The organism is Pantoea sp. ACRSB (genome assembly GCF_022346905.1).
GTDB lineage: Bacteria > Pseudomonadota > Gammaproteobacteria > Enterobacterales > Enterobacteriaceae > Pantoea > Pantoea piersonii.
In genome coordinates, this window is record NZ_JAKRNL010000001.1 from 732,030 (window position 1) to 788,419 (window position 56,390).

Annotated in this window: 51 protein-coding genes (2 of these 51 cut by a window edge); 23 read left to right on the forward strand and 28 right to left on the reverse strand. The window is 58.8% G+C overall.

Annotation, left to right across the window (positions count from 1 at the left end):
• The 3 genes in view from rimK to MHZ89_RS03595 are tightly spaced (at most 18 nt apart) and all read right to left on the reverse strand, a layout consistent with a single transcriptional unit that may run on beyond the window.
• Positions 1 to 684, reverse strand: partial view of a 30S ribosomal protein S6--L-glutamate ligase gene (rimK, locus tag MHZ89_RS03585; RefSeq protein WP_311782252.1) — the 5' portion only. It extends 219 nt beyond the left edge of the window; the window shows 684 of its 903 coding nt (coding positions 1-684); the start codon lies at positions 682 to 684; the stop codon falls past the left edge of the window.
• 18 nt (positions 685 to 702) lie between these two features.
• On the reverse strand, positions 703 to 1,425 hold the full coding sequence (gene nfsA, locus MHZ89_RS03590; protein WP_311781883.1) for an oxygen-insensitive NADPH nitroreductase: 723 nt from the start codon (positions 1,423 to 1,425) through the stop codon (positions 703 to 705).
• Entirely contained in the window at positions 1,425 to 1,694 is a 270-nt protein-coding gene (locus MHZ89_RS03595; RefSeq protein WP_311781884.1) for a DUF1418 family protein, read from the reverse strand. The genes nfsA and MHZ89_RS03595 overlap by 1 nt, the downstream gene beginning before the upstream one ends.
• A 195-nt stretch (positions 1,695 to 1,889) precedes the next feature.
• On the opposite strand from MHZ89_RS03595, the gene MHZ89_RS03600 reads away from it, so the two are divergent.
• Positions 1,890 to 2,147, forward strand: a complete 258-nt coding sequence (locus tag MHZ89_RS03600; RefSeq protein WP_103795317.1) for a GrxA family glutaredoxin — start codon at positions 1,890 to 1,892, stop codon at positions 2,145 to 2,147.
• A gap of 52 nt (positions 2,148 to 2,199) precedes the next feature.
• Here MHZ89_RS03600 and ybjM read toward each other — a convergent pair whose 3' ends face one another.
• Positions 2,200 to 2,556 (reverse strand): inner membrane protein YbjM, encoded by a 357-nt coding sequence (gene ybjM, locus MHZ89_RS03605; RefSeq protein WP_311781885.1) that lies wholly within the window; start codon positions 2,554 to 2,556, stop codon positions 2,200 to 2,202.
• 250 nt (positions 2,557 to 2,806) lie between these two features.
• Here ybjM and MHZ89_RS03610 point away from each other — a divergent pair, with 250 nt between their 5' ends.
• Together MHZ89_RS03610 and ybjG are read left to right on the forward strand one after the other, a co-directional pair.
• Positions 2,807 to 4,495: an aspartate:alanine antiporter gene (locus MHZ89_RS03610; RefSeq protein ID WP_120451720.1), complete on the forward strand. Its 1,689-nt coding sequence runs from the start codon at positions 2,807 to 2,809 to the stop codon at positions 4,493 to 4,495.
• Between the two features lie 329 nt (positions 4,496 to 4,824).
• Positions 4,825 to 5,430: an undecaprenyl-diphosphate phosphatase gene (ybjG, locus tag MHZ89_RS03615; RefSeq protein ID WP_311781886.1), complete on the forward strand. Its 606-nt coding sequence runs from the start codon at positions 4,825 to 4,827 to the stop codon at positions 5,428 to 5,430.
• A gap of 161 nt (positions 5,431 to 5,591) precedes the next feature.
• Here ybjG and MHZ89_RS03620 read toward each other — a convergent pair whose 3' ends face one another.
• Positions 5,592 to 6,794, reverse strand: coding sequence for a serine hydrolase (locus tag MHZ89_RS03620; protein WP_311781887.1), 1,203 nt, complete (start codon positions 6,792 to 6,794; stop codon positions 5,592 to 5,594).
• 267 nt (positions 6,795 to 7,061) lie between these two features.
• Here MHZ89_RS03620 and MHZ89_RS03625 point away from each other — a divergent pair, with 267 nt between their 5' ends.
• Complete coding sequence (locus MHZ89_RS03625) at positions 7,062 to 7,718, forward strand: HAD family hydrolase (RefSeq protein ID WP_311781888.1); 657 nt, start codon at positions 7,062 to 7,064, stop codon at positions 7,716 to 7,718.
• Here the strand turns inward: MHZ89_RS03625 and MHZ89_RS03630 are convergent, their stop codons facing one another.
• On the reverse strand, positions 7,719 to 8,852 hold the full coding sequence (locus MHZ89_RS03630) for a PQQ-dependent sugar dehydrogenase (RefSeq protein WP_311781889.1): 1,134 nt from the start codon (positions 8,850 to 8,852) through the stop codon (positions 7,719 to 7,721).
• A gap of 180 nt (positions 8,853 to 9,032) precedes the next feature.
• The gene (locus tag MHZ89_RS03635) at positions 9,033 to 9,668 is read right to left on the reverse strand and encodes a carbonic anhydrase (protein WP_311782253.1); all 636 of its coding nucleotides are present in this window, start codon (positions 9,666 to 9,668) and stop codon (positions 9,033 to 9,035) included.
• A gap of 398 nt (positions 9,669 to 10,066) precedes the next feature.
• On the opposite strand from MHZ89_RS03635, the gene rimO reads away from it, so the two are divergent.
• A complete protein-coding gene (rimO, locus tag MHZ89_RS03640) occupies positions 10,067 to 11,398 on the forward strand; it encodes a 30S ribosomal protein S12 methylthiotransferase RimO (protein WP_120451707.1) in 1,332 nt (443 codons plus the stop codon).
• Here the strand turns inward: rimO and MHZ89_RS03645 are convergent.
• Genes MHZ89_RS03645 through MHZ89_RS03670 form a run of 6 tightly spaced genes read right to left on the reverse strand, consistent with a single transcriptional unit; the run spans position 11,395 to position 18,117 of the window.
• A complete protein-coding gene (locus MHZ89_RS03645; protein ID WP_120451705.1) occupies positions 11,395 to 11,844 on the reverse strand; it encodes a DUF4385 domain-containing protein in 450 nt (149 codons plus the stop codon). The two genes, rimO and MHZ89_RS03645, sit on opposite strands and share 4 nt — an antisense overlap.
• On the reverse strand, positions 11,841 to 12,746 hold the full coding sequence (gsiD, locus tag MHZ89_RS03650) for a glutathione ABC transporter permease GsiD (RefSeq protein ID WP_311781890.1): 906 nt from the start codon (positions 12,744 to 12,746) through the stop codon (positions 11,841 to 11,843). Before gsiD ends, MHZ89_RS03645 begins: the two co-directional genes overlap by 4 nt.
• Positions 12,747 to 12,755: 9 nt before the next feature.
• Positions 12,756 to 13,676, reverse strand: a complete 921-nt coding sequence (gene gsiC / locus MHZ89_RS03655) for a glutathione ABC transporter permease GsiC (protein ID WP_311781891.1) — start codon at positions 13,674 to 13,676, stop codon at positions 12,756 to 12,758.
• Between the two features lie 49 nt (positions 13,677 to 13,725).
• Entirely contained in the window at positions 13,726 to 15,261 is a 1,536-nt protein-coding gene (gene gsiB / locus MHZ89_RS03660) for a glutathione ABC transporter substrate-binding protein GsiB (RefSeq protein ID WP_311781892.1), read from the reverse strand.
• Positions 15,262 to 15,300: 39 nt separating this feature from the next.
• Entirely contained in the window at positions 15,301 to 17,148 is a 1,848-nt protein-coding gene (gsiA, locus tag MHZ89_RS03665) for a glutathione ABC transporter ATP-binding protein GsiA (protein WP_311781893.1), read from the reverse strand.
• A 9-nt stretch (positions 17,149 to 17,157) separates the two neighbouring features.
• Positions 17,158 to 18,117: an isoaspartyl peptidase/L-asparaginase gene (locus tag MHZ89_RS03670; RefSeq protein WP_311781894.1), complete on the reverse strand. Its 960-nt coding sequence runs from the start codon at positions 18,115 to 18,117 to the stop codon at positions 17,158 to 17,160.
• Between the two features lie 225 nt (positions 18,118 to 18,342).
• Between MHZ89_RS03670 and moeA the strand changes: the two genes are divergently transcribed.
• On the forward strand, positions 18,343 to 19,578 hold the full coding sequence (gene moeA, locus MHZ89_RS03675) for a molybdopterin molybdotransferase MoeA (RefSeq protein WP_311781895.1): 1,236 nt from the start codon (positions 18,343 to 18,345) through the stop codon (positions 19,576 to 19,578).
• Complete coding sequence (gene moeB / locus MHZ89_RS03680; RefSeq protein WP_311781896.1) at positions 19,578 to 20,333, forward strand: molybdopterin-synthase adenylyltransferase MoeB; 756 nt, start codon at positions 19,578 to 19,580, stop codon at positions 20,331 to 20,333. Before moeA ends, moeB begins: the two co-directional genes overlap by 1 nt.
• Before the next feature lie 56 nt (positions 20,334 to 20,389).
• On the opposite strand, the gene MHZ89_RS03685 is transcribed toward moeB, so the two are convergent.
• The 8 genes from MHZ89_RS03685 to mntR form a co-directional block, all read right to left on the reverse strand.
• Entirely contained in the window at positions 20,390 to 21,982 is a 1,593-nt protein-coding gene (locus MHZ89_RS03685) for an ABC-F family ATPase (RefSeq protein ID WP_311781897.1), read from the reverse strand.
• Between the two features lie 175 nt (positions 21,983 to 22,157).
• Positions 22,158 to 22,559: an H-NS family nucleoid-associated regulatory protein gene (locus MHZ89_RS03690; RefSeq protein ID WP_311781898.1), complete on the reverse strand. Its 402-nt coding sequence runs from the start codon at positions 22,557 to 22,559 to the stop codon at positions 22,158 to 22,160.
• A 428-nt stretch (positions 22,560 to 22,987) separates the two neighbouring features.
• On the reverse strand, positions 22,988 to 24,472 hold the full coding sequence (locus tag MHZ89_RS03695; RefSeq protein ID WP_311781899.1) for a sugar porter family MFS transporter: 1,485 nt from the start codon (positions 24,470 to 24,472) through the stop codon (positions 22,988 to 22,990).
• Positions 24,473 to 24,752: 280 nt separating this feature from the next.
• Positions 24,753 to 26,288: an efflux transporter outer membrane subunit gene (locus tag MHZ89_RS03700; RefSeq protein WP_311781900.1), complete on the reverse strand. Its 1,536-nt coding sequence runs from the start codon at positions 26,286 to 26,288 to the stop codon at positions 24,753 to 24,755.
• Position 26,289: 1 nt separating this feature from the next.
• A complete protein-coding gene (locus MHZ89_RS03705) occupies positions 26,290 to 27,858 on the reverse strand; it encodes a DHA2 family efflux MFS transporter permease subunit (protein WP_311781901.1) in 1,569 nt (522 codons plus the stop codon).
• On the reverse strand, positions 27,855 to 28,994 hold the full coding sequence (locus tag MHZ89_RS03710) for an HlyD family secretion protein (protein WP_311781902.1): 1,140 nt from the start codon (positions 28,992 to 28,994) through the stop codon (positions 27,855 to 27,857). The genes MHZ89_RS03705 and MHZ89_RS03710 overlap by 4 nt, the downstream gene beginning before the upstream one ends.
• A 146-nt stretch (positions 28,995 to 29,140) precedes the next feature.
• Positions 29,141 to 30,250 carry an SLC13 family permease gene (locus MHZ89_RS03715; protein WP_311781903.1) on the reverse strand — a complete coding sequence of 370 codons (1,110 nt, stop codon included), beginning with the start codon at positions 30,248 to 30,250 and terminating at the stop codon, positions 29,141 to 29,143.
• Between the two features lie 17 nt (positions 30,251 to 30,267).
• A complete protein-coding gene (gene mntR, locus MHZ89_RS03720) occupies positions 30,268 to 30,729 on the reverse strand; it encodes a manganese-binding transcriptional regulator MntR (RefSeq protein WP_120451675.1) in 462 nt (153 codons plus the stop codon).
• Between the two features lie 266 nt (positions 30,730 to 30,995).
• Between mntR and MHZ89_RS03725 the strand changes: the two genes are divergently transcribed.
• Positions 30,996 to 31,190 carry a hypothetical protein gene (locus tag MHZ89_RS03725; protein ID WP_120452843.1) on the forward strand — a complete coding sequence of 65 codons (195 nt, stop codon included), beginning with the start codon at positions 30,996 to 30,998 and terminating at the stop codon, positions 31,188 to 31,190.
• 158 nt (positions 31,191 to 31,348) lie between these two features.
• Here the strand turns inward: MHZ89_RS03725 and ompX are convergent, their stop codons facing one another.
• Positions 31,349 to 31,861 (reverse strand): outer membrane protein OmpX, encoded by a 513-nt coding sequence (gene ompX, locus MHZ89_RS03730; protein ID WP_120451674.1) that lies wholly within the window; start codon positions 31,859 to 31,861, stop codon positions 31,349 to 31,351.
• 376 nt (positions 31,862 to 32,237) lie between these two features.
• Between ompX and rhtA the strand changes: the two genes are divergently transcribed.
• The 6 genes from rhtA to ybiO all read left to right on the forward strand — a co-directional run bounded on the left by rhtA (position 32,238) and on the right by ybiO (position 39,043).
• The gene (gene rhtA, locus MHZ89_RS03735; RefSeq protein WP_311781904.1) at positions 32,238 to 33,149 is read left to right on the forward strand and encodes a threonine/homoserine exporter RhtA; all 912 of its coding nucleotides are present in this window, start codon (positions 32,238 to 32,240) and stop codon (positions 33,147 to 33,149) included.
• A 326-nt stretch (positions 33,150 to 33,475) separates the two neighbouring features.
• Positions 33,476 to 33,979, forward strand: a complete 504-nt coding sequence (dps, locus tag MHZ89_RS03740; protein WP_033751449.1) for a DNA starvation/stationary phase protection protein Dps — start codon at positions 33,476 to 33,478, stop codon at positions 33,977 to 33,979.
• A 324-nt stretch (positions 33,980 to 34,303) separates the two neighbouring features.
• On the forward strand, positions 34,304 to 35,050 hold the full coding sequence (glnH, locus tag MHZ89_RS03745) for a glutamine ABC transporter substrate-binding protein GlnH (RefSeq protein ID WP_126688958.1): 747 nt from the start codon (positions 34,304 to 34,306) through the stop codon (positions 35,048 to 35,050).
• A 74-nt stretch (positions 35,051 to 35,124) separates the two neighbouring features.
• Positions 35,125 to 35,784 (forward strand): glutamine ABC transporter permease GlnP, encoded by a 660-nt coding sequence (glnP, locus tag MHZ89_RS03750; RefSeq protein ID WP_311781905.1) that lies wholly within the window; start codon positions 35,125 to 35,127, stop codon positions 35,782 to 35,784.
• Positions 35,781 to 36,503, forward strand: coding sequence for a glutamine ABC transporter ATP-binding protein GlnQ (gene glnQ, locus MHZ89_RS03755; RefSeq protein WP_120451666.1), 723 nt, complete (start codon positions 35,781 to 35,783; stop codon positions 36,501 to 36,503). The genes glnP and glnQ overlap by 4 nt, the downstream gene beginning before the upstream one ends.
• Before the next feature lie 266 nt (positions 36,504 to 36,769).
• Positions 36,770 to 39,043, forward strand: coding sequence for a mechanosensitive channel protein (gene ybiO / locus MHZ89_RS03760; protein ID WP_311781906.1), 2,274 nt, complete (start codon positions 36,770 to 36,772; stop codon positions 39,041 to 39,043).
• A 2-nt stretch (positions 39,044 to 39,045) separates the two neighbouring features.
• Here ybiO and rlmF read toward each other — a convergent pair whose 3' ends face one another.
• Positions 39,046 to 39,966 (reverse strand): 23S rRNA (adenine(1618)-N(6))-methyltransferase RlmF, encoded by a 921-nt coding sequence (rlmF, locus tag MHZ89_RS03765; protein WP_311781907.1) that lies wholly within the window; start codon positions 39,964 to 39,966, stop codon positions 39,046 to 39,048.
• A 141-nt stretch (positions 39,967 to 40,107) separates the two neighbouring features.
• Between rlmF and MHZ89_RS03770 the strand changes: the two genes are divergently transcribed.
• Positions 40,108 to 40,740 carry a flavin reductase family protein gene (locus tag MHZ89_RS03770; protein ID WP_311781908.1) on the forward strand — a complete coding sequence of 211 codons (633 nt, stop codon included), beginning with the start codon at positions 40,108 to 40,110 and terminating at the stop codon, positions 40,738 to 40,740.
• Positions 40,741 to 40,759: 19 nt separating this feature from the next.
• Here MHZ89_RS03770 and hutG read toward each other — a convergent pair whose 3' ends face one another.
• Both hutG and hutI read right to left on the reverse strand, forming a co-directional pair.
• Positions 40,760 to 41,551 (reverse strand): N-formylglutamate deformylase, encoded by a 792-nt coding sequence (hutG, locus tag MHZ89_RS03775; RefSeq protein WP_311781909.1) that lies wholly within the window; start codon positions 41,549 to 41,551, stop codon positions 40,760 to 40,762.
• Positions 41,548 to 42,765 carry an imidazolonepropionase gene (gene hutI, locus MHZ89_RS03780; RefSeq protein ID WP_311781910.1) on the reverse strand — a complete coding sequence of 406 codons (1,218 nt, stop codon included), beginning with the start codon at positions 42,763 to 42,765 and terminating at the stop codon, positions 41,548 to 41,550. Before hutI ends, hutG begins: the two co-directional genes overlap by 4 nt.
• Before the next feature lie 84 nt (positions 42,766 to 42,849).
• On the opposite strand from hutI, the gene MHZ89_RS03785 reads away from it, so the two are divergent.
• Together MHZ89_RS03785 and MHZ89_RS03790 are read left to right on the forward strand one after the other, a co-directional pair.
• Entirely contained in the window at positions 42,850 to 44,205 is a 1,356-nt protein-coding gene (locus tag MHZ89_RS03785) for a formimidoylglutamate deiminase (RefSeq protein WP_311781911.1), read from the forward strand.
• Complete coding sequence (locus tag MHZ89_RS03790; RefSeq protein ID WP_311781912.1) at positions 44,202 to 44,741, forward strand: HutD family protein; 540 nt, start codon at positions 44,202 to 44,204, stop codon at positions 44,739 to 44,741. The genes MHZ89_RS03785 and MHZ89_RS03790 overlap by 4 nt, the downstream gene beginning before the upstream one ends.
• On the opposite strand, the gene hutC is transcribed toward MHZ89_RS03790, so the two are convergent.
• Positions 44,725 to 45,480 carry a histidine utilization repressor gene (gene hutC, locus MHZ89_RS03795; protein ID WP_311781913.1) on the reverse strand — a complete coding sequence of 252 codons (756 nt, stop codon included), beginning with the start codon at positions 45,478 to 45,480 and terminating at the stop codon, positions 44,725 to 44,727. The genes MHZ89_RS03790 and hutC overlap by 17 nt on opposite strands.
• A gap of 264 nt (positions 45,481 to 45,744) precedes the next feature.
• Between hutC and hutH the strand changes: the two genes are divergently transcribed.
• From hutH to MHZ89_RS03810, 3 genes are all read left to right on the forward strand, one after another.
• Positions 45,745 to 47,304, forward strand: a complete 1,560-nt coding sequence (hutH, locus tag MHZ89_RS03800; RefSeq protein WP_311781914.1) for a histidine ammonia-lyase — start codon at positions 45,745 to 45,747, stop codon at positions 47,302 to 47,304.
• Positions 47,305 to 47,314: 10 nt separating this feature from the next.
• Positions 47,315 to 49,000: a urocanate hydratase gene (hutU, locus tag MHZ89_RS03805; RefSeq protein WP_269949248.1), complete on the forward strand. Its 1,686-nt coding sequence runs from the start codon at positions 47,315 to 47,317 to the stop codon at positions 48,998 to 49,000.
• Between the two features lie 178 nt (positions 49,001 to 49,178).
• Positions 49,179 to 50,330 carry a M20 aminoacylase family protein gene (locus MHZ89_RS03810; protein WP_311781915.1) on the forward strand — a complete coding sequence of 384 codons (1,152 nt, stop codon included), beginning with the start codon at positions 49,179 to 49,181 and terminating at the stop codon, positions 50,328 to 50,330.
• Here MHZ89_RS03810 and ybiB read toward each other — a convergent pair whose 3' ends face one another.
• Both ybiB and dinG read right to left on the reverse strand, forming a co-directional pair.
• Positions 50,331 to 51,299, reverse strand: coding sequence for a DNA-binding protein YbiB (gene ybiB, locus MHZ89_RS03815; protein ID WP_311781916.1), 969 nt, complete (start codon positions 51,297 to 51,299; stop codon positions 50,331 to 50,333). It abuts the gene before it with no gap.
• A 54-nt stretch (positions 51,300 to 51,353) separates the two neighbouring features.
• Positions 51,354 to 53,531: an ATP-dependent DNA helicase DinG gene (dinG, locus tag MHZ89_RS03820; protein WP_311781917.1), complete on the reverse strand. Its 2,178-nt coding sequence runs from the start codon at positions 53,529 to 53,531 to the stop codon at positions 51,354 to 51,356.
• A gap of 182 nt (positions 53,532 to 53,713) precedes the next feature.
• Here dinG and MHZ89_RS03825 point away from each other — a divergent pair, with 182 nt between their 5' ends.
• The 3 genes from MHZ89_RS03825 to MHZ89_RS03835 form a co-directional block, all read left to right on the forward strand.
• Positions 53,714 to 54,697, forward strand: coding sequence for a LacI family DNA-binding transcriptional regulator (locus MHZ89_RS03825; protein WP_311781918.1), 984 nt, complete (start codon positions 53,714 to 53,716; stop codon positions 54,695 to 54,697).
• A gap of 123 nt (positions 54,698 to 54,820) precedes the next feature.
• Positions 54,821 to 55,630: an inositol monophosphatase gene (locus tag MHZ89_RS03830; protein WP_311781919.1), complete on the forward strand. Its 810-nt coding sequence runs from the start codon at positions 54,821 to 54,823 to the stop codon at positions 55,628 to 55,630.
• Positions 55,631 to 55,735: 105 nt separating this feature from the next.
• Positions 55,736 to 56,390, forward strand: the beginning of a protein-coding gene (locus MHZ89_RS03835) for an MFS transporter (protein ID WP_311781920.1). It continues 704 nt past the right edge of the window; only the first 655 of its 1,359 coding nucleotides appear in the window; its start codon is at positions 55,736 to 55,738; its stop codon lies beyond the right edge, outside the window.

The following is a 56,390-nucleotide window of genomic DNA, read 5'->3' on the forward strand; positions in this document are numbered from 1 at the left end:
CTGCGGCGTGATCTCCACCGGATGCGCTTTGCCGCCGCGGTGCAGATTAGAGCGGAAGTCGCCCTCTTTCGCCTCGCGCTCAATCGCCGCCACCACTTCATCGCCTATCACCAGGCAGCGCACATCGCGACCCTGCGCTTCCTGAATAAACTCCTGCACCAGAATATGCGCGTTAAGCCCGCGAAAGGCGTCGATAACGCTCTCCGCCGCCTGTCGCGTCTCCGCCAGCACCACGCCGATGCCCTGCGTGCCCTCCACCAGCTTCACCACCAGCGGCGCGCCGCCCACCATGGCGATAAGATCCTGGGTATCGTCCGGCGACGAGGCGAAGCCGGTCACCGGCATATCGATGCCCTGACGCGCCAGCAGCTGCAGCGAGCGCAGCTTGTCGCGGGCGCGGGCGATCGCCAGCGACTCGTTGAGCGGGTAGCTGCCGCACATTTCGAACTGACGCAGCACCGCCGTACCGTAAAAGGTAATGGCGGGCCCGATGCGCGGAATAACCGCATCGAAATGACCGAGGGGTTCGCCGCGGTAGTGCACCGTCGGCGACGCCGGATTGATATTCATGTAGCAGGAGAGCGGATCGATGATTTGAACCTCGTGCCCGCGCTGTTCGGCAACCTCGCGCAGGCGTCGGCAGGAATAAAGCTGCCCGTCACGCGACAGGATGGCGATTTTCATCATCGAACCTCTTGTGGATTAGCGCGTTGCCCAACCCTGCTGATGCAGGTAGTCGAGCATAAAGGGGCGCGTCTCTTTAATGATCAGACGCTGAATCAGCTCGCTCCAGGTTTCGCTGCGCTGATTGCTGTCGCGGTGCTCATAGTAGATCGCTGTGCGGCTATCGTAGTCGGCCAGCACCTGCGGATCTACCGGCTGATAGCGATTTTCATGCACCAGCATCGCCTGCGGCAGACGCGGCTTGAGATCGGGCACCGCAGCGGGATACCCGATGCAGAAGCCAAACAGCGGCAGCACGAATTTCGGCAAGCCGAGCAGCTCGGTAACCTGCGCGATGCTGTTGCGGATGCCGCCGATAAACACGCCGCCCAGGCCGAGCGATTCGGCGGCGACCATCGCGTTCTGCGCCATCAGCGCGGTATCGACGCAGCCCAGCAGCAGCTGTTCAGCGCGTCCCAGCTGCGCATCGGGGCAGATCTGCAAATGGCGATTGAAATCGGCGCAGAACACCCAAAATTCAGCGGCGTCCGCCACCCACTGCTGGCCACCCGTCAGCGTGACCAGCTGCTGGCGCAGCGCGGGATCGGTGATACGAATAATGGAAGAGCACTGAAGAAAGCTGGAGGTGGAGGCCGATTGCGCCGCGGCGATAATCGCTTCACGCTGTTCCGCGCTAATCGCCTGCTCAGTAAAGGCACGAATGGAACGGTGGCTGCACAATAGATCGATAGTCGGTGTCATTAAGGTCTCCGGCGAGTCTCATTTTTATTAAGGGTGCGACCAAACAGCTGCGGCGCCATCGCTTTCGCGGTGCGCCACATCATCAGCCAGGCGGCGGGCAGCATCAGCAAAATGCCAATAATCAGCAGCGCGGTCGCCACCATTTTGCTGTCGGCAGGGCCGGGCAGCGGCAGCCAGTTGTTGGCCAGCAGCAGCGCGCACAGCGCCAGCAAACCGCCGAGCGCCTCCATAATCAGCAAAACTTTGGGCAAACGCGCCAGATTTGGCATGGGCTTTCTCCTGGGTCGCACCGGGTTCAGGCCGTCAATTATGGTCAAGCTTCACAATCTTGCATAGACGACGCGCATCAGACTAACAGGCATTTCCTGCTTTCTTTAAGCGGTTCGAGCGGGCATCATGTTGTCCATCTACCCCTGGCTTATGTGACATGGTTCACATTTAAAGCCTGAATTAAGGAGCGTTTCATGGTTACTGTGATTTTTGGTCGTCCTGGCTGCCCCTACTGCGTGCGTGCAAAAGAGCTGGCCGACAAGCTCAGCGCCGAGCGCGACGACTTTAGCTACCAGTATGTGGATATCCAGGCGGAAGGCATTACTAAAGCGGATCTGGAGAAAAGCGCGGGCAAACCGGTAAGCACCGTACCGCAGATTTTCGTTGATGAACAGCATATCGGCGGCTACACCGATTTCGCTGCCTGGACCAAAGAGAATCTGAGCGCGTAATTTTTTAGCTGCTTTCTTAACGGGCCGAATCGGCCCGTTTTTCATTATCTCATCAGCGCCAGACGATACGCACCAGCCGTACCAGCAGCGCGCCACTGCCCGCCCAGAAAAGCGCACTCAGGCTCCAGACCGACAGGGTCAGCCAGCTGATGTGCACCAGCAGCGCGTTATTCAGCAGCAGAACGCCAAGCAGCGTGCCTCCCAGCGCCATCAGCAGCGTGCTTTTTAACGGACTCTCCGTATGCAGCAGCGCCATGACCGCGCCCGGCAGCAAAAAAAGCAGCAGCTCAGGCTGCCCTCGCAGCGGCGCATTGCCCGCCAGCCAGTAGTAATGAGAATAAATAAACACCAGGCTGTAGAGTACAACGCCAAGCATTGCACTGGTCCAGCGTAAGGAACGCTGTGGCATATCACCCCACTTATTGAAAATCATCACAATGACAACAACTCGCCGCGATCTCTGGTGGAAATAAAATGAAACAGGCCGATAGCCGTATGAAATTTTAAGCTAATGGCTGAGGGTGATTTTTATGATTAGAATACCTGCCGTTTAAGAGTGACCTGTTTAAATGAAACAGCAGGCTCGCTGCGCGGCCTGCACAAGATAGCGAAAAACAGGCCTTTCATCAATAGCTTACAGGTAAACAAGAAGTTAAACAGTGAACATAAACGTCGCAGATTTGTTAAGCGGAAATGACGTTCTGTTATTATTTGTCGTTTTAGCACTCGGTCTGTGCCTGGGTAAATTACGCCTGGGTTCAGTACAGTTAGGAAATTCCATCGGTGTATTAGTTGTTTCTTTATTACTCGGCCAACAACATTTCGTCATGAATACCGAGGCATTAAGCCTGGGATTTATGCTGTTTATTTTCTGCGTCGGCGTAGAGGCGGGTCCCAACTTTTTCTCTATTTTCTTCCGCGACGGAAAAAACTATTTTCTGCTGGCGATCGTTATGGTGGTGAGCGCCCTGCTGCTGGCGCTGGGCTTCGGCAAACTCTTTGGCTGGGATATCGGCCTGACGGCGGGGATGCTGGCGGGTTCTATGACCTCAACGCCGGTGCTGGTCGGCGCGGGCGATACGCTGCGCCAGAGCATTAACGACAGCGGCCAGCTGGCGCTAATGCAGGATCATCTCTCCCTCGGCTATGCCCTGACGTACCTGGTGGGTCTGGTCAGCCTGATTTTCGGCGCGCGCTACCTGCCGCGTCTGCAGCATCAGGATCTGCCGACCTGCGCGCAGCAAATCGCGCGCGAACGCGGCCTTGACGCCGACAGCCAGCGCAAAGTCTTTCTGCCGGTTATCCGCGCCTATCGCGTCGGCCCGGAGCTGGTGGCGTGGAGCGGCGGCAAAAACCTGCGTGAACTGGGGATTTATCGCCAGACCGGTTGCTATATCGAGCGTATTCGCCGCAACGGCATTCTGGCCAGTCCGGACGGCGACGCGGTGCTGCAGCTCGGCGATGATATTTCGCTGGTAGGCTATCCGGACGCCCATGCGCGTCTCGACGCCAGCTTCCGCAACGGCAAAGAGGTCTTCGACCGCGATCTGCTCGATATGCGCATCGTCACTGAAGAGATCGTGGTGAAAAATCACAACGCGGTGAATAAGCGTCTCAGCAAACTTAATCTGACCGATCACGGCTGTTTCCTTAACCGCGTGATCCGCAGCCAGATTGAGATGCCGATCGACGACAGCATTATGTTGCATAAAGGCGATATATTGCAGGTCAGCGGCGAGGCGAAGCGCGTAAAAAACGTGGCCGACCGCATCGGCTTTATCGCCATTCATAGCCAGGTAACCGATCTGCTGGCGTTCTGCGCCTTCTTTATCGTCGGGCTAATGATCGGCCTGATTACCTTCCAGTTCAGCAACTTCAGCTTCGGTATCGGCAACGCCGCCGGGCTGCTGTTCGCCGGCATTATGCTCGGCTTTTTGCGCGCCAACCATCCCACCTTCGGCTATATCCCGCAGGGCGCGCTGACCATGGTGAAAGAGTTCGGGCTGATGGTGTTTATGGCAGGCGTCGGCTTAAGCGCCGGCAGCGGCATTAATCACGGTCTCGGCAGCGAAGGTGCGCTGATGCTGCTGTGCGGCCTGCTGGTGAGCCTGCTGCCGGTGGTGATCTGCTATCTCTTCGGTGCCTATGTGCTGCGCATGAACCGCGCGCTGCTGTTCGGCGCGATTATGGGCGCGCGCACCTGCGCCCCTGCCATGGAAATTATCTGCGACACGGCGCGCAGCAATATTCCGGCGCTGGGCTATGCGGGCACTTACGCCATCGCCAACGTTCTGTTGACGCTGGCCGGTACGCTGATTGTGATTATCTGGCCGCTTTTGCCTTTATAAAATTTTTTTGACTCAGTCCAGAACTTTTTTGTTAAGGGTGAGTCTGAATAAGTGCCACTGCTTTTCTTTGAAATCCCCAAATTGTGGAGCCCGCCAGTTTTTTACTGACGGGTTTTTTTATGCCTGCGATTTTTACAGTCGTGACAGGCAGAGCGGGCAAAGGATGCGCGCATCGTCATCGAACCTAAACCGTTCTGCAACCTGCGCGTCATTTAGGAGCTGGCGCAATATCTCCCGTCCGGCGGCGTCGCCAGAATAGGCCTTTTCATTGGCATTTTGTGCGCAACGGCGAACGGGTGCAGGCATACACGAGGATTTTTATAACCACTATGGAAGCGCTTAACCACTCTCTGTTTTTATCCATAAACGCGACGCCCGACTCGCCTGGCTGGCTGCTGGCGCTGGCGACCTTTATTGCTAAAGATCTTATCGCTATCGTACCGCTGCTGATTGTCGCGCTCTGGCTGTGGGGGCCACGCGATCAGTTAAAATCCCAACGCGTACTGGTGCTGAAAACCGGCATGGCGCTGATTTACGCGCTGGCCATCTCCTGGTGCGTCGGCCAGCTTTTCCCGCACCCTCGCCCCTTCGCTATCGGGCTGGGCTATCAGTTTCTGCATCATGCGCCTGACGACTCCTACCCCAGCGATCACGGCACCACGATTTTCACCTTCGCGCTGGCGTTTGTTTTCTGGCATCGCCTCTGGTCGGGCATCATTTTGATGGCTATCGGCAGCGCCATTGCCTGGTCACGGGTCTATCTCGGCGTACACTGGCCAATGGATATGCTGGGCGGGTTTCTGGTGGGGCTGCTCGGCTGTCTGGCGTCGCATCTCGCCTGGCAGGGTTATGGCGCGCGCATGCTGGCGACCTTTAACGCCGCCTACCGCGCGCTGTTCGCCCTGCCGATACGCAAGGGCTGGATTCAGGATTAAACAGCCCGGCAGTGCGCGGGCCTGAAAGCGGATTGCATGGGCAGAGGAGCAAAGCGGCCCGCGACCGGGATGTCGCGGGCCGAGCGCGCAGGGATGCCGTGAGCGACTTTGCGATTGGCCCATGCCATCCGCGTCTGCTCAGCGCTAACAGCGCGCTCGTGTTAGCTAAACCACTTGCCGAACAGCGTATGGAACTGCATCAGCACGAAATCGACGATGCGGCTGAAGAAATTGCCCTCTGGCACCTCTTCCATTACCACCAGCGGACGCTGCTCAATAGTTTTGCCGTCAAGCTGGAAATCGATGGTGCCGACCACCTGATTTTTCTTTAAAGGCGCTTCAAGCTGCGGCGTGGTCAGGTTGTAGCTCGCCTTCAGGTTCTTCATCTGCCCTTTCGGCAGCGTCAGCGCAGCATCCTTCTCAACGCCCAGGTTGACCTCTTTGCGATCGCCGAACCAGACGCGCTGCTGCGCGAAAGGCTTATCTGCCTTAATTGGCGTCACGGTTTCAAAAAAGCGGAAACCCCAGGTGAGCAGCTTCTCGCTTTCGCGGAAACGTGCGGCGTCGGTGGCGGTGCCCAGCACCACGGAGATCAGGCGCATATCGTTTTCGGTAGCGGACGCCACCAGATTATTGCCTGCGCCCGACGTGTGGCCGGTCTTGATGCCGTCAACCTGAAGGTTGGTGCTCCAGAGCAGCCGGTTGCGGTTCATCTGGCGGATGCGGTTGAAGGTAAACTCTTTTTCTTTATTCAGCGCATACTCTTCCGGCACGTCGCGAATCAGCGCCTGGCCAATCAGCGCCATATCACGCGCCGTACTGTACTGCCCTTCCGCATCCAGCCCATGCACCGTCATAAAGTGGGTGTTTTTCAGCCCGAACACCTTAACGTAGTTATTCATCAGGCCGATAAAGGCGTCCTGGCTGCCGGCGACATAATCTGCCAGCGCGATGCAGGCGTCATTACCCGACTGGATAACAATGCCTTTATTCAGCTCAGAGACCGGAATGCGATCGCCGGGCTTGAGAAACATCAGCGATGAGCCTCTCAGCTTAGGGTTGCCGGTGGCCCAGGCATCCTGACCGATAGTCACCATATCGTCGCGTTTGATTTTGCCGGACTTCAGCGCCTGCCCAACGACATAGCTGGTCATCATTTTGGTCAGGCTGGCGGGATCGAGCCGGTCATCCGCATTGCCCTCTGCCAGCACCTTGCCGCTGGCGTAATCCATTAATATCCAGGCTTTGGCCTCAACCTGAGGCGGCGCAGGCGCATCCACGGCAAAAGCGGCGGGCGCGACAAACAGCAGTAAAGAGGCGGCGGCGACATGCCGCAGGCGGCGTGAAGAGAGAATAGTTGTCATGTGCGAGGAAATTCCATGTTAAATCGCGGTTTTAAGGCAAAAACCTACAGAGTGAAACGCTACCCTCTGCAGAGCATGAAAAAAACCGCCCAACCGTAAAGTTTTATAGAGTTTAGTAGAGTAACCCTGGCAGCTGCCGGAGGCGCTGACCAGTTTCGCGCGGCCTGCCCGCACAGAAAAGCCGGTGAAATTCCGATTTTTCGCAGAAGGGTTAAGACCGTCACAAAATTCTGCCAGGCTGTTGTGAGTCAACAGAGGAGACCCACCATGGACTTAGCCGTATTCGATCTGGACGAAACCGTCATCTGCGAAGACAGTACCGGCCTGTGGCTGCGTTGGCTGGTGTCGCAGGGCTTTGCCCGTGAAGAGTTGCTGGCCGAAGAGCAGGCGCTGATGGCGCAATATTATGCCGGCACCCTGGCGATGGAAGATTACATGGCGCTGACGCTCTCGCCACTGGCCGGTCTGGCGGCGCCGACGGTCGCGGGCTGGGTGCGTCGCTGGATCCATCGCGATATCCTGCCGCGCGTCTATCCTGAAGCGCGCGACCGCATCAACTGGCACCAGCAACGCGGCGACAAAGTGGTGATTTGCTCCGCCAGCGGTGAACATCTGGTGACGCCGATTGCTGAACGGCTGGGCGCGCATGGCGCGCTGGCGATCGGCGTCGAAGTGGTAGATGACCGCTATAGCGGACAGACTTACGGCACCATGACCTATAAAGAGGGTAAAGTCACCCGGCTGACCGACTGGCGCGCGCTGCAGCAGGAGCGTGATTTCGCGCGCACCTGGGCCTACAGCGACTCCATGAACGACCTGCCGCTGCTGGCGCAGGCCGATCATGCGCTGGTCATCAATCCCGATGCGCTGCTGCATCAGGAGGCGCTAAAGCGCGGCTGGGAAGTCTGCCGCTGGGCGCGCTGATTAACCGCGGGACGCGCTGGCGTCCTGCGCTAATCCCACCTTCAGCAGCTTGCCGTTATCGTCGTCGGTAAGCACGTAAAGATAGCCATCCGGCCCCTGACGCACGTCGCGGATGCGTTCATTGCGATCCTCCAGCAGGCGCTGCGCCTCAACGACCTTATCGCCGTTAACGCTGAGCCGAATCAGGCTCTTCTCCTTGAGCGCGCCGATAAACAGGGAATTTTTCCACTGTGGAAAGCGCGCGCTGTTGTAAAAAGCCATGCCGCTAATCGCCGGCGACCGTTTCCAGTAAAACACCGGCTGCTCTGTGCCCGCCACGTGCGAGCCTTTCGACTCCGGCACGTTACTGCCGTTGTAGTCGATGCCCCATGTAGCCAGCGGCCAGCCGTAGTTTTTGCCTTTCTGCGGGATATTCACCTCATCGCCGCCGCGCGGGCCATGCTCGCTCTCCCATATCTGCTGCGTCCAGGGATTAAAGGCCAGCCCCTGTGGATTGCGCACGCCGTAGGCCCAGATTTCAGGCCGCGCGCCGCGGCGGCTGACGAAAGGATTCTCTTTCGGCACGCTGCCGTCCTGATTAAGGCGCAGGATTTTGCCGGTGAGTTTGTCGAGATCCTGCGCGCTGCTGCTGTGGAAGTTGTCGCCGAAAGCAATATAGAGATAGCCATCGCCATCGAAGGCCAGGCGCGTACCGAGGTTATTGCCCGCCGACAGCAGCGGCGTCTGGCGAATAACCGTTTTAAAGCCGATCAGACGTCGGTTATCTTCGCTAAGCTGACCATAGCCGACCGCCGCGCCCAGTTCGCCGCTGCTGTTGGCTTCGGTGTAGCTGAGCCACACGCGACGGCTCTGGGCGAAGTCCGGCGCCAGCACCACGTCAAGCAGGCCCGCCTGTCGGCGCACGACCGCTTTCGGCACGCCTTCAATCGGCTGCGACAGGCCGCTATCTGCTCGCCAGCTGCGCAGTTGTCCGCTCCGTTCAGTAATCAGCAGCGTCTGATTGTCCGGCAAAAAGGCAACCGACCAGGGATGATTAAGTTTCTCCTGCAGAACCTGAACCTGCACCTCCTCCGCCAGCGCGGGAAGAGTAAACAGCGCGCCGCCGAGTAACAGCGCGGCAGTCAGTCGGGCCATAATATGCTCCAGTCACCAGGGAATAAGTGTAAGGGTAGCCAGCGCGACTAAATAATGTTCAGGCTTTACAAAAGATTAAAGTCTGCCATCCCATACTGGAAGGGAAGCAGGGATACGCTAAAGGGAAGGCATGGGGAAGCAAAAAGAAAACGCCCGCTGCATGCGCAGCGGGCGAGAGGCTTACTCGAAGCAGGTTTCCGGGTTATCGGAGAGAGAGATAAAGCTCTTGCCGCCCGGGGTCAGGGCGATAATTTTGCCTGACTCGATATCGTATACCCAGCCGTGCAGGCGCACTTTGCCTTTACGCAGCGCCAGCGCCACGGACGGGTGAGTCTTGATATTGTTCAGCTGAGCGATGACGTTCTCTTTCACCATCTCGTTCAGTCTGGCTTCCGCCGTCTCGTATTCGCGTTCTTCCACCACGGTTTTCGCCGCATCGGCGTAGCGCAGCCAGTGTTCGACTGCGGGCATGGTGTCCATGCACTGGCAGGAAGCGATAGCGTTCATCGCGCCGCAGTTGGAGTGGCCGCAGATGATGATTTCACTCACGCCCAGCACCATCAGCGCATATTCGATAGTGGCTGACACGCCGCCTGGCTCCGGACCGAACGGCGGTACGATATTGCCCGCGTTGCGGATCACGAACAGCTGACCCGGCTCCTGCTGGGTAACCAGTTCCGGTACTAATCGGCTGTCAGAACAGGAGATAAACAGCGCTTTAGGATTTTGGTTCGACGCCAGGCTTTTGAAAAGATCCTTCCTTTCAGGAAACACATTCTGTTGAAAACTCAGAAATCCGTTAACGATCTCTTTCATCATTGCGCTCTCACATTATCCACTTAGTCGACTGCGGCGACAGGCGTCCGCAGCTGCCCTATTATCGGCTTATTATTGAATTCATAGTAAATTTGAATTCCGGATTTAAGCACCAGGCCGCATTAAACTCAACCCTGTTATGAGTATTGACAATTTTTGCCTGCCTGGCAGCGTTGATTTTTTGTCGAAATTACCAGAAGTTAGCCCGTAAATGGCTGGCCGCGACGTTTTCACTTATTTACGTAACGGGCGCGCAAAGTCTCGCTTTCCTGGCAGCCGCAAGCGCCGCTTATCTGTCTGAAATGCCCCACGAATTCCCCTATAAATAACGCTACAATTTTCAGCGAGACGCAGGTAAAATCGCGCGCCATCGCTGTGCAGAACCCGGAAACAGAGCCATGTCCAATACCAATACTACACTGCCGCCGCGCGTGGGCTTCGTCTCGCTCGGCTGTCCTAAAAACCTTGTGGATTCAGAACGTATCCTGACGGAGCTGCGTACTGAAGGCTACGACGTTGTGCCGCGTTATGACGACGCTGAAATCGTCATTGTAAACACCTGCGGTTTTATCGACAGCGCGGTGCAGGAGTCGCTGGAGGCGATTGGCGAAGCGCTCAATGAGAACGGCAAGGTGATCGTCACCGGCTGTCTCGGTGCGAAAGTGGATCAGATCCGCGAGGTTCATCCAAAAGTGCTGGAGATTACCGGCCCGCACAGCTATGAACAGGTCTTGTCCCATGTGCACACCTATGTGCCGAAACCGCAGCATAATCCGTTTTTAAGCCTGGTACCGCAGCAGGGCGTTAAGCTGACGCCGCGTCATTATGCCTACCTGAAGATTTCCGAAGGCTGCAACCATCGTTGCACCTTCTGCATTATCCCGTCGATGCGCGGCGATCTCGACAGCCGCGCCATCGGCGAGGTGCTGGATGAGGCTAAGCGTCTGGTGGAAGCGGGCGTAAAAGAGCTGCTGGTGATCTCGCAGGACACCTCCGCCTACGGCGTTGACGTCAAACACCGCACCGGTTTCTGGAACGGCCAGCCGGTGAAAACCAGCATGGTGGGTCTGTGCGAACAGCTGGCGAAGCTCGGCGTCTGGGTGCGTCTGCACTACGTCTACCCCTACCCGCACGTCGACGACGTTATCCCGCTGATGGCGGAAGGCAAAATCCTGCCCTATCTGGACATTCCGCTGCAGCACGCCAGCCCGCGCATCCTGAAGCTGATGAAGCGCCCAGGCGCGGTGGAGCGTACGCTGGAGCGCATCAAGCGCTGGCGCGAAATCTGCCCGGAGCTGACGCTGCGCTCGACCTTTATCGTCGGCTTCCCCGGCGAAACCGAAGAGGATTTCCAGCTGCTGCTCGACTTTATCCGTGAGGCGCGTCTGGATCGCGTGGGCTGCTTCCAGTACAGCCCGGTGGAAGGCGCAACCGCCAACCAGCTGCCGGATCAGGTTGACGACGCGGTGAAACAGGATCGCTTCGACCGCTTTATGCAGCTGCAGCAGCAGATTTCCGCCGAGCGCCTGCAGGAAAAAGTCGGCCGTGAAATCCTGGTGATTATCGACGAAGTGGATGAAGAAGGCGCTATCGGCCGCAGCATGGCGGACGCGCCGGAAATCGACGGTGCGGTCTACCTTAACGGCGAGCGCGGCGTAAAACCGGGCGACGTTATCCGCGTAAAAGTCGAGAACGCCGACGAGTACGACCTCTGGGGAACGCGCGTTTAACCGTATAGCTTCTGATGCGCCTGCTTGCGCGTCAGATAGTCCTGATCTTCACGCAGTCGATCCCAGTACGCTTTGAAAACGGCCGCCGCAGCGGCCTTTTCTTCGTCAACGCCGCGCGGTAGCTCATTGCCGTCGGCGTCGTATTTGCGCCCGCCCTTGTGGTTGCTGTAGCGGCGCGCGCGCGTATACCCCATCTGAATAAACTTGCGCGCCATATCCATACCGACGAAATCATCCTGCGCGCGGTAGGCTTCAAACATCTCCATGATCTTCGCCGCGGAGGCTTTAGCGATCGGCACAGTGCGAAAACGCCAGTGCGGCAATATTTCGCTTTTATAGGGTTCCACCATCAGCACGCCCTGCTCGCCGCGCCCGACCTGATAACGCTCCGGGTTCTTGCGGAAGTCGATGGTTTTAAAGTCCTGCTCGTAATCGAATTTTTTCATGTCTTGAGTTTAGGATCGAGCGCGTCGCGTAGCCCGTCGCCAAGCAAATTAAATGCTAAAACCGTGAGAAAAATCGCGAGGCTGGGGAAAATCGCCACGTGGGGTGCCAGCACCATATCGGCGCGCGCCTCGTTAAGCATCGCGCCCCACTCCGGCGTCGGCGGCTGCGCGCCCAGACCGAGGAACGACAGGCTGGCGGCGGTTATAATCGAGGTGCCGATACGCATGGTGAAATAGACCACAATCGACGACACCGTACCGGGCAGAATATGCCGCAGCAGGATGGTGGTGTCAGAGGCGCCGATGCTGCGCGCCGACTCGATATAGGTCTGATGTTTCAGCACCAGGGTATTGCCGCGCACCAGACGAGCAAACGCCGGAATGCTGAAAATCGCCACCGCAATAATCACGTTGCTCATGCCGCTGCCCATAATCGCCACCACCGCAATCGCCAGTAGAATGCCGGGGAAAGCGAACAGCACATCGCAGATACGCATGGTAATGCGATCCCAGGCCCCTTCGTAGTAGCCCGCCAGCAGGCCGAAGAACGTGCCGATCGCCGCGCCAATCGCCACTGAAAAGAAGCCGGCAATAAGCGAGATGCGGGTGCCGACCAGCACGCGGCTGAAGATGTCGCGTCCCAGCGAGTCAACGCCAAACCAGTGCATCAGCGACGGCCCCTGATTGAGCCGGTCATAGTCAAAATAGTTCTCTGCGTCGAACGGGGCGATAAGCGGCGCGATAAACGCCAGCACGATCAGCAGCAGCACAAACAGCCCTGACGCCATCGCCACCGGCTGACGGCGAAAGCGTCGCCAGAACTCGCTCCAGGGTGTACGAACCCGATTTTCCGTCGTCAGCGGCAGGCTTTTTAGCACCGCTTCGCGTCGCCAGTTTTTCATTGCGACTCCTTACCTGTAGCGAATGGCGGGATTGATTGCCGCATAGAGCAGATCGACAATCAGGTTAATCAGGATGAACTCCAGCGAAAAGAGCAGCACTTCGGCCTGAATCACCGGGTAATCGCGCATCTCCACCGAATCAACCAGCAGACGGCCCAGACCGGGCCAGTTAAAGACCACTTCCACCACGATAGAGCCGCCGAGCAGAAAGCCGAACTGCAGGCCCATCATGGTCACGACCGGGATCATGGCGTTGCGCAGGCCGTGTTTTACCACCACCAGCGATTCGCGCACGCCTTTGGCGCGCGCGGTGCGCATATAATCTTCCTGCATCACCTCGACGAACGAGGCGCGGGTAAAGCGCGCCATTACCGCCGCCACGGCGGCACCCAGCGTCACCGAAGGCAGAATGTAATGTTTCCAGCTGCCCGCGCCGACGGTTGGCAGCCAGCCTAGCTCGACCGAGAAAATCTGCATCAGCAGCATACCGAGCGCAAAGGCGGGAAAGGAGATGCCCGATACCGCCAGCGTCATGCCCAGGCGATCCGGCCAGCGGTTGCGCCATACGGCAGAGACGATGCCAATCGCCATGCCGAATATTACCGCCCAGATCATACTGGCCAGCGTCAGCCACAGCGTAGGCATAAAGCGCGTAGCGATCTCTTCGGACACCGGACGCTTCGACACCAGCGACTGGCCGAAGTCGCCCTGCAGCGCATTCAGGATAAAGTGCCAGAACTGCTGCGGCAGCGGCTGATCCAGCCCTAGCTCCTGGCGCACCAGCGCCACCACCGTGGCGTCGGCGTCCTGACCGGCGATCAGACGCGCCGGATCGCCCGGCAGCAGGTGGACGAACAGGAACACCAGCACCGCCACAATCAGCAGCGTCGGGATGAGCCCGAACAGACGTTTAATAAAATAGTTAAGCATGCGAAATCCTGAGCAGCGACGGCCAGCCCATGCGGGCTGGCCGGTCGGATTACTTCAGATCGGCCTCGTCAAAGCTGAATGAGGTGTCGGGCATCATATAGAACCCGGTCAGCGACGCGCTGTTGGCAGAAACCAGCTGCTCCACCACCAGCGGGATCCACGGATGGTCGTTCCAGATTTTATCCTGCGCATCTTTATAGAGGCTGGCTTTGCGCTCGCGGTCCGTGGTTTTCAGCGCATCGGCCAGATCTTTATCCACCTGCGGATTGCTGTAAAACGCGGTGTTAAAGATGGCTGGTGGCCAGGACGTGGTGGCGAATAGCGGCGTCAGCGCCCAGTCAGCTTCGCCGGTAGAGGCGGACCAGCCGGTATAGAACATGCGTACACCGCTCTCCTTTTGTCCTTTGCTCTCAACTTCGGCGGCGCGCTGACCGGCGTCCATCGCCGTGACTTTCACCTTCACGCCCACCTGCGCCAGCTGCTGCTGGGTAAACTGCAGCACTTTCTGCGCCGTGCTGTGGTTATGTGACGACCAGAGCGTGGTTTCAAAGCCGTTGGGGTAGCCTGCTTCCTTCAGCAGCTCGCGCGCTTTGGCCGGGTTGTACTGAATCGCCGGGTATTTTTGCGCAAAGTCGATAGTCGGCGGCACAATGCCGGTCGCAGGCGTCGCATAACCGGCAAAGGCAACTTTGGTCAGCGCTTCACGATTGATTGCATACTCCAGCGCCTCACGCACTTTCGGGTTGTCGAACGGCTTCTGAGTGACGTTCAGGCTGATATAGCGCTGCATAATCGATGGTGTCGTCACTACTTTCAGCTTCGGATTCTTCTCCAGCAGTTTGGCCTGCTCGAAAGGGATCGGGAAAGCGAAGTTCGCTTCGCCGGTCTGCAGCATCGCCGCGCGGGTGTTGTTGTCCACCACTGGACGCCAGGTGATGCTGTCGAGTTTCGGATAGCCTTTTTTCCAGTAGCCATCCCACTTCTTCACCTTCACGTAGTCGGTCTGGTTCCAGGTCACAAACTCATAGGGACCGGTACCAACCGGATGAAAACCAATCTCTTTGCCATATTTTTTCAGCGCGGTCGGCGAAATCATCGCGGCAGCCGGGTGCGCCAGGTTGTTGATAAAGGCAGAAAAAGGCTGCTTCAGGGTAATTTTTACCGTGGTAGGATCTACCGCCTCGGTGGTGGCGATATATTTAAACAGGTTATAGCGCTTGAGATGGTTATCGGGGTTGCTGGCGCGCTCAAGGTTGACCTTGACCGCTTCAGCATTGAAATCGCTGCCGTCCTGGAACTTAATTCCCGGACGCAGCTTGATGGTATAGGTCAGGCCGTCCGGGCTTGCCTGATAGCTTTCTGCCAGCACGTTGGTCAGCTTCATATCTTTGTCGAAGCCGAACAGCCCCTGGTAGAATGATTTCGCCACCGCCTGCGACAGCGTATCGTTGGCGTCATAGGGATCGAGCGTGGTGAAGTTCGAGCCGACAGCGATAACCGCGTCTTTTGCCGCCCAGGCGGGCAGCGCCGCCATGGCGCCGATCACGCCCGCAGCCAGTAACCCTTTACGCATTGTGTTGTGCATCGTGTTCTCCTGTAATCCCTGCTTAGTGTGATTGTGATGTCAGGTGCTGCTGATAGCATGGCGCGCAACGAAGTGGCCTGGCGCAACCTCAATCAGCGGCGCGACCTCAGGCTCGTCGCCCAGCGCGCGAACGGCGCTGGGGATCTCGTCGACCATCAGCGCGCGCTCGCGCCGACGATGCGCCGGATCCGCCACCGGGACGGCGGCCATCAGCTTGCGGGTGTAGGGGTGACGCGGCTCCTCAAATACCGCCTGCCGCGGCCCCATTTCAACGATCTGTCCCAGATACATAACCGCCACGCGATGGCTAATGCGTTCCACAACCGCCATATCGTGGGAAATAAACAAGAAAGCGATGCCGAATTCACGCTGTAGATCGAGCATCAGGTTGACGATTTGCGCCTGTATCGACACGTCGAGCGCCGACACCGACTCATCGGCGATCACCACTTTTGGATTGAGCGCCAGCGCGCGCGCAATACAGATACGCTGGCGCTGGCCGCCAGAGAACTCATGGGGATAACGCTGTGCATGCTCCGGCAGCAGCCCGACCTTTTCCAGCAGCCAGGCCACGCGCTGTTCCGCCTCGCGGCGCGGCATAACCTTATGCACCAGCAGCGGCTCCATAATGGAGAAGCCCACCGTCAGCCGCGGATCGAGCGAGGCGTAAGGGTCCTGAAAAATAAACTGGATATCGCGGCGCAGATGCGCCAGCGCCGAACCGGAGAGCGTGTCGATACGCTGACCGTTAAAGGTGATAGTGCCGCCCTGGCTCGCCACCAGCCGCAGCAGCGAGCGTCCGGTAGTGGATTTGCCGCAGCCTGATTCGCCGACCAGCGCCAACGTCTCACCGGCGTAGAGATCGAAGCTCACCTTCTCTACCGCGTGCACGCGACGTTTGACGCGGTTAAGCAACCCGCCGCGAATATCAAAGCGCGTCACCAGATCGCGCACCTGCAAAATGGGGGGAATATCGCGGCGCGCCGTGTCCTGCGGCGTTTCCGGCTCGCTCTCCGCTCCGGCGTGCAGCAGCGGAAAACGGGCAGGCAACGGCTGGCCGCTCATCGCGCCGAGTTTAGGCACCGCGGCCAGCAGCGCCTGGGTATAAGGCTGCTGCGGCGCGTCGAACAGCTGCTGCACCGGCGCGCTCTCCACCACGTCGCCGCGGTACATCACCTGTACGCGGTCCGCCATTTCGGCCACTACGCCCATATCGTGCGTGATAAAAATCACGCCCATATGCATCTCTTTTTGCAGCACGCGGATCAGCTGCAGGATTTGCGCCTGAATCGTTACGTCGAGCGCCGTTGTCGGCTCATCGGCAATCAGCAGCGCAGGACGGCACGACAGCGCCATCGCAATCATAACGCGCTGACGCATGCCGCCGGAGAGCTGATGCGGATAACGCGACAGCACGCCCTGCGCTTCGGGAATGCGCACCAGATCGAGCATCCGGCGCGCTTCCGCCAGCGCCTGCTGATGGCTTTTCCCCTGATGCAAACGGATAGATTCTGCGATCTGCTCGCCAACGGTGAATACCGGATTGAGCGAGGTCATCGGCTCCTGAAAGATCATCGCCATGTCAGCGCCGCGCACGCGTCGCATCACGCCTGGGGTGGCGCGCGCCACGTCCAGCAGATCGCCGTTGCGTCGGCGCAGCAAAATATCGCCGCTGACTTCGCCGCCCGCCTGTTCGATCAGCCGCATCAGCGCCAGCGAAGTGACGGATTTGCCGGAGCCGGACTCGCCGACGATCGCCAGGGTCTCGCCGCGCTGCACCTCCAGCGAGAGGTCGCGCACCGCCTGCGTCACGCGCCCTTCATGGCTGAAGCGCACGTTAAGATTGCGTACCGCCAGAACCTGCTCCGGCGCCATTTGCTGCGTCATGCCTGCTCCTTAGCCTTCGCGGTAGATGCCGACCTCAGCCTCTTCGCCCACGCGCGCAAAAGCGCGATACATGCCTTCGCTGTTAAACGGCAGCGCTACGTTGCCGAAGCGGTCGACGGCGATCAGGCCGCCGCTGCCGCCCAGTTCAGGGATGGCGTCGTGGATAACGTTTACGCAGGCCTGCTGCAATGAGTGGCCGCCGTAGCGCATCTGCGCGGCGATATCATAGGCCGCCAGCGTGCGGATAAAGACTTCGCCAGTGCCGGTACAGGAGACCGCCACCGTGTCGTTGCTGGCGTAGCAACCCGCGCCCGGCAGCGGCGAGTCGCCAACGCGGCCCGCCTGTTTATTGGTCATGCCGCCGGTCGAGGTCGCAGCGGCCAGGTTGCCTTCCGCATCGATCGCCACCGCGCCGACGGTGCCGAATTTACGGTCGGGATCCAGCGGGTCGCCCGCTTTCGCCGCGCCGTCGTGATCCAGTACCATTTCGTCGCTGGCCAGCGCGCGCTGCAGCTGCTCCCAGCGTTCCGGCGTCGAAAAATAATCGGGCTCGACCTGTTCCAGGCCGTTATCCCGCGCGAACTGCTCTGCGCCCGCGCCGATAAAAAGCACGTGTGGGCTGACCTCCAGCACCTTGCGCGCCGCCAGCACCGGATTGCGCAGGCGCGACACGCCCGCCACCGCCCCGACTTCCAGCGTGCGGCCATCCATGACGCAGGCATCCAGCTCGTGGGTGCCCTGATGGGTAAAGACCGCGCCCTTGCCGGCGTTGAACAGCGGGCACTCTTCCAGCAGCCGTACCGCCTCGGTCACGGCATCCAGCGCGCTGGCGCCCTGTGCCAGCATGCGTTGTCCCGCAGTGACGATATCGGTAAGCGCCTGACGATACGCCTGCTCTTTCTCTGCGCTCATTGCCGAGCGCGTAATGGCGCCTGCCCCACCGTGAATGGCGATGACTGCTTTGACCATAACGCTTGCCCTGTCCTTTTACCGGAGTGAAAACACTGATTTAAAATGGTTTTCAGCCAAATTAAATGATTTTTGACTATAGAAAGCCTGTCAAAACTTGTAAAGAGGAAACTGGCGCGGCAGCCATAACCTTTTGTTGTGGCTTATGCCGCAGCGGAAATGTGACTCTGCTGACAATTAGCACCATAATAGGCAGCAACTGTCTTAACACAGGTTGCAAACACAATGGAAAGCTTTACCGCAGGGTTAATTTCTCTTGAAGAGGCGCAGGCGAAAATGCTGGCGCAGCTTCAGCCTCTCCGCGATCGCGTCAGCGTGCCGCTGGCCGATGCAGTTGGCCGCATTACCGCATTGCCGGTTACCTCACCCATCGATGTGCCGCCCTTTGATAACTCGGCGATGGATGGTTACGCTGTGCGGCTGGCCGATATTCAGGCCGATCGGCCGCTTCAGGTGGCGGGCAAAGCCTTTGCCGGTGCGCCTTTTAACGGCGACTGGCCAGCGGGCAGCGTGGTGCGCATCATGACCGGCGCGCCGGTGCCATCTGGCTGCGACGCGGTGGTGATGCAGGAAGAGACGCGCGAGGTCGACGGCGGCATTGTGATTAACGCGCCGGTAAAGGCCGGGCAAAATATCCGCCTGATAGGCGAAGATATCCGACGCGATCAGCCGGTGCTGGCGGCGGGCGTGCGCCTCGGCGCGGCGGAATTACCGCTGCTCGCCTCGCTCGGCCTCGCTGAGGTAAGCGTGCTGCGCAAGCTGCGCGTCGCGGTTTTCTCCACCGGCGATGAGCTGCAGCCGGTGGGCCAGCCGCTGGCGCCGGGCCAGATCTACGACACCAACCGTTTTACCGTCTCGCTGATGCTGCGCAAGCTCGGCTGCGAGGTGATCGATATGGGCATTATTAAAGATGACCCGCAGGCGCTGCGCCGCGCCTTTGAAGAGGCGGATCGTCAGGCCGATGTGGTTATCAGCACCGGTGGCGTTTCGGTGGGCGAAGCGGACTTCACCAAAACCATGCTCGACGAGCTGGGCGTCATCACCTTCTGGAAGCTGGCCATCAAGCCAGGCAAACCTTTCGCTTTTGGCCGCCTCGCCAGCAGCTGGTTTTGCGGGCTGCCCGGCAATCCGGTCTCGGCCGCCGTCACTTTTTATCAGCTGGTACAGCCGCTGCTTGCCGCCCTGACCGGCCAGAGCGAATCCCCGCTGCCGCCGCGCCTGCGCGCGCGCGCCGCCTCGCGCCTGAAAAAATCTCCGGGCCGCCTCGACTTTCAGCGCGGCGTCATGAGCCGCGGCGCGGACGGCGAACTGGAGGTGCGCAGCACCGGTCATCAGGGCTCGCACGTCTTTAGCTCTTTCGCCGCCGCCAACTGCTTTATCGTGCTGGAGCGCGAGCGCGGCGCGGTGGAGCCGGGCGAATGGGTTGAGGTTGAGCCCTTTAACGCGCTGCTGGAGGGGTAATGCTGCCCGAACTCAGCGATGAAGAGATGCTGCGCTATAACCGCCAGATCGTGCTGCGCGGTTTCGACTTCGACGGCCAGGAAAAACTCAAGGCGAGCCGCGCGCTGGTTGTCGGCCTCGGCGGCCTCGGCTGCGCGGCTGCGCCCTACCTGGCTGCGGCGGGCGTGGGCGCGCTGACGCTGCTCGACTTTGATACCGTTGCGCTGTCTAACCTGCAACGTCAGATCCTGCATCACGACGCAGATATCGGCCGCGCCAAGGTTGACTCGGCGGCTGAGAGCCTGGCCGCTATCAATCCGCATGTGCATATTGATACCGTTAACGGCCTGCTGGAAGAGGATGCGCTTGAGACGTTAATTGCCGGACATCAGGTTGTGCTCGACTGCACCGACAACGTGCAGATACGCGAACAGCTTAATCGGCTCTGCCGGGCGCGGCGCGTGCCGCTGGTTTCCGGCGCGGCGATTCGTATGGAAGGCCAGATAAGCGTGTTCAACTGGCAGCCCGGTACGCCCTGCTATCGCTGTATCAGCCGTCTGTTTGGCGAGCAGACGCTAAGCTGCGTCGAGGCGGGAGTGATGGCGCCGCTGGTTGGCGTCACAGGCGCAATGCAGGCGATGGAGGCGATTAAGGTACTGACCGCCTTTGGCACGCCCGCCACGTCGCGGCTGCTGATGTATGACGCGATGAGCGCAGAATTTCGCAGCGTGAAGGTAGCGCAGGATGCGCACTGCGAAGTGTGTGGCCATAAATGATAAAGGGGTAGCTCAGGCTACCCCTTAATGTTATCTGGCAAAAGAGAGGGTGACTTTTAGTAAATACCCTGGCTGCGCAGATAGTCTTCGTAGTTGCCGGTAAAGTCGATCACGCGGTCCTCTTTGATCTCCAGCACGCGCGTCGCCAGCGAGCTAACGAACTCACGGTCGTGCGAAACGAAAATCAGCGTGCCTTCATACATCTCCAGCGCCATATTCAGCGACTCGATCGACTCCATATCCAGGTGGTTTGTCGGTTCGTCCATAACGAGGATGTTGGGTTTCTGCATCATCAGCTTGCCGAACAGCATGCGCCCTTTTTCACCGCCGGAGAGCACCTTCGCTGGCTTTTTGATATCGTCATGGCTGAACAGCAGACGGCCAAGAATGCTGCGCACCGCCTGCTCATCATCGCCCTCCTGCTTCCACTGGCTCATCCAGTCAAAGACGCTAAGATCGTCAGCGAAGTCGGCGGCGTGATCCTGCGCATAATAACCAATGCGCGCGTTCTCCGACCATTTAACGCTGCCGCTGTCTGGCTCAAGTTCGCCCACCAGCGTTTTCAGCAGGGTGGATTTACCAATACCGTTAGCGCCGATGACCGCCAGTTTTTCTCCGACCTCAAGCAGCAGGTTAAGGTTTTTAAACAGCGGGCCGTTATCAAAACCTTTACTTAGCGCTTCTACTTCCAGCGCGTTACGGAACAATTTTTTGTCTTGTTCAAAACGAATAAAAGGATTTTGACGGCTGGACGCTTTAACTTCATCCAGTTTGATCTTATCAATTTGTTTCGCGCGCGAAGTCGCCTGACGCGATTTAGAGGCGTTGGCGCTAAAGCGGCTGACAAAAGATTGCAGCTCGGCGATCTGCGCTTTTTTCTTGGCGTTATCCGCTAATAAACGTTCGCGCGACTGAGTGGCCGCTGTCATATACTCGTCATAATTACCTGGATAAACACGTAATTCGCCGTAATCGAGATCCGCCATGTGCGTACAGACCATATTCAAAAAATGACGGTCGTGCGAAATGATGATCATGGTGCTTTCACGCTCGTTCAGCACCTGCTCAAGCCAGCGGATAGTATCAATATCCAGGTTGTTGGTTGGTTCATCCAGTAACAAAATATCAGGATTTGAAAATAACGCCTGCGCCAGCAGCACGCGTAATTTCCAGCCCGGCGCAATTTCGCTCATCGGGCCATAATGCTGCTCGACCGGAATACCGACGCCGAGTAATAACTCGCCCGCACGCGACTCGGCGCTGTAGCCATCCATTTCGCCATAAAGCGCTTCGAGGTCCGCGACTTTATAGCCCTCTTCTTCGCTCATTTCCGGCAAAGCATATATGCGGTCGCGCTCCTGCTTTACTTCCCACAATTCATGGTGGCCCATGATGACGGTGTCCAGCACGCTATATTGTTCAAACGCAAACTGGTCCTGCCTTAACTTGCCGATACGTTCGTTGGGATCGTAAGAGACATTACCGCCGGTTGGCGCCAGGTCGCCGCCGAGGATTTTCATAAAGGTGGATTTACCGCTGCCGTTTGCACCGATTAAACCGTAACGATTACCTCCGCCAAATTTTACGGAGATATTTTCGAACAGTGGCTTGCTGCCAAACTGCATGGTGATATTGCTGCTTACTAACACGGCATTAACCTTTATGGCTGAGTGAAGGAAAAAACGGCGGCCATTATGCCAGACATCGCCTTGCGCATGCCAGCGCCAGGCGTGCGGCCTGAGGCAAGCCGCTGGCAGCGGGGGAAAAATAAAAAGCCGATGGCTGTTTAAGCCACCGGCTCCCACTTGCAAGGATTGGGTAAATTTAGCCGATCAGGAAATCGTCAAGGCTTTTGCCAGCGTCCAGCGCCTTTTTAATTGCCGCTGGGGTACGGCCCTGGCCGGTCCAGGATTTTACTTCGCCGTTCTCGTCGGTATAAGAATACTTGGCGGGACGCGGCGCGCGCTTGGCGCGTTTTTTACCGGTTTCCAGCGCGCCCAGTAATTCATTTGGATCGATACCATCAGCCAGCAGCATTTCGCGATATTTAGACAGCTTTTCTTCTTTTGCGCGGTTCTGCGCTTCTTCAGCTTCTACTTCTTCACGACGTTCGGTAACGACGACGGTTAATTTCTCCAGAATTTCTTCCAGATCGCTTAATGGCAGTTCGCGTGCCTGTGCACGTAATGTGCGAATGTTGTTCAGAACTTTAAATGCGTCACTCATTACAATGTCCTTGACTAAGGGGGTTAATAAAACTGTAGCGACAAGATTACCCAATTCAAATAAAAAAATAAATTAATTTTCTACTACAGAAAATTCCGAAGGCAGATCGTAAAATTTCCATGCAAAAACTTAAGTGTATTCTCAATGTGTTATTAACGATGAATTAGCAATGTCCTTGCAGATAAAAGCGGAAGAGTGAAATCGTTTTCATTGCCGGTTTACGGCTTTAATAGCGAATCGTCTAAGTCCAGAGTGCCGATATAAAGCGCTTTACAGGCGGATTTTACGAATACTCTCTTACCTTGCGCCCTGCGATTGTTGCGTTGAGGTTAACCAGAAAAAAGGAAGAAAAAGAGCAAACGTCGGCACGAATGGATAAAAAAAAGCCGGCGCAAGCGCCGGCTCTGACCACAATTGATAACCTTTGATTATGATGTTTTATTTACCGGTCGCCCCAATGGCTTAGGGGCAGGCTCTTCGTTATTCGAGAGCGTTTCATGCAGATAGTGCTCGATCTGCTCCAGACTGCGGTTACGTGTTTCCGGTACGCACTTAATGACAAATATCGCACCTGCGATGCCGACCAGCGCAAAGATAAAGAACGCGCCCGCCAGACCGACGCTTGCCAGCAGAACCGGGAACATGAGCGAAATAAGGAAATTGGCGATCCACATAGAGAATACCGCGCCACCCATAAAAATACCGCGCAGGCGCGTCGGGAATATTTCAGACAGCAGCAGCCAGGTGACCGGCGATAATGCGCCCTGCTGAAAGCTCAAAAACATTAACATGCCGAGCAGCACCATATAACTGCGCCATATATCGGGCTGGCCATTAACGGTTTCAGGCATAAAGTATGTTACCGAACCGATAAACACCAGACAGGCGGTGCAGCCGAACTGGCCGAGCATGGTCAGGGTACGGCGCCCCATTTTTCCCAACAGCCAGATACCGACTAAAGTCATCACCACCGAGATTGCGCCGTTGGCGATGGTGGCAATTAGCGCCGCGCTGTCGTCCATACCGACCGCCTTCAGCATGGTCGGTGCGTAATACATAATGGTATTTACGCCGGTCAGCTGCTGGATTACCGCAATCCCCATGCCGATAAGAAACAGCTTAAACAGCCAGGGCTTACGCAGTTCGCGCAAGCGCGGGCGCTGCTGCTCCTCTTCGGCCAGGGTCTCTTCGATCTCGGTCAGCTCCCAGTCGACATCCTGGGGCGCGCGGGTCCGTTCCAGCACTTTGCGCGCCTCGGCCAGCCGTCCTTTCATAGCGTACCAGCGCGGCGTGTCCGGCATAAATAACATGCCGAAAAAGAGCAGCACCGCTGGCAGCGTCGCGACCGCCAGCATCCAGCGCCAGGTCGTTTCGCCGCCCCAGGCAGCATTAAACCCCGCGTTAGAGATATAGGCGAGCATCTGACCGGAGACGATCATTAGCTCCTGTAGCGTGACCAGCTGGCCGCGTCGGTTAGCCGGCGCGATTTCCGCAATGTAGACCGGTACGGTGGCTGCCGCGCCGCCGACCGCGACGCCCAGCACCAGACGGAAGAAAATCATCCATTCCACATCGGGTGCCATTGAGGTACCAAGCGCACCGATGGCAAAGATAATGGCCAGAACGAGGATAATTTTTTTCCGCCCGGCCGCTGCCGCGAAGTGGCCTGACAGAAGCGCGCCAAAGGCGGCGCCGAACAGCAGGCTGCTGGTGACCAGACCCGTAGTAAAAGGCGTTAGCTGAAGTTGTGGGCCCATAAACAGCAGTGCACCCGAGATCACGCCGGTGTCGTAACCAAATAACAGGCCGCCAAGCGTGGCGACGACGGCGATAATTTTAACGAAGGGTTCGGTACGGGTGTTGCTGTTCGGCCCTGAGGCTTTATTAAGCGTAAGGTAAGTTTCTCTGGACATGTTATCTCCTGGTGTTGTGCAGGTATCCAGTGAAAATAGATTGTTTTTATCGCAAAGATAAAATATGAAATATTAGTTTTGCGCGTTGGGTCATAGGCTGCGCTTATTTTTGCACCAGAGATCACACTTATGAGCAGTAATGCTTTACCCGTCACAACGCTTCGTACTGAGCAAAAAAACCACACACAGGTATAAAAGGAATTTTTATTTCAAAGCACCAGGCAGGTATGGCGTTGAGGAAGTCGGCTGCGACCTACGCCGCAGCCGAAAAAAAGCGAGGTTAGCTGGCGCGGGCCGCCGGGCCAAAAACGTCGAACTGCGGCAGCGTGACGTTCTGGTAAGTCTCCCAGCCGCCGCCCAGCGCTTTATAGAGCGCGACCAGATCGAGCGCGCTCTGCATGCGCGCCTGGGTCGCCTGCTCCTGCGCCTGCGCCAGCTGACGCTGAGCATCCAGCACGTCGATAAAGGTTGAGATGCCCTGCCGGTAGCTGTCGCTGGCCAGATCGAAGGCGCGCTGCAGCGAACCTGTAGTCTCGTCCAGCGCCGTCGCCCTCGCCTGATCGGCGCGATAGCTCACCAGCGCGTTTTCCACATCCTGCAACGCGGTCAGCACCGTCTGCCGGTAGTCAAGCGCTGCGCTGGCCTGCTGGGCGCGCGCCAGCCTGACGCTGGAAACCAGACGGCCGCCCTGGAAAATCGGAATCGACAGCGAAGGGCCGACGGAATAGAAGTGACTGCTCCAGTTGTCGAGGTAGCTGGCGTCGGTGTTGCGTACCCCAAGCTGGCCGGTGAGCGACAGGCTGGGGAAAAGCTGCGCCACCGACACGCCGATATTCGCCGTCTGCGCATGCAGCGTCGCCTCGGCCTGCCGAATATCGGGGCGTCGACGCGCCAGCGTGGCGGGAATGCCGACCGGCACCATTTGCGGCAGCGCGGGCATCGCTTTCGGCGCGAAAAGCTCGTTATCCAGCGCCCCTGGCGTTTTGCCCAGCAGAACCGCCAGCCCGTTCATCGCCTGGCGCGCCTGCGACTGATACTGCGGCAGCTGCGCCTGCAGCGAACTGAGCTGCGCGCGCGCGTTTTCCACATCGGTAAGCGGCGCAAGCCCGTTGCGCTGCTGGCTCTGCGTGAGTTCCCAGCTCTGCTGCGCCACGGCGATTTGCTGCTCCAGCGTGGCGATTGTCGCCTGCGCGCCGCGCAGCTGCAGGTAGGCGCGCGCCACCTCAGCCTCCAGCGAGACCAGCGCGTCGTTGCGCTGCTCTATTGCCGCCTGGGTTTGCGCATCGGCCAGTTCGACCTGGCGACGGACTTTGCCCCACAAATCCAGCTCCCAGCTGGCGTCGAAGCTGCCCTGATAGAGCGTTACCGGCTGCTCCAGGCTGCTTAGCTGACTGGCGGTATCGCTGTCGAGCTGGTCGGTGACGCCGTTCGCTTTCAGCAGCCCCTCTAGCCCCAGCTGCTGACGCGTGACTTTCGCGCTGCCGTTCAGGCTGGGAAAGAGACCGCCGCGCGCCTGCGCCAGCTCCTGACGTGCGCCTGCGATGCGCAGCACCGCCTGCTGCAGCGTCAGGTTGCCTTCAATAGCGCGATCGATCAGGCTGTTGAGCTGCGGATCGTTAAAGGTTTGCCACCAGCGCGTGCCGACGGCGCCGGACTCGGTTTTCGACGCCTGCTGCGCGTCCAGCAGATGATAGCCCCCTGGCAGCTGCGGCTTCGGCGCTTCGTAGTCAGGCCCGACGGCGCAGCCCGCCAGCCAGAGCGCCAGCGTCAGCAGGCTGAGCGGTCTCGCCACCTGGCGTGTAAAGGTAACCTTCATGTCAGTGTGCTCCTGCACTGCCTTCGCTCTTAATCGGCGACAGCAGCCAACAAAATGGAATCAAGATCAGGGCGATGATGCTTAAGCCCGTAAAGACGTCGATGTACGCCAGAATGCGCGACTGCGCCACCATCACCTGATAGAGCTGACCAGCCGCCAGCGTGGTGGGATCGCCAACCGCCGACGTGAAGTCGCGGATCGCCTGCGACCAGTGCTGTACGGTAATGTTGAACTGCTCGTTAAGCGGCGTCATGTTATGCACCATATGCGCCGAGCGTACCTGCTCGCGCTCGGTGATCGCCGCCGTTGAGAGCGAGATACCGATAGAGCCCGCCACGTTGCGGAACATGGTAAACAGCGCCGACGCATCGGCGTTGAGCCGCTGCGGAATGGTAATAAAGGCGATGGTGGTCAGCGGCACGAACAGAAAACCCAGCCCAATCGACTGCGCGCTGCGCATCAGCACCAGCGTTTTAAAATCGACATCGGGCGTCAGGGTTGAGGAGTACAAAAACGCCAGCGTCAGGCAGGTAAAGCCGAAGGCGATGATATAGCGCGTCTGCACGCGCGGCATCAGGCTTATGACCAGCGGGATGGTCAGCACAATCAGGATAGCGCCCGGCGACAGCACCAGCCCCGACCAGGTAGCGGTATAGCCAAGATCCTGCTGCGCCAGCTGCGGCAGAACCACCGAGCTGCCGTAGAGGATCATCGCCATGCCCGCCATCAGCAGTCCTGACACCCAGAAGTTGCGGTCTTTCATCACCAGAATATCCACCACCGGCTTACGGGCATACATCAGCCAGTAAACCGCGCCGACGATGCCGACCAGCGCCAGCGTGGCGAACAGCACGATAAAGTGTGAGGCGAACCAGTCTTCATCTTCGCCGCGATCGAGGAATACCTGCAGGCAGCCGAGCCCCAGCGTAATTAACCCGATGCCGATATAGTCGATCTTCAGCCGCCCTTTCGCCCACTTGCGCTCCCACGGCGGATCTTCCAGCAGCTGATAGATCGCCAGCACCGTCAAAATACCCACAGGGATGTTAATAAAGAAGACCCAGCGCCAGCTGTAGTTATCGGTGATCCAGCCGCCGAGCGTCGGCCCGATAACGGGCGCAACGATAATGGCGATCGAGGAGAGACCGAACGCCTTGCCGCGATCTTCCGCCTTAAAGTAGTCAAGCAGCACCGACTGCTGCACCGGCTGCAAACCGCCGCCGAAGAAGCCCTGCAGCACGCGGAACAGGATGATCTGCCACAGCTCGGTGGCGATGCCGCACAGGAACGAGCAGATGGTGAACATGACGATGCAGATCAGGAAGAACTGCTTGCGGCCAAAGAGCCGACTGAAAAAGGCGGAGATAGGCAGTACGATGCCGTTCGCCACCAGATAAGAGGTCAGCACCCAGGTCGATTCGTCGTAGCTGGAGGAGAGCGAACCGGCAATATGGGGCAGCGCCACGTTAACGATGGTGGTGTCCAGGATCTCCATGAACACCGCCAGCGTGACGGTCACCGCCACCAGCCACGGATTGCTGGAGGGCTGCCAGCTCTGCGCCTGGCTCATTCCACGGTAACCTTAGGTTCAACCGACAGGCCGAGCGGCAGCGGATGGTTTGGATCCAGCCCTTTGTCGATAACGATTTTCACCGGTACGCGCTGCACGATCTTCACGTAGTTGCCGGTGGCGTTCTCCGCCGGGAAGGTAGAGAAGCGTGAACCGGAGCCCATCTGAATACTGTCAACGTGCCCTTCCAGCTGCATATCGGGCCAGGCATCGATGCTAATCGCCACTTTGTCGCCTGGGTTCATCCGCTCCAGCTGCGACTCTTTAAAGTTAGCGGTGATCCAGATATCGGGCGACACCAGCGAAAAGAGCGAACTGCCCGCCTGCACCAGCGTGCCGAGCTGCACGTTGCGTTTGGTGACGAAGCCGTCATACGGCGCGCGCACCTGCGTATAAGAAAGGTTCAGCTCAGCGGTATTCAGCTGCGCCTGCGCCTGCGCGACCTGTTGCTGGCGCGCTTCCACGTTGGTTTCCTGCTGACGGATCTGCAGCGCGACCTGCGAGGCGACTTCCACCTGCGCTTTAGCGCTCTGCAGCTGCGCCTGGGCCGAACGCAATTGCGCGGCAGCGGTGTCGATATTGCGCTGGCTGGTGGCGCGGGGATCAACGCCGCGCTGACGGCGATAGTCCGCTTCAGCGTTTAACAGGTTCGCCTGCGCTTTCGCCTGATCGGCCAGCGCCTGATCGCGCTGCGCCGGATACTGAACTTTAGAGAGTGCCAGCTGCGCCTGCGCCTGATGCAGCTGCGCCTGCGCCAGGCCAAGCTGCGCTTTGGCCTGATCGCGCTGAGCGAGAGTATCGCGCGGGTCGATCTCAACCAGCAGATCGCCCTTTTTCACCCGCTGGTTATCTTTGACCAGCAGCTTCACCACGTAACCAGAGGCCTTAGGCGCGATTGTGACCGCGTCACCTTCGGTAAAGGCGTCGTCGGTACTCTCTTCGTTACGCGTTGTGAACCAGAACCAGAAACCGACTATCAGCATGATCACGACCACAATAGCGAGGATGATCAGCGGTTTTTTGCCGGGTCTTTTGCGCTCAGGCTGATCGTTATTCTGTTCAGACTGTTCGCTGGAAGGATCCTGCTCTTTCTTTACATCGTCCTGATGGGATTCGCCTTTATCATTGTTGCTCATAGTCAGTTCCGCATAGCTAACGCCCTAATTCCAGGGCATAAAAGGTCAGATAAACAGTAGATGGTAAACTGACATTTTCCAGCGCTTCTTGACTTTTCCAGACAAAAGGGGCACATCCTGCAACATTTTTTTAAGCGCAGCGAAAGTTAATGCAGCAGGCGCAGCAGCAGCCAGCCGCTCAGCATCGACCAGGCCAGCATCGGCAGAGAGAAGAGATGAAACTGCCACCAGACGCGACGATCTTTCGCCATGCGCAGCGCAATCAGATTAGCAAGCGACCCAGGTAGCAAACCAAAGCCGCCGATATTTACCGCCCAGGCAAAAACGTCTGAAGGCGGAATTTTTTGCAGCAGCAGAATAGTGGCGGGCACATTGCTGATTATCTGCGACAGACCGATGGCCAGCAGATAAACGGCGCCGTCGCTGAAGCGTGACACAGCATCGAAATGGTGCTGCACAACCGGCAGATGCGTCAGCAGGTAGACGTCGATAAACATCGCGATAAAGACCGCCAGCAGGCTCCAGTCGATGGCCATCAACACCCTGCGCGCCATCAGCAGATAGCAGCCGATGATAAGCAGCAGCGCCCAGCCGGTCATCTGCCACTCAAGCGCGGCGACAAACAGGAGATAGAGCAGGACGCTGACGGCAAACAGCGGCTTCTGCCACTCGCGCGTCTCGTCATTGCCATGCTTCTCAATCGCGCGCGGCTTAAAGCTGAACCACGTCAGCGCCAGCAGCGTTACCAGCAGCCAGACCGCCAGCGGCGTCATTTGCCCAATAAATCCCACCACGCTGAGCTTGCCGTGACTCCACAACAGGATATTTTGCGGATTGCCTACCGGCGTCAGCAACGAGCCTGCATTAACGGCCAGCGCTTCAAAGATGATCAGCCTGGACAAAGGCAGATGCGAATATTTGCGCAGCGTCAGGGTGAGCGGCACCAGAATAAACAGCGCCACATCGTTAGTCAGGAAGGTGGAGAGCAGCGCAGCGGCCAGCACCATAAACAGCGCCAGCGCGCGTTCATGTCGGAAGCGGCCGATCAGCCGCGCGCCCAGTACGTCAAAATAGCCGCTGACTTCCAGTCCTTTGGTTAACAGCAGCAGGCCGGTCAGCGTAACGATAGTATGCCAGTCAACCGCGCCAGGCAGATCCGCCCAGCGGAAATTTGCCAGCAGAATCAGTATCGCGCCAAGCGCTAACAACAGATGCAGAATACGATCATGCAAAAAAGTGCGCAGCACAGTTAACATGTTAGCGGGCCCGGTGATTAGTGACGGCTTTCGTAAAATTTCTGGAAGACGGCCAGCGTTTCATCGCTAACGTGATGTTCAATGCCTTCTGAGTCACGCCGCGCGGTTTCCGGGCTGATGCCCAGCGCGAGCAGGAAGGTTTCGACGATATGATGGCGAGCGCGGCTCTCTGCCGCCAGCTTTTCCCCTTCCCCGGTCAGGAAGACGCCGCGATAGGGAACCTGTTCGACCAGTCCGGCGCTGCTGAGTCGTTTTAACATTTTCGCCACGGTGGGCTGCGAGACGCCCAGTCGCGCTGCCATATCAACCTGGCGCGCCTCGCCAAATTCACCAATTAAATCTGAGATCAACTCAACGTAGTCATCGATCAGTTCGCGACGATGGGCTTCGCGTACCTGTCGAAATCCTTCGACATGCTCTTCGATATCTTTCAGGGGTCCTTGCGGAGCGGACACCCCAGTTTTGGCACGACGACTCATTCAGCTTCCTCTTTATTATGCTCCGCGCTCGCGCAGCGAGACGGATTTGCTGCGCTCATTGTAAACCAGGCACAAAGAAGCTCAAATTTTTCGTAAATAGCATTGGCTACAGGGTATAGCCAGTGCTATATTTGTCGATATTGTAGGCAAACGCGCTGACAATGGAGAGACGATCGTGCAGGATCCTTATCTGTTATTACTGCTGTTTCTCTTGTTTGTCGCCGGGCTATGCCTGCTGTTACGACGTTACTGATTGGGAGGTCGATATGAGCACCATGAAATGCTGCCTTGACTGCGGCAAATGCTTCCAGACAGCGCAACCGGCTTCATCTTCATCGCTGAAGGCATGGCTTTGCCTGCTGAGCCGCTCCCCGTTTTCACTTCGCCTGATGCTGGTTGAAAAACTGCTGGGCACGAAACGCAACGATCGCGACTGCCCGAATTTAATCTGGCGCGGTTAACGCGCAGCCTCTTTATCCAGCCTCTGCGTTTGCCAGGGCTGCTCCTTTCTCTTTTTCTCTGCTCCAGCGCCTCGTGACTACTCATGGTTCAGCTAAAAAAGAGATAAAAAAAAACGGCCGCAAAGGGCCGTTTTTTCTGCAACTGGTCTAAGCAAAACTTAGAAGCTGTAACCTACGCCAGCAATCCAGGTGCCAACGTCAACGCTGCGGATACGGCTCTGCTCGTAACCTACGTCGATAGCGAAGTCCTGGTACGGGTTGAACTGCAGGCCGGCACCGTAAGAGAAGCCCACGTCGCTGGAGTCGCCTTTATCACGGACAACAGTGTCGTTCTGCTGGAATTTGCCGTAGCCGATACCAACCACGCCATAGATGCTCGCCCAGTCATTCAGACGGTAAGCAGGACCAGCGGTGAAACCATAGTACTGACCTTTGCTGTACACGCCAGCATCAGTGCGATCTTTTTCGGTGTAAGTGAAAGAACCGATCCAACCCAGCGGGTTAGAGCCGTCTTCGTAACGGTATTTCAGGTTGAAACCGTTCGCTTTGTTAGCCACGCCCTGATAGTCGGACTGAGCGTAACCGCCGGTGACTGTGCTCTGCGCCATTGCGGAACCCGCAGAAACTGCCAGAACACAAGCCAGTGCTGAAAGACATGCAATTTTTTTCATAACCACCTCAAATGTGATAATACTTCTCTCCTGACAACGCTGAAAATATAACAAAACTCAGCAAGAAACTCTGCCCGCAAATTATTGTCTAACAGAATGTTTGGTGTAACAGAAAGTTAATGAAGCTTCCTATGCTATTCATTTTGCTTGAAAAATTCGTCATTAAACTGCAATGAATTTCCTGGAAGAAAAATTGTCGTTTAAGTTAATTCCTAAAAAAACCTGACGTTTCTTTACGGAACTGGCCCTGAAGTGGGTTAAATTTCGCGCATTCGCCTCAGCATTTTCCTGATTGCCTCCTCTGCTTTTACCCCTGTTTCGATTAAACTGAACCTCTTGTTACCTCTGTGTTAATCATCAAGGACGCGTTTACAGGATGTCTCTTTCTTTGCCAGGTAAAAGCTCTGCGCCAGCTATCTCGGTAACTGTGCTGCTAATCGCCATGCTGTCGCTGCAGGGCGGCGCGTCGTTAGCGAAATCTCTCTTTCCCGCGGTGGGTGCTACCGGCATTACCGCGCTGCGTCTTGGGCTTGGCACCTTGATGCTCTGCGTTATCTTTAAACCCTGGCGGCGGCGCTTCACGCGCGAACAGCGTCTGCCGTTGCTGCTTTACGGGCTGGCGCTGGGCTGTATGAACTTCCTGTTTTATCTGTCGCTGCGTACTGTGCCGCTCGGCGTTGCAGTGGCGCTGGAATTTACCGGCCCGCTCACGCTGGCGCTGCTCGGCACGCGCCGTCTGCTCGATTTAGTCTGGGTAGCGCTGGCGGTCGCCGGTCTCTGGTTCCTGCTGCCGTTCGGCGACAGTATGAAAACCATCGATCCGCTGGGCGCGGCGCTGGCGGTAGGCGCAGGCGCCTGCTGGGCTTTATATATTCTGGCGGGGCCGCGCGCCGGGGCGGAGCATGGCCCGGCAACCGTTGCGATGGGTTCTCTAATCGCTTCAGTGATCTTTGTGCCGCTGGGATTGACCTTCGCCGAGCCAGGCATCTGGCACTGGAGCGTTATCCCTGTCGCGCTTTTAGTCGCCCTGCTCTCCAGCGCCATTCCTTATTCGCTGGAAATGGTCGCCCTGACGCGTCTGCCGGCGCGTATTTTTGGTACGCTGATGAGCCTTGAACCTGCCGTAGCGGCCCTGTCAGGAATTCTATTCCTTGGCGAAACGCTCTCTCTGAAGCAGAGCCTTGGTCTGCTGGCGATTATTCTGGCGTCGGCTGGCGCGACGCTGACGCTTAAGCCCAGAAATTCCCAGCTAAAAGAGGTGGAAATAACCCCACCGCCGCAGCCATAACTTATTACGCCTGCGCATAACGCAGGCGAATAATATTCTTACGTTAAAAATGGTTTTATTTTAACCAACGTTAAACACTATTATTATCATTCTGAAACATACTGTATAAGCCCATGCTTTTCACTCTCGCAATGGGCTGATTTTACAGCATTAAAATCAAAGTAGCTTTTTCTGTAACTTTCCCCCCGATTATTAGCGCATAAATTTTATCCGTAAATGCCATCTATTTCAGCCATCGCTAAACCCATTCCTGCAAAGACGCAAAGCGCTGCTATACTTATTCCCGTGCTTGATTAGGACAACCCATCAAAGAGAGGATTCATACGATGAGTACCGCAAAACTGGTTAAAACGAACGCTTCCGATCTGCTTTACACCCGTAACGATGTGGCTGACGACGAGAAAAAAGCCACCATTGAGGTGCTCAACCGTCTGGTGGTGGAATTTATCGATCTGTCGCTGATTACCAAGCAGGCGCACTGGAACATGCGCGGCTCCAACTTTATCGGCGTGCATGAGATGCTGGACGGTTTCCGTACCACTATTACCGATCATCAGGACACCATTGCTGAACGTGTCGTGCAGTTAGGCGGCGTGGCGCTGGGCACCACGCAGGTCGTTAATGACAGAACGCCGCTGCAGAGCTATCCGCTCAATATTCACAGCGTACAGGATCACCTGAAAGCGCTGGCTGACCGTTACGCCATCGTTGCGAACGACACGCGTAAAGCGATTTCAGAAGTTAAAGATGAAGACACCGCAGATATCTTTACCGCGGCTTCCCGCGATCTGGATAAATTCCTGTGGTTTATCGAATCCAACATCGAATAACAGCGTAAAGCATTATCAGGCGGGGAGACCCGCCTTTTTTTGTGCCTGCTTAACAGGAAAATTACTATTTTTTGACCTTCATAACATTTCTGAACGCCTCTTCTTCCCACGCTTAATACCGCATGCAAAGGTGCGATTGCACCAAAATCTTCCCATGCACCTTTTTGGTGCTTCATTTTGGTGCAAAAGTTTTTACCATTGCAGAATCGTGTCAGCTTTCAGGTTTAACCTGTTGATTGTGGTTAAAATGAAAAGTTGGCATACTTTTTTCATATGGTAAGCCGTAAACGCCGCTTTCGGGCCGGGTTGTAATAAGGAAAAATGATGAAGTCACTGTTTAAAGTCTCTGTGGCCGCGCTGGCGCTGGCCTTCTCACTCTCTTCTACCGCAGCAGAAAAAAAACTGATCGTCGCCACCGATACCGCTTTTGTTCCTTTTGAATTTAAGCAGGGCGATAAATATGTCGGCTTTGACGTCGATCTGTGGGACGCCATCGCCAAAGAGCTGAAGCTGGACTATACCCTGAAGCCGATGGACTTCAGCGGCATTATCCCTGCTCTGCAGACGCGCAATATCGACCTGGCGCTGGCGGGCATCACCATTACCGACGAGCGTAAAAAAGCCATCGAGTTTTCTGACGGCTACTACAAAAGCGGCCTGCTGGTGATGGTGCGCAACAATGAGAACGACATTAAAGGCATCGACGATCTGAACGGCAAAGTGGTCGCGGTGAAGAGCGGCACCGGTTCTGTAGATTACGCGAAAGCGCATATCAAATCTAAAGACCTGCGTCAGTTCCCGAATATCGACAACGCCTATATGGAACTGGGCACTAACCGCGCCGATGCGGTGCTGCACGATACGCCGAACATCCTTTACTTTATCCACACCGCTGGCAAAGGCCGCTTTAAAGCGGTTGGCGAATCTATCGAAGCGCAGCAGTATGGCGTCGCCTTCCCGAAAGGCAGCGACGAACTGCGTGAAAAAGTAAACGGCGCGCTGAAGACCCTGAAAGAGAACGGCACCTATAACCAGATCTACAAAAAATGGTTCGGCAGCGAACCTAAATAATAATTTTTTGATTTTATTTTGAGCAGGGACGCGTTCCCTGCTTTTTTCCATCGCAACAAAACTGGAGTCACACCATGGAGTTTGACTGGAGCGTCATCTGGCCCGCTATGCCGGTGCTGATTGAAGGCGCGAAAATGACCCTGCTGATCTCGGTGCTCGGCCTGGTCGGCGGACTGATTATCGGTCTGGTCGCTGGCTTTGCTCGCGCCTACGGCGGCTGGATCGCCAATAACCTCGCGCTGGTCTTTATTGAGATCATTCGCGGCACCCCTATCGTAGTGCAGGTGATGTTTATCTACTTTGCCCTGCCGATGGCCTTCCCCGATCTGCGCATCGATCCGTTCACCGCTGCGGTGGTGACCATTATGATCAACTCCGGCGCCTATATCGCCGAGATTACGCGCGGCGCGGTGCTGTCAATCAACAAAGGCTTCCGCGAAGCGGGCCTGGCGCTGGGTCTGTCGCGTCGTGCAACCCTGCGCTATGTCATTATGCCGCTGGCGCTGCGTCGTATGCTGCCGCCGCTCGGCAACCAGTGGATCGTCAGCATTAAAGATACCTCGCTGTTTATCGTTATCGGCGTGGCGGAACTGACGCGTCAGGGCCAGGAAATCATTGCCGGCAACTTCCGCGCGCTGGAGATCTGGAGCGCCGTCGCGATTATCTACCTCGTGATTACCCTGGTGTTGAGCTTTGTGCTGCGCCGTATTGAGAAAAGGGTGAAAATCCTGTGATTGAATTTAAAAACGTCTCGAAGCATTTCGGCCAAACCCAGGTGCTGCACGATATCAACCTGAAGATTAATCAGGGCGAAGTTGTGGTGATTATCGGCCCCTCCGGCTCAGGCAAATCGACGCTGCTGCGCTGCATTAACAAGCTGGAAGAGATCACCAGCGGCGATCTGATCGTCGACGGCCTGAAGGTGAACGATCCCAAAGTAGATGAGCGTCTGATCCGCCAGGAAGCGGGCATGGTATTCCAGCAGTTCCATCTCTTCCCACAGATGAGCGCGCTGGATAACGTCGCGTTCGGTCCGATCCGCGTACGCGGCGCAAAGAAACAGGATGCGCATAAGCTGGCGCGCGAGCTGCTGGCGAAGGTTGGCCTGGCCGAGCGCGCGCACCACTTTCCTTCCGAACTCTCCGGCGGCCAGCAGCAGCGCGTCGCCATCGCCCGCGCGCTGGCGGTGAAGCCGAAGCTGATGCTGTTCGATGAGCCAACCTCTGCGCTGGACCCCGAGCTGCGCCACGAGGTGTTGAAGGTGATGCAGGATCTGGCGGAAGAAGGCATGACGATGGTAATCGTGACGCATGAAGTCGGCTTCGCGCAGAAAGTCGCGTCGCGCCTGATCTTTATCGACAAAGGCACCATAGCGGAAGATGGCGATCCCGATACGCTGATCACCCAGCCGCCAAGCGATCGCCTGCGCGAGTTCCTGCAGCACGTTTCCTGATTTGCCGGGCCGACAGGCGTCGGCCCACCGCGATCAGCGCGGATACGCACCTCTTCCCTGAGGTGCGTCCGCCTCCAGCCTCACGCGCTGCGCTATTCAAAAACGCTTCCAGTATTTCGCGAAACGCTTCGCTCTTTTCCTCTGCCACTCCCCTTTTTATCGCCCGCTTTTCGTCAACCGGACGATAAGTGCCTTTCAGAACTTTCACTCCCTGCGCCTGACTATACTTTTCCACCTGTGAGCCAGAGGTTGCTAAGGAGAAAGCCATGTCGTCAGCCCACATATGTTGTCGCCTGTTGCGACAAGGGATCGCGCTGTTACTACTCTGCTGTTTTATGCTGCCCGCCGCGCAGGCGGTGACGCTGCCGCAGGCGGCAGTCGCAGCGCAGCAGTCAACTGGCTCCGCCAGCGGCGCGCAAAAAGAGCCGACCCTCGACGAGAAAAAAGCCGCTTACGCCGCGCTGGCAAATATTCTGGAAGATGACCAGTCGCGCAAGGAACTGATTGATCAGCTGCGCGGCGCCTCCACCGCGACGGCAAAGGATAACGCGCCTGCGCTGACGCCGCCGGTCGAAAAGGAGGAGGAGAAAACCGTCCTGCAGGGCGTAACGGATGTCACCCGCGAATTTGGCGGCGACGTGGCGCAAAAATTTGCCCGCCTGCATGACAATATCGCCTATGCGCCGCACAAGGCGTTTAATCCCGACACCTTTTTCAATGCGCTGCGGCATTTCGTGGTGCTGGCTGCGGCGCTGTTCGCGCTTTACTGGCTGCTGCGCCGTCTTATTGCGCCGCTTTATCGCCGGATGGGCCGTTGGGGACGCGCGAAGAACCGCGAGCAGCGTAACTGGATACAGCTGCCGGTGGCGATTATCGGCGCGTTTATCATTGATTTGCTGATGCTGGCGCTGACGCTGTTTATCGGTCAAATCATCAGTGACAATTACCACGGCGACAGCCGTACCATCGCCTATCAGCAAGGGCTGTTCCTGAACGCCTTCGCGCTAATTGAATTTTTCAAGGCGGTGCTGCGCCTGATCTTTTGCCCCACCTTTAGCGACCTGCGCTTTTTTCATCTCAGCGACGGGCGCGCCCGCTACTGGAACACGCGCCTGAGCTGGCTTTCTGGCCTGATCGGCTATGGACTGCTGGTGATCGTGCCGATTGTCTCTAATCAGGTTAATGTGCAGGTCGCGGCCGTGGTCAACGTGCTTATTATGGGCATCATGACCGGCTGGGCGCTCTTCCTTATATTTTCTAACCGTCGCGCTATCCATTTTGCCCTTCAGGCGCTGTCGGATCGCAGCATGGCGTTTTTCGCCTTTTTTATTCGCGCTTTCGCGCTGGTGTGGCACTGGCTGGCGAGCGCCTACTTTATTGCGCTGTTTCTGCTCTCTATTTTCAATCCTGGCGACAGCCTGAAATTTATGATGTCGGCGACGGTACGCACGCTGGCGATTATCGGCATCGCCGCCTTTATTTCCGGCATTCTGACGCGCTGGATAGGCAAAACCATTACGCTCTCGCCCGACCTGCGCCGTAACTACCCGGCGCTGCAAAAGCGCGTCAACGACTGGGTGAAGGCGCTGCTGAAGCTGGCGCGCATTATTACCGTGTTCGCCACGCTGCTGCTGCTGCTCAACGCCTGGAACCTGTTCGATCTCTGGCACTGGCTCACGGTCGGGGCGGGTGAAAAAATGGTGGACGTGCTGATCCGCATTATCATGATCCTGCTGCTCTCCGCTGTGGGCTGGACGGTGCTGGCAAGCCTGATTGAGAGCCGACTCGCTTCCGACTCTCACGGCCGTCCGATGCCGAGCGCCCGTACCCGCACCCTGCTGACGCTGTTCCGCAACGCGCTGGCAGTGGTGATCAGCACCATTACCATTATGATTTTACTGTCTGAAATCGGCGTCAATATCGCGCCCCTGCTGGCAGGCGCGGGCGCGCTTGGCCTGGCGGTCTCCTTCGGCTCACAAACGCTGGTGAAGGATATTATTACCGGCATCTTCATTCAGTTTGAGAACGGCATGAATACCGGCGATCTGGTGACCATCGGCGCCATTACCGGCACAGTGGAACGGATGTCGATTCGCTCGGTGGGCGTTCGTCAGGATACCGGCGCCTACCACATCATTCCCTGGTCTTCGATTACCACCTTCGCCAATTTTGTGCGCGGCATCGGCTCGTTTGTCGCCAACTATGACGTCGAGCGCGGCGAAGACAACGAACGCGTTAACCGCGTCCTGCAGGAGGCGGTTAATGAGCTGCTGGAGAATGCGGATATCCGCGGCATGGTGATTGGCGAACCGAACTTTGCCGGACTGGTGGGATTAACCAATCAGGCCTTTACCGTACGCGTCTCCTTTACCACCCAGCCGTTGAAACAGTGGACGGTGCGCTTTGCGCTGGACACCATGGTGAAGAAACATTTCGATGCGGCCGGGATTAAGGCGCCGCATCAGACGGTAGAGGTGATGCAGACCGGCAACAGCGTGGCGAGCGCGGCTGCCCTGCCCGCGCTGCCGGCACCGGAGTAAAGCTATTTCGCCAGCCGCTGCGCGCGCGTCGCGGCTGGCATAAAGCTCCAGGCGAGAAAGCGGCTCTGCTTCTGGCCCTGCGCCATATTCACAACCCGCACCTCCGCGACGTCGAGCGCCTGCAGCTGCTTTTCCAGCGCGGAAAGATTCTCGCGGCGCGACACCAGCGAGGTAAACCAGATGCACTGGCGCGCCAGCGCCGCGCTTTCGGCGAGCATCTTGCTGACAAAGGCTTTTTCACCGCCTTCGCACCACAGCTCGTTATGCTGGCCGCCGAAGTTAAGCGGCGTCGCGCTCTCCAGCTTCAGATTACGTACTTTCCGCTGCGAACCGGCCGCCGCCTCCGCCGCTGAGGCGTGGAACGGCGGATTACATATTACGGCGTGAAAGAACTCATTTTTATTTACCACGCCCGCCAGTACCGCCTGGGGATCCTTCTGACGGCGCAGGCGAATGGCGCGCTGTAGCCCGGCGTTGGCCGCCACGATGCGGTTAGCCGCCTTCAGCGCCGCCTCGTCGATATCGGTGCCGGTAAAACGCCAGCCATACTCCGCATGGCCAATCAGCGGATAGATGCAGTTTGCGCCGCAGCCGATATCCAGAATATCCGCCTGCGGGATCGCGCCGTGATTGTCCTGCGCCAGCAGATCGGCCAGGTAGTGCAGGTAATCGGCGCGGCCCGGCACCGGCGGACAGAGCGCACCGGGGGCCAGCTGCCATTCAATGTTGTAAAAGAGTTTCAGCAGCGCCTGGTTCAGCAGCATGACCGCTTCCGCATCGGCAAAATCGATCGACTGCGCGCCGTAGCCGTTGGGCCGCACCTTTGCCGCCAGCGGCGGGTGCGCGGCGGTCAGCGCGGCAAAGTCGTACTCGCCCTGATGGCGGTTGCGGGCGTGGAATAATTTACTGGCTGGCTTGTTCATGGCGTCTCCCGTTTTGCAGGCGCGTACAATACGCCGCAGCGTCGGGAAAATAAAGCCGCACAATCCGCTTACATATTTATTCCCGATGCAGCCGATGCTGTAGCGCTAAGATATTGTTAACACTTCGCTACGGGATAAAAGATGACGCATAAACGCTACTCCTACCAGCCGCGCGCCGGTCATGGTCTGCCGCATGACCCGCTCAATGCCATTATCGGGCCGCGTCCGATTGGCTGGATCAGTTCGATTTCCGCTGCCGGTCAGCGCAACCTGGCGCCCTACAGCTTCTTCAACTGCTTTAACTACCATCCGCCGATCATTGGCTTCTCCAGCACCGGCTGGAAAGACAGCGTGCGGAATATCAGCGAAAGCAAAGAGTTCGTCTGGAACCTGGCGACGCGCCCGCTGGCGGAAGCGATGAACGAGAGTTCGGCGTCGGTGCCACCGGATCAGGATGAGTTCGCGCTGGTGGGCGTGACGCCGCTGGCCGCCTCGCAGGTGAAGGCGAGCCTGGTGGCAGAAAGCCCGGTAAACTTTGAGTGCCGCCTGACTCAGCTGATTCAGCTGCAGGATGCGCAGGGCAACCCGATCGACAGCTGGCTGGTGCTGGGCGAGGCGATTGCGATTCATATCGACGAATCGCTGCTGGATGAAGGCATTTATCAGACGGCGCGCGCCCAACCTATTCTGCGTGCCGGCGGGCCGAGCGCCTATTACGGCATCAGTGAAAACGAACGCTTCGACCTGATGCGTCCGGACGCGCGCCGCCGCTAAAGAGACGGCGCCTCAGCCGCTATGACGGCCTGCCGCGTTCGATAAAGCTTTGCACGAGCGGCTTCAGCACTTTCTGCAGCGCTGAAGCCCGCTCCTGCCGCCAGGCGAATGGCGGCGTCTCATCCATATAATTCAGCTGCGCCAGCTCCAGCTGCACCGCCTGTACCTGCTCTTCCGGTTGACCGTAGGCGCGCGTAATGTAGCCGCCCTTAAAGCGTCCGTTCACCACCCAGCTATAGTCGCTCTGCGCCGCACAGACCGCCTCCAGCCCTTGCGTAACCTCGGCGCGACAGCTTTTGCCGTCGTTGGTGCCGATATTCAGATCGGGCAGACGTCCTTCGAACAGGCGCGGGATGACGCTGGCGATAGAGTGGGCGTCAAACAGCAGCGCATAGCCGTGTAGCGCTTTCAGCCGCGCCAGCTCCTGCTGGATCTGCTGATGATAAGGCTGCCAGATATCTCTGAGATAACCTTCGCGCTGCGCCGTAGAGGGCGTTTTGCCTGGCGCAAAGGTTGGCGAGCCGTCAAACAGGGTTTCCGGATAAAGCCCGGTGGTGGCCGTGGCGTAGAGCGGCTGATTATCTGGCGGACGATTGAGGTCGATCACAAAACGCGAATAGTGGCCGATCAGCACGCTGGCGCCGAGGTCGCGTACAAAATCGAACAGCTGCGGAATATGCCAGTCGGTATCCGGCAGGCCGCGCGCCGCGTCGCTCAGTCCGGCTTCTACCTCCGGCGTAAGCTGCGTACCGGCGTGAGGAATACTGACCAGCAGCGGCAGGCTGCCCGGCGTAAAGAGAAAAGGTGTCATTGCGCTTCTCCGCGATAGATAACGGTACAGGGCAGCTCGCCGCCCAGCCAGTAAACCAGTTCCGCCGGGCGCGCCAGCGGCCAGTGGACGAAGTTCGCCACTTTGCCCGCCTCCAGCGAGCCGTGGGTTTGCTGCAGCCCCAGCGCTTTCGCGCCCCAGAGCGTGACGCCCGCCAGCGCCTCTTCCGGCGTCATGCCGAACAGCGTGCAGCCCATATTAAGCATCAGGCGCAGCGACAGCGCCGGCGAGGTGCCGGGATTCGCGTCGCTGGCCAGCGCCATTGGCACCTTATGCTGACGAAACAGCGCCACCGGCGGCCGCTGGGTTTCCCGCAGCAGATAGAAGGCGCCGGGCAGCAGCACCGCCACTGTGCCCCGTTCGCCCATCGCCCGCGCATCTTCGTCGGTCGCATATTCCAGATGATCGGCGGAGAGCGCGCCGTAGCTCGCCGCCAGCCGCGCCCCGCCCAGCGAAGAGAGCTGCTCGGCGTGCAGCTTGACCGGCAGACCCAGCTCGGCCGCTTTGTCAAACACGCGAGCCACCTGCGCCGGGGAAAAGGCCAGGTGTTCGCAAAAGGCGTCTACCGCGTCCGCCAGCCCGTTGGCTTTCACCTGCGGCAGGATGCGCTCACAAATCAGATCGACCCAGCCGTCGGGATCCTGCTTAAATTCGGGCGGAAAGGCGTGCGCCGCCAGACAGGTCGCCAGCACGTCAACGGGCGCGCTCTCGCCAAGCCGCCGTATCGCGCTCAGCATACGCAGCTCGCTCGCCTCATCCAGCCCGTAACCCGATTTGATCTCCACCGTGGTTACACCTTCCGCCAGCAGACGGTTGAGCCGCCAGCGCGCCGAGGCCACCAGTGATTCCTCGCTGGCTTCGCGCGTGGCGCGCACCGTCGAGAGAATGCCGCCGCCCTGCGCCGCGATCTCGGCATAGCTGACGCCGTTGAGACGCTGCTCGAACTCTGCGCTGCGGTCGCCGCCGAACACCAGATGGGTATGGCAGTCGATCAGCCCTGGCGTCAGGATACCGCCGTCGAACCGGTGCTGCTGGCGCGGCATAAAGGCGGGCATCTCCGCGCGCGGCCCTACCCATACCAGCTCGCCGCCATCCACCGCCAGCGCGCCATCCTCGATGATGTGATATCTGCCTTCGCGCATGGTGACCAGATCGGCCCCCAGCCACAGGCTGTCGATCGCTTTGCTTTCCGCCATCACGCCTCTCTCCGCTACGGACGATTTACTCCGCCCTTTAAAGTATGTATATGTATATACAACTACAGCCGTTGAGGATCAACTATGGCAACCTGTTTTGCTCCACGCGCGCTGCTGGCCGACGGCTGGCGACATCAGGTGCGCATTAGCGTTAATGACGCGGGCATCATTGAAAGCGTCACGCCCGACAGCGACCCGCATGGCGCCATCCCGCTGCCCGGCGCGGTGATCCCCTCTGTCGCCAATCTGCATTCGCACGCGTTCCAGCGCGCAATGGCCGGGCTGGCAGAAGTGGCGGGCGACCCGCAGGACAGCTTCTGGACCTGGCGCGACCTGATGTATCGCATGGTGCAGCGTCTGACGCCGGAGCAGGTCGGCGCTATCGCGGCGTATCTCTATATCGACATGCTGAAAGGCGGCTATACCCAGGTGGCGGAGTTTCACTATCTGCATCACGACGCCAGCGGCGCGCCCTACGCGCAGGACGATATGCTGCAGCAGCTGATGCTCGCCGCCGACAGGGCCGGTATCGGCCAGACGCTACTGCCGGTGCTCTACAGCCACAGCGGCTTCGGCGCGCAGCCGCCGCTGCCGGGCCAGAAACGCTTTATTCAGCAAACCGACGCCTGGCTGCAGCAGCAGGAGCGGCTGGCGGCGGCAGTGCGGGATAAGCCGCTGCTCAATCGCGGCCTCTGCTTTCACTCGCTGCGCGCGGTCAGCGAAGCGCAGATGCGCGAGGCGCTAGAGGCGAGCGATAAGAGTCTGCCGGTGCATATTCATATCGCCGAGCAGGAAAAAGAGGTCAACGACTCGCTGGCCTGGAGCGGCGAGCGGCCGGTAGAGTGGCTGCTCAACCGCTTTGAGGTGGATGCGCGCTGGTGTCTTATCCACGCCACGCATCTGGACCCGCGCGAAATCGAGCGGCTCGCTGCCAGCCGCGCGGTGGCCGGGCTCTGCCCCACCACCGAGGCCAACCTCGGCGACGGCATTTTCCCGGCGACCCATTTTATCGCTCAGGGCGGACGCTGGGGCATCGGCTCCGACAGCCACGTCTCGCTCAGCGCGCTGGAGGAGCTGCGCTGGCTCGAATATGGCCAGCGGCTACGCGATCGTCGTCGCAACCGGATTATCACGGCGGAGCAGCCGTCTGTGGGCGATCTGCTGTGGCGCGGCGCGGCGCAAGGCGGCGCGCAGGCGTGCGGCGTCGCCCTCGGCGAGCTGTCGCCGGGCAAGCGCGCGGACTGGCTGGTGCTGGCGGAGGATGCCTGGCTCGAGAGCGTCGAGGATGACGCGCTGCTTAACCGCTGGCTCTTTGCCGGACGCCGCGAACAGATCCGCGACGTGTGGGTTGCGGGCCGCGCGGTGGTTGAAGCGGGACGCCACGCGGAGGAGGAGTCCTGCGCGGCCGCGTTTCGTCAGGCGATGGCGGCGCTGCGATGAGGACGCGCTTCTGTTATGCCGACCTTCAGGTCAGTCGCTGGCGCAACGGCGGCGGCGAGACGCGTGAAATCATCAGCTTTCCGCCGGGCGAAGCGGATTTCGCCTGGCGCGCCAGCATCGCCACCCTCTCCCAGGATGGCGCATTCTCGCGCTTTCCGGGTATCGATCGGGTGATTACCCTGCTGCGCGGCGACGCGGTAACGCTTAGCGCGCCCGCCCTCACCCATACGCTGAAACCGCTTCAGCCCTGGCGCTTTCCCGGCGAATGGGCGATCCACGCCGCGCTGCGCGGTGAAAGCGAAGACTTTAACATTATGACGCGGCGCGACAGCTGGGAAGCGCAGGTGGATGTCATTGCCCAGGCTGCCGCCAGTCTAAACGGCGTCGCCTGGGTTATCGCGGGCGAGTGGCGGCTGGAAAGCGGCGAACCACTATGCGCCGCTGAAGGCGTATGGTGGCTGGATGAGGAGACGCAGCTGACGCCCGCGACGCCGGACGCGCAGCTGCTGCTGACGCGCCTTAGCCGTGTCCCTTAAAGCGGCCAAGCAGCTTATAACGCGATCCGGGATAGAGCAGGCGCGCATAGGTCACGATTTTGGTGTCGCTCCAGGTCTGGCGGCGGATCAGCAGGCAGGGCTCATGTTCATCCAGCGACAGATACTTACGCTGGCGCGCATCGGGCAGCACCGCTTCAACGATATGCTCACCCGCTGTCAGGGGCGCGACCTGCATCAGATAGGTATAGGGCGTGAACTGGTGGTAATCCTGGCTCAGGTAATCGGGTGCCACCAGCGGGTTAACCAGGCGATCCTCCAGCTGCACCGGCAGGTCATCTTCGTAATGCACGATCAGCGAATGAAAAATGGTCTGGCCGGTGCTTAAGCCGAGCACCGCCGCCTGCTCGGGATCGGCTTTATTCTGGCCGATCGCCAGGATCTGGCAGCGGTGCTGGTGTCCGCGCTGGGCGATCTCATCCGCGATATTATGCACTTCAAGCATCGCCGTGTAGCCTTTCATCTCCGCGACGAAGGTGCCGACGCCCTGCATGCGCACCAGAAACCCCTCGCTGGTCAGCTCGCGTAGCGCGCGGTTAATTGTCATACGGCTGACGCCCAGCTCGTTGACCAGTTCGCTTTCGGACGGCACGCGCTGGTTCGCCTTCCAGCTGCCCGCGCGGATCTGGCTGATAATCGCCTGCTTCACGCGCTGGTAGATTGGGGCTGGCTCATCGCTCATCGCGGCCGCCAGCTGTGCTATTGCCGAATGCTCGACCATATTGATTTCCTTATTACGCTAATACCTGAAGTTTACTGTCTCATCACGTAAATGTATATACATCTGCAGCCGCCTCTGCCCCGCCCTCTGACCGCCGCCGCGCGATCTAATTTGTGATCGCGCTGGCATAGCAAATGCTTATAGCTTGCCACTTGTATAGACAAGAATAGACACTTGTGTTTCACTCGATTTTATTCGCTGCGCAGAGTGAAACCGGTTCAGGTTTTTGCTTTCCGCGCTTACTTGTATAGACAGGAGTAGACTATGTCAGGTTCGGCTCAGGCTATCCGCCTGGTTCCCGGTGAAGTAGAGCTTGCCACGCTGCGCAGGATATATCAGGGCGGCGTCACGCTGACGCTTGATGAGCGAGCGCAGGAAGCCATTTTACGCGCCCAGCAAACCGTGGACGATATCGTCGCTTCCGGCAAGGTGGTGTACGGCATCAACACCGGTTTCGGCAAGCTGGCGCAAACGCAAATTCCCGCCAGCCGCCTTGCCGATCTGCAGCGTAACCTGGTGCTGTCGCACAGCGTCGGCCTGGGCGATCTGCTGCCCGACAATGTGACGCGCCTGGTGATGGCGACCAAAATCATCAGCCTGGCGCGCGGCCATTCCGGCGTGCGTATCGCGCTGATCGAGGCGTTGCTGAAGCTGTTTAACGCAGGCGTAATGCCCTGCATTCCTGAAAAAGGCTCGGTAGGCGCGTCCGGCGATCTCGCGCCGCTTGCCCATCTCTCGCTGATGCTGCTGGGAGAGGGCGACGTGCGCGTCGACGGCGCGCTGATCCCGGCGCGTGAAGGTCTGGCCTCCGTCGGGCTGACGCCGTTTGTGCTCGGACCGAAAGAGGGTCTGGCGCTGCTTAACGGCACCCAGGTCTCGACCGCGCTGGCGCTGCGCGGCCTGTTTGAGGCGGAAAACCTGCTGGCCGCCGGACTGGTAGCCGGAGCGCTGTCGCTGGAGGCGATTAAAGGCTCGCTGAAACCCTTCGACGCGCGTATCCACCAGGCGCGCGGCCAGCGCGGCCAAATCGCCGTCGCCGCCGCGGTGGAGAGGCTGGTCAAAGGCAGCGAAATTCTCGGCTCGCACGTTAACTGCGGCCGGGTGCAGGACCCCTACTCGGTGCGCTGCGTGCCGCAGGTGATGGGCGCCTGCCTTGATAACCTCACCCACGCCGCGCGCGTGCTGCAGATTGAATCTAATGCCGCCTCTGACAACCCGCTGGTGTTCAGCGACAGCGGCGACGTCATCTCCGGCGGCAATTTCCACGCCGAGCCGGTGGCCTTCGCCGCCGACATTATCGCGCTGGCCGTCGCTGAGATTGGCGCGATCTCCGAGCGCCGCATGGCGCTGCTGCTTGATACCGGTCTGTCGGGTCTGCCGCCCTTTCTGGTGCGCGACGGCGGCGTTAACTCCGGCTTTATGATTGCGCAGGTCACCGCCGCCGCGCTCGCCTCAGAGAATAAATCGCTGGCTCATCCCGGTAGCGTCGACAGCCTGCCAACCTCGGCCAACCAGGAAGATCACGTCTCGATGGCGACCTATGCGGCGCGCCGTCTCGGCAGCATGTGCTTCAACACCGCCGCGGTCGTCGGCATCGAAGCGATGGCGGCGGCTCAGGGCATCGAATTCCATCGCCCGCTGCAAAGCTCCGCGCTGCTTGAGCAGGAGATTGGCCGCATTCGTCAGCAGGTCGCCTTCCTTGAGGAAGATCGTCTGCTGGCGCCCGATATCGACGCCATGCGTCTGTGGGCCAGCCGCTCCGACTGGCCCGATTTTCTCACGGCGCTGCTGCCCAGCCAGCAGACCGTCTCTTCTGGTGAATAAGGAATCTGCTATGAGCGAAACTCTCTCCCGGGCCGTGGCGCGCGAAGTGCGTGCGCCACACGGCACCACGCTGCACTGCGCCAACTGGCTGATCGAAGCCGCCTGGCGCATGATCCAGAATAACCTCGATCCCGATGTGGCCGAGCGGCCTGAAGATCTGGTGGTCTATGGCGGCATCGGCAAGGCGGCGCGCAACTGGGAATGCTTTGAACAGATCCTGCGCTCCCTCGAACTGCTGAAACCCGACGAAACGCTGCTGATCCAGTCGGGCAAGCCCGTCGGCGTTTTCCGTACCCACGCCGACGCGCCGCGCGTGCTGCTGGCGAACTCCAACCTGGTGCCGCACTGGGCCAACTGGGATCATTTTCACGAGCTGGATAAAGCCGGGCTGATGATGTATGGCCAGATGACCGCGGGCTCCTGGATCTATATCGGCGCGCAGGGCATCGTACAGGGCACCTACGAAACCTTCGTCGAAGCGGGTCGTCAGCACTATAACGGCGATCTCGCCGGACGCTGGATCCTGACTGCCGGTCTGGGCGGCATGGGCGGCGCGCAGCCGCTGGCGGGCGTGCTGGCGGGTGCCTGCGTGCTGGCTATCGAGTGTCAGGAGTCGCGCATCGATTTTCGTCTGCGCACCCGCTACGTCGATCATAAAGCCTACACGCTGGATGAGGCGCTGAAGCTGATTGAAGAGGCAACCCAGGCGAAGCGGGCGATCTCCGTCGGCCTGCTGGGCAACGCCGCCGAAATCCTGCCGGAGATGGTAAAACGCGCCCGCGCAGGCGGACTCAGGCCCGATATCGTGACCGATCAGACCTCAGCGCACGATCCGGTGAACGGCTATCTGCCCATCGGCTGGGACGTGGCGCGCTGGCAGTCCGAACGCGCCAGTGCGCCGAAGGCGGTGGAAAAAGCGGCGCGCGCCTCTATGGCGGTACACGTGCAGGCGATGCTCGACTTCTGCCATATGGGCATCCCGACGGTGGACTACGGCAACAATATTCGTCAGGTGGCGCTTGATGAGGGCGTAGAGAACGCCTTTGACTTCCCGGGTTTCGTGCCGGCCTATATTCGTCCGCTGTTCTGCGAAGGCAAAGGGCCGTTCCGCTGGGTGGCGCTGTCGGGCGATCCGGAAGATATCTATAAAACTGACGCCAAACTCAAAGAGCTGTTTCCGCATCATAAAAGTCTGCATCGCTGGCTCGATATGGCGCAGGAGCGCATCGCCTTTCAGGGCCTGCCGGCGCGTATCTGCTGGCTGGGGCTGGGCGAGCGCCATCTCGCCGGGCTGGCGTTCAACGAAATGGTGCGCAACGGCGAGCTGAAGGCGCCGGTGGTGATTGGCCGCGATCATCTCGACTGCGGCTCTGTTGCCTCGCCAAACCGCGAAACCGAGTCGATGAAAGATGGCTCCGATGCGGTATCTGACTGGCCGCTGCTTAACGCCCTGCTGAATACCGCTGGCGGCGCGACCTGGGTAAGTCTGCACCACGGCGGCGGCGTCGGCATGGGCTTTTCGCAGCATGCGGGCGTGGTGATTGTCTGCGACGGCAGCGAGCAGGCCGATCAGCGTCTGGGCCGCGTGCTGTGGAACGATCCCGCGACGGGCGTAATGCGTCACGCGGATGCAGGGTATGAGCGTGCGCAGGCCTGCGCGGCTGAGCATGGACTGAAATTGCCGATGATGAAGTAAAAGCCGTCAGGGCGGCGGGCGCTGACCCCGCCTGCTCTGTCTGCCTGTATAGCAAGGGGCTTCCGCCCCTTATGCTCTTTGGTTCTGACCTATAGCCAAATTCCTGGCGCACAAGATAGACGCGCCTGCAGCTTGCCACTACAGTGGAGATTCATCATTACCAGGAGCGCGATTCCGCATGACCTTATCCCCTGCCCTGCTCGACAAAGCCCAACACTGGCGTCATCAGATTCACCTTGAACCGGAACTCGGTTATCAGGAGCATAAAACCAGCGATCTGGTCGCTCAGGAGCTGGAGCTGGCGGGGCTACAGGTGCATCGCGGTCTGGCAGGCACAGGCGTTGTCGGTACGCTGCGCAATGGCGAAGGCCCGGTTATCGGGCTACGCGCCGATATGGACGCTCTGCCCATCACCGAGAAAGGCGCGTCGCAGTGGCGCTCAAGGCGTCAGGGCGTGATGCACGCCTGCGGTCATGACGGGCATACCGCGATCCTGCTGGCGGCGGCGCTGCAGCTGGCGGCCACGCGTCGCTTCCGCGGTACGGTGCACTTTATCTTTCAGCCCGCCGAAGAGAATCTGGGCGGCGCGCGCAAAATGGTCGAAGATGGCCTGTTTCAACGTTTCCCTATGGATGCCATCTATGCGCTGCATAACTGGCCGGGAATGCCGGTCGGGTCGCTGGCGGTCAATCCCAGCGCCATGATGGCCTCGCTCGACTCGTTTGAAATTACCCTTAACGGCAGAAGCTGCCATGCGGCGATGCCGGAGAGCGGCGCCGATCCTATGGTCGTGGCCGCTGAACTGATCCTGGCGCTGCAGACCATACCGTCGCGTCGCCTTTCGCCGCTCGCCTCGGCGGTGGTCAGCGTCACGCAGATCCACGGCGGCGAAGCGATTAATGTTATTCCGGAAACGCTGGTGCTGCGCGGTACGGTGCGATGTTTGCAGACCGACGTACGCAATAAAGTACGCGGTCTGATTGAAGAGTTTGTCGCGACGCTGCCGCGCCCGTTCGGCGTCAGCGGCGAGATCCACTGGTTCCCTGGCTACCCGGTCACCGCCAATCACGTCGGACCGGCTGAACAGGTGCGCGCGACGGCGCAGCGGATGCTGGGCGAGGAGCAGGTCTGCTGGCAGGTGAACCCCTCAATGGCGTCGGAAGATTTCGCCTGCATGCTCGATGTCTGTCCCGGCGCTTACTTCTGGCTGGGCGCGGATGGCGCTATCCCTTCCGCGCCGCTGCACAATGCCGAATATGATTTTAATGACGCGCTGATCCCGCTGGGCGTGGCGTTCTGGCAACGTCTGGTCGAGGAGGCGCTGCCGTAATTACCACCCCGCGTCGCTCAGGCGCGCCAGGCCCGCTTCCAGCGACTCGCACTCTCCGCTGGCGCGCAGGCAGCAGGCGATTTGCAAACGCAGCGCCTGCGGCACCGGGCGCTCGCCGTTAAGCACCGTTTCCGTCCAGCGCGCGGTCACCTCAGCCGATTTTTCAGCCGGCAGCTCAAGCGACGCCTCCGGCTGACGCTCGACCCACACTTCCGCTTCGCGCCCCGCGCCGGGAATAAAGCTGATCGCCGGACAGCGCTGCGGGTTTGCGTAGACTTCCCCTTCGGTGCCGTTCAGGAGAATCGCGGGCGCATCGATCTCGCTAAAGAACTTACCGACGCGCGGCACATATTCCGGATGCGATACGCTGGAGAGGCGCAGCGCTTCGCGTTCGCCGAACGGCGTCGCCAGCTTTACCAGCGTATGTGCGCTGCTGCGGACTCCCATGCGCCAGCGCAGCGAAAGCTGCTGCGCCATCGGCGGGCAGAGATGGTCGATGGTGATAAAGGCGAGTTCGCCCTTATCCAGCGCCGCCTGCGTCTGCGCTTGCGTCGTCAGCGCCGCGATACCGAGCGCGGCGAACACCGCCTCGCTGGTGACGCGCGTCGGATCGTCGCTGACCCCGTGTACCAGCACCGGAAAGCCCAGACGGTTAAGCAGCAGCGCCAGCAGCGGCGTCAGGTTGCCCTGACGACGCGCGCCGTTGTAGCTCGGGATAACAATAGGCTGCGGACGATGCGCGGGCGCCTGCAGCGACATCATGCGCGCCTGCATCGCCTGATAGAAACCGCGCATCTCCTCTTCGCCTTCGCCTTTGATGCGCAGCGCGATCAGAATGCCGCCCAGCTCCAGGTCCGGCACTTCGCCCGCCAGAATCGCCGTATAAAGCGCCTGCGCGGTGGCAAGATCAAGATCGCGCGCGTGGTTTTTGCCGCGCCCGATCTCTTTAATCACTTTGTTCAGTTCCATTCATCGCTTCCGGTCAGGGGCCGCTAATGTCGGCGGCCGAAACATATTGATTTGTTAACGCTTCGCCGCCGGTCGCCGGGCGGGACGCCGCTTGCTCCCGGCCTGAGTCGGCGCGCTTTTCACCTTCAGCGGAGCGGGCGCTTCCGGCTGTTCGATTGGAAACACCGGCAGCGCGGCCAGCAGGCGGCTGCCGTAGGCTTTACTCAACAGGCGGCGATCGTATATCACGATTTCGCCGTAGCACTGGTGGCTGCGGATCAGACGCCCTACCTGCTGTATCAGCGTAAAGGAGGCGCTCGGCAGGCTCTGCACTTCAAAAGGGTAACGGTTGAGGCTCTTGAGCCATTCACCCTCGGTCAAAATTACCGGACTGTCCACCGGCGGAAAAGCGATTTTATGAATATGCACCTGACTCAGCAGTTCGCCCTTCAGATCCAGCCCTTCGGCGAACGACTGCAGGCCAACTAAAATGCTGGTTTCGCCCTTCGCCACCCGTTTACGATGCAGCTCGACCATGCGCGAGCGCGGCTGGTCGCCCTGCACCAGCATGGTCAGACGCAGCTCCGGCAGCTGAGCGACAAACTGCTGCATCGCGCGGCCGCTGGCGAACAGCACCAGCACGCCTTTATGCTGCGCCTTTTTCATCTGCTGACGGAAAAAGGCCGCCATCTCGGCGATATGCTCCGCTTCGTTAGCCAGCAGTGGCTCATAGCGCATCTGCGGGATCACCAGCTTGCCCTGTTCGACGTGGTTGAACGGCGAGTCGAGCGCCACGAAACGATCGCCTGCTTTTTCGTTCAGGCCCGACATCTCCTGCAGGCGACTAAAGCTGTTAAGCGAGCGCAGCGTGGCGGAGGTCACCACGACATGGGGGATTTTGCGCCATAACAGTTTCTCCAGCTGATCGCTGACGCGAATGCCGGCGCAGTGAAACAGCAGATGCGCCTGCCCCTCGCGCAGCTCGCGCGTAATCCACTTGGAAACCGGCGCGCCCGACGCTTTCGGCATCGCCGCCAGCCGCCACAGTTTGCTGACCGACTCAAACCAGCCGAACTGGCGGTTAAGCTGCAGCAAATTACGGTGCAGACGCATCAGATCGACGCTGCCGGTCTGCTCGCTGAGGGCGTTGATCAGCCCTTCCGCCAGCCCGCGCAGCGCGTCGCTCAGCTTAAAGAGGCGCGCGCAGAGCGCCAGCAGCTCTTCGGGCAGCTCGCCCAGCACAAAGCGAAACTCGCCCGGCTGATTATCAGCGGGCAGCAGCGGATTGAGCGCCTGGCTCAGGGTAGTCAGCAGCTCGCGCAGTTCGTCGCAGTGCGCTTTAAGGCGTTCCGGGTTGCTGAGCGGCGGCGGCGATTTCGGGCGCATCTGCGTCATAATGCCCTCTACCAGACGCACAAAGAGGTCAAGCTGCAGGCTGCTCCAGCCCGGCGTGATATCCGCGCTCATCTCCAGCGCGTCGCGCGCCACTTCGGGCAGATGGTGCCCTTCGTCCAGCACCAGCATCAGATGCTTCGGCGGCGGCAGCACCGACTCGTTTTCCATTGCTGCCATGACCAGCGCATGATTAGCCACCACCACATCCACCTGTTCGATTTCGCGGCGGGCAATGAAGAACGGACATTCACGGTACCAGCGACAGTGCGCGCCGAGGCAGCTCGCTTTGTCGGTAGAGAGGCGCTGCCACAGGCTGTCGCTGATGTTCTCTTCGCTGTGATCGCGCAGCCCATCCCAGGCGTAGCTGCCGAGCGATTTCTCCAGGCGGGCGCACTGCGTCTGCTCCTCCTGCGTGCTGCTGACCGCCTCGTCGTCGAGATAGAGCAGCAGATCGCCCTGGCGATCGTCGCTGGCCGCCAGCGCCGCCAGGTTGCGTGGACAGACGTAGCGCCCACGTCCGAACGCAGCGGTAAAGGTGAGATCGGGTATGATCTTCTTCAGCAGCGGCAGATCTTTGGTAAATATTTGATCCTGCAGCGCCACGTTGGCGGTGCTGACGATCAGCCTTTTCTCTTCGGCGCGACTCGCCGCAATGCCGGGGATCAGGTAGGAGAGCGTTTTGCCGACGCCGGTCGGCGCTTCAATCGCCAGGTGGCGCGCATCGTCGCCCGCCAGGCATTTCGCGACTTCGGCGATCATCTGGCGCTGCGGCGCGCGAGGAATAAAGTCCGGCACCTGCTGCTGTAGCGCCTTATACCACTGCGCTATCTGGCTTTTTATTGCTGCTGTCAGGGCCATAATCAGTTACCGCGGGGTGAAAACGGCCTGTATTTTTACACAGTAATCCGCCAGCGTCAGCTACAGGGCGCATTTTTTCGCGCCGCTTTGACGTCTCCGTATAACGCCTTTCTGCTGAAGCGCTGGATTCCGCGGCGGCAGATGCATAAGCTAAGGCCCATTCTTTCGGACGCAGGTGCGGCATGAGCGAAAAGAGTAAAAACTGGGTAAAAGCGGAAGATGTTGCCCGCCTGGCAGGCGTCTCACGTTCTGCGGTGTCGCGGACCTTCACGCCCGGCGCATCGGTGGCGGAGAAAACGCGTCAGAAGGTGCTTGCCGCCGCAGAAGAGCTGGGCTATCAGGTCAATATCATCGCCCGCGCCATGAATACCGGCAGCAGCAATTTTATCGGCATCGTAACTGCAGGCTTCGATAACCCTTTTCGCAGTAAACTCCTCGCGCCGCTCGTGCACCAGCTGGCGCTGCATGGCCTTATTCCACTGCTGATGAATGCGGACGATCCGCAACAGCTGGCGCCCTCGCTGAAACAGCTGCTGAGCTATCACGTCGCTGGCGTCATTATCACCTCAGGCGCGCCGCCGCTCTCGCTGGCGGAAGAGTATCTGGCGCGCAAAATCCCTGTTACGCTGATTAATCGACATGCCGAGTTAGCGGGCTGCGACCGCGTCGCCAGCGATAACAGCCAGGGCGCACACTTGATTGCGCAGCACTGCATAAATCGCGGCTGGCGAAAGATAGGTTTTATTGGCGAAGATGCTCACCATTTTAGTACCAGCCAACGCTATCAGGCGCTGAAAAAATTACTGGGCGAGCGCCTTGTCGCTACGCAATTTTTCCCTGGCGGCGGCTATGAGGCCGGACGCGCTGCTGCTTGTGAACTGTGTGAAAAGCAGCCCGACCTGGAGGTTCTGGTCTGCGCTACCGATATGCTGGCGCTGGGGGCTATCGACGGACTAAAGGCTCACGCTTCACGTCCCGCCGTTACCGGCTTCGATGATATTCCTCAGGCGGCATGGGATCCGTATCAGCTAACAACCGTTCAGCAGAATACTGCGCTTCTTGCCCAGCATGCCGTGGATCTGCTGCTCACGCGCATCGCTCAGTTCGATCTGCCGCCGCGCCAGCGCGCCGTCCCCGTGAAATTAATCGTTCGACGCAGCGCATAATGGAAGATTCATTTTATGCGGCGTCGGTCACAGACTAATCGATTACGCCCCTTCACACTCATGCCAGCCCTGCGGGGTTAATTTTTTCTCTTCAAATGCACACGTGTGCAAAAAGGAGTGTTGATGCATCATTCTGACAACAGTGAACGGCTAAACCGTTACCGCTTTGCCTGCGAGCTGGCGGAAACAGGCGGCAGACTCGCTTTCGAGTACTACCAGAAACGCGAAGAACTGACTGTCGATCATAAGGGCGAGGATGCGCAGGATGTCGTCAGCCTGGCCGATCGCGAAGTAGAAGCGCTGGTGAAATCACGTATTGCGCAGAGCTTTCCTGAAGATGGTTTTTTAGGTGAGGAAAGCGGATTCGCTCAAGATGAGGCGCGGGTGCTCTGGGTGGTGGATCCCATCGATGGCACCAGCAGCTTTCTCAACGGCCTGCACACCTGGTGCCTCTCGCTGGCGGTCATAATCGACGGCGAGCCGGTGATAGGCGTCGTTTACGATCCTAATCACGGCGAGCTGTTTCACGCCTGCAAAGGAAGCGGCGCCTGGTTAAACGATCGTCCCATAACGCCTCATCCGGCCGAAACAGTCGCAGATGGCGTGATGGGGGTGGGTACGTCGCACCGGGTTACGACCGCCGAGTTTCTGCCTTTTCTCGACGCTCTGCTGCAACAGGGCGGCATGTTTGTCCGCAACGGCTCAGGCGCGCTGATGAGCGCATGGGCGGCAGCGGGCCGTCTCATTGGCTACTACGAGCCTCATATGAATCCCTGGGATGGCTTGCCCGGCATCGTGCTAATGCGTGAGGCGGGCGGCGTGACTAATCCCTATCTCGCAGAGGACGGCATTAAGCGCGGGAACCCTGTTCTGCTGGCGAGCAAAACGCTTTACCCACAATTAAAACAATGGGTTAAGCAAAACCTCGACTAACCTGCGACACATCTTTCCGTAAATGATATACGCACGCTATACCGGGATTCGCTTTCAGGGATGACAGATTTATCAGACACGCCTCTACCCTACGGAGACAGGATAATGTACGGATTGATCGGTTTTTTCCGGGCGGCCCCGGCGAAGCACGCCGCGCCCCTGAACGCAGAACGTTTTCGCTTCGTTCGCTGGCAAACTTTTCTGGCGATGACGGCTGCCTATGTCACCTTCTACGTGTGTCGGCTCTCATTTACCGTGGCGAAAAGCGCCCTGGTGGAACTGGGCCTCTCCCCTTCTGAACTGGGTATGATCGGTTCCGCACTCTTTTTTAGCTACGCCATCGGTAAGCTGGTTAATGGTTTCCTTGCCGACCATGCCAACGTCGTTCGCTTTATGAGTCTGGGCCTGCTGATTAGCGCGGCGATGAATTTGATGATGGGTATGACCACTAACGCCATGCTGCTGGCGATCTTCTGGGGCATAAACGGCTGGGCACAGTCTATGGGCGTCGGGCCTTGCGCTGTCTCGCTGGCGCGCTGGTACGGTAATAAAGAGCGCGGCACTTTTTACGCCATCTGGTCTACCGCGCACAATATTGGCGAAGCCCTGACCTATATGGTCATCGCTGCGGTAATCGCCGGTTACGGCTGGCATATGGGCTATCTCTCCACCGCGGCGCTTGGCGCGGCAGGCATTGTTATCATGCTGCTGTTTATGCGCGATTCGCCGCAAAGCTGCGGTTTTCCGTCGATTCAGACGC

What these genes read in the sequence shown, in the direction of transcription:
- nfsA (WP_311781883.1), bottom strand. Translation starts at nt 1,425, where the DNA reads ATGACACCGACTATCGATCTATTGTGCAGCCACCGTTCCATTCGTGCC.
- MHZ89_RS03595 (WP_311781884.1), bottom strand. Translation starts at nt 1,694, where the DNA reads ATGCCAAATCTGGCGCGTTTGCCCAAAGTTTTGCTGATTATGGAGGCG.
- MHZ89_RS03600 (WP_103795317.1), top strand. Translation starts at nt 1,890, where the DNA reads ATGGTTACTGTGATTTTTGGTCGTCCTGGCTGCCCCTACTGCGTGCGT.
- ybjM (WP_311781885.1), bottom strand. Translation starts at nt 2,556, where the DNA reads ATGCCACAGCGTTCCTTACGCTGGACCAGTGCAATGCTTGGCGTTGTA.
- ybjG (WP_311781886.1), top strand. Translation starts at nt 4,825, where the DNA reads ATGGAAGCGCTTAACCACTCTCTGTTTTTATCCATAAACGCGACGCCC.
- MHZ89_RS03620 (WP_311781887.1), bottom strand. Translation starts at nt 6,794, where the DNA reads ATGACAACTATTCTCTCTTCACGCCGCCTGCGGCATGTCGCCGCCGCC.
- MHZ89_RS03625 (WP_311781888.1), top strand. Translation starts at nt 7,062, where the DNA reads ATGGACTTAGCCGTATTCGATCTGGACGAAACCGTCATCTGCGAAGAC.
- MHZ89_RS03630 (WP_311781889.1), bottom strand. Translation starts at nt 8,852, where the DNA reads ATGGCCCGACTGACTGCCGCGCTGTTACTCGGCGGCGCGCTGTTTACT.
- MHZ89_RS03635 (WP_311782253.1), bottom strand. Translation starts at nt 9,668, where the DNA reads ATGAAAGAGATCGTTAACGGATTTCTGAGTTTTCAACAGAATGTGTTT.
- rimO (WP_120451707.1), top strand. Translation starts at nt 10,067, where the DNA reads ATGTCCAATACCAATACTACACTGCCGCCGCGCGTGGGCTTCGTCTCG.
- MHZ89_RS03645 (WP_120451705.1), bottom strand. Translation starts at nt 11,844, where the DNA reads ATGAAAAAATTCGATTACGAGCAGGACTTTAAAACCATCGACTTCCGC.
- gsiD (WP_311781890.1), bottom strand. Translation starts at nt 12,746, where the DNA reads ATGAAAAACTGGCGACGCGAAGCGGTGCTAAAAAGCCTGCCGCTGACG.
- gsiC (WP_311781891.1), bottom strand. Translation starts at nt 13,676, where the DNA reads ATGCTTAACTATTTTATTAAACGTCTGTTCGGGCTCATCCCGACGCTG.
- gsiB (WP_311781892.1), bottom strand. Translation starts at nt 15,261, where the DNA reads ATGCACAACACAATGCGTAAAGGGTTACTGGCTGCGGGCGTGATCGGC.
- gsiA (WP_311781893.1), bottom strand. Translation starts at nt 17,148, where the DNA reads ATGACGCAGCAAATGGCGCCGGAGCAGGTTCTGGCGGTACGCAATCTT.
- MHZ89_RS03670 (WP_311781894.1), bottom strand. Translation starts at nt 18,117, where the DNA reads ATGGTCAAAGCAGTCATCGCCATTCACGGTGGGGCAGGCGCCATTACG.
- moeA (WP_311781895.1), top strand. Translation starts at nt 18,343, where the DNA reads ATGGAAAGCTTTACCGCAGGGTTAATTTCTCTTGAAGAGGCGCAGGCG.
- moeB (WP_311781896.1), top strand. Translation starts at nt 19,578, where the DNA reads ATGCTGCCCGAACTCAGCGATGAAGAGATGCTGCGCTATAACCGCCAG.
- MHZ89_RS03690 (WP_311781898.1), bottom strand. Translation starts at nt 22,559, where the DNA reads ATGAGTGACGCATTTAAAGTTCTGAACAACATTCGCACATTACGTGCA.
- MHZ89_RS03695 (WP_311781899.1), bottom strand. Translation starts at nt 24,472, where the DNA reads ATGTCCAGAGAAACTTACCTTACGCTTAATAAAGCCTCAGGGCCGAAC.
- MHZ89_RS03700 (WP_311781900.1), bottom strand. Translation starts at nt 26,288, where the DNA reads ATGAAGGTTACCTTTACACGCCAGGTGGCGAGACCGCTCAGCCTGCTG.
- MHZ89_RS03705 (WP_311781901.1), bottom strand. Translation starts at nt 27,858, where the DNA reads ATGAGCCAGGCGCAGAGCTGGCAGCCCTCCAGCAATCCGTGGCTGGTG.
- MHZ89_RS03710 (WP_311781902.1), bottom strand. Translation starts at nt 28,994, where the DNA reads ATGAGCAACAATGATAAAGGCGAATCCCATCAGGACGATGTAAAGAAA.
- MHZ89_RS03715 (WP_311781903.1), bottom strand. Translation starts at nt 30,250, where the DNA reads ATGTTAACTGTGCTGCGCACTTTTTTGCATGATCGTATTCTGCATCTG.
- mntR (WP_120451675.1), bottom strand. Translation starts at nt 30,729, where the DNA reads ATGAGTCGTCGTGCCAAAACTGGGGTGTCCGCTCCGCAAGGACCCCTG.
- MHZ89_RS03725 (WP_120452843.1), top strand. Translation starts at nt 30,996, where the DNA reads ATGAGCACCATGAAATGCTGCCTTGACTGCGGCAAATGCTTCCAGACA.
- ompX (WP_120451674.1), bottom strand. Translation starts at nt 31,861, where the DNA reads ATGAAAAAAATTGCATGTCTTTCAGCACTGGCTTGTGTTCTGGCAGTT.
- rhtA (WP_311781904.1), top strand. Translation starts at nt 32,238, where the DNA reads ATGTCTCTTTCTTTGCCAGGTAAAAGCTCTGCGCCAGCTATCTCGGTA.
- dps (WP_033751449.1), top strand. Translation starts at nt 33,476, where the DNA reads ATGAGTACCGCAAAACTGGTTAAAACGAACGCTTCCGATCTGCTTTAC.
- glnH (WP_126688958.1), top strand. Translation starts at nt 34,304, where the DNA reads ATGAAGTCACTGTTTAAAGTCTCTGTGGCCGCGCTGGCGCTGGCCTTC.
- glnP (WP_311781905.1), top strand. Translation starts at nt 35,125, where the DNA reads ATGGAGTTTGACTGGAGCGTCATCTGGCCCGCTATGCCGGTGCTGATT.
- ybiO (WP_311781906.1), top strand. Translation starts at nt 36,770, where the DNA reads ATGTCGTCAGCCCACATATGTTGTCGCCTGTTGCGACAAGGGATCGCG.
- rlmF (WP_311781907.1), bottom strand. Translation starts at nt 39,966, where the DNA reads ATGAACAAGCCAGCCAGTAAATTATTCCACGCCCGCAACCGCCATCAG.
- MHZ89_RS03770 (WP_311781908.1), top strand. Translation starts at nt 40,108, where the DNA reads ATGACGCATAAACGCTACTCCTACCAGCCGCGCGCCGGTCATGGTCTG.
- hutG (WP_311781909.1), bottom strand. Translation starts at nt 41,551, where the DNA reads ATGACACCTTTTCTCTTTACGCCGGGCAGCCTGCCGCTGCTGGTCAGT.
- hutI (WP_311781910.1), bottom strand. Translation starts at nt 42,765, where the DNA reads ATGGCGGAAAGCAAAGCGATCGACAGCCTGTGGCTGGGGGCCGATCTG.
- MHZ89_RS03785 (WP_311781911.1), top strand. Translation starts at nt 42,850, where the DNA reads ATGGCAACCTGTTTTGCTCCACGCGCGCTGCTGGCCGACGGCTGGCGA.
- MHZ89_RS03790 (WP_311781912.1), top strand. Translation starts at nt 44,202, where the DNA reads ATGAGGACGCGCTTCTGTTATGCCGACCTTCAGGTCAGTCGCTGGCGC.
- hutC (WP_311781913.1), bottom strand. Translation starts at nt 45,480, where the DNA reads ATGGTCGAGCATTCGGCAATAGCACAGCTGGCGGCCGCGATGAGCGAT.
- hutH (WP_311781914.1), top strand. Translation starts at nt 45,745, where the DNA reads ATGTCAGGTTCGGCTCAGGCTATCCGCCTGGTTCCCGGTGAAGTAGAG.
- hutU (WP_269949248.1), top strand. Translation starts at nt 47,315, where the DNA reads ATGAGCGAAACTCTCTCCCGGGCCGTGGCGCGCGAAGTGCGTGCGCCA.
- MHZ89_RS03810 (WP_311781915.1), top strand. Translation starts at nt 49,179, where the DNA reads ATGACCTTATCCCCTGCCCTGCTCGACAAAGCCCAACACTGGCGTCAT.
- ybiB (WP_311781916.1), bottom strand. Translation starts at nt 51,299, where the DNA reads ATGGAACTGAACAAAGTGATTAAAGAGATCGGGCGCGGCAAAAACCAC.
- dinG (WP_311781917.1), bottom strand. Translation starts at nt 53,531, where the DNA reads ATGGCCCTGACAGCAGCAATAAAAAGCCAGATAGCGCAGTGGTATAAG.
- MHZ89_RS03825 (WP_311781918.1), top strand. Translation starts at nt 53,714, where the DNA reads ATGAGCGAAAAGAGTAAAAACTGGGTAAAAGCGGAAGATGTTGCCCGC.
- MHZ89_RS03830 (WP_311781919.1), top strand. Translation starts at nt 54,821, where the DNA reads ATGCATCATTCTGACAACAGTGAACGGCTAAACCGTTACCGCTTTGCC.